This is a genomic window from Brevibacterium sp. HMSC07C04, from assembly GCF_001815905.1.
In the GTDB taxonomy this organism is placed as follows: Bacteria; Actinomycetota; Actinomycetes; order Actinomycetales; family Brevibacteriaceae; genus Brevibacterium.
Genome location: NZ_KV823283.1, coordinates 1 through 57,671 on the forward strand (window position 1 = coordinate 1; position 57,671 = coordinate 57,671).

The window sequence follows — 57,671 nt, forward strand, 5'->3', positions numbered from 1 at the left end:
CGGCCCAGCGCACCCACGTCAGATACGGCACACCAGCAGTTACGCACGAACCGACCAGCCACGCCAGCACCGGCGACAGGATGTTCGTCAGACCATCACCCAGCTGAAACGCCTGCAGCGCCAGCTGGTGGTGCATGCCCAGTGCCGTGGCAATCGGAGCAAGAAGCGGAATGAGAATCGCAGCCTTCGCTGCAGTCGACGGAATGATGAAGTTGATCGCCGCAAACAGCAGAACCATGAGCACTGCCGACCAGCCCAAGCCCACGTCGCGCAGCGGCAGCGTGAGCGTGTAGACAATCGTGTCGAGAATCTTCGCTTCCTTCAGCAGGCCGGAAATCGAGCCTGCCATGCCGATGATGATGGCAATGAAGCCCATGCTGGAAATACCGCGGGCAATCGACTCCGCCAACGGGTTCCACTTAAAGCCCGCAGCCTTGCCGATGATGATCGCCGACACCAGGTTGGTTGCAAACATCACTTCGATGACCTGCTTCGAATCCACCAGCAGCGAATAGCCCACAACCACACCGAACTGCGCAATGAACAGCGCCAGCACAAGCACCGAGCGCAGCTGCAGCTTCGTCGCAGCGACGGTGTCGGCTTCGCCTGCAGCGTCCCCTGCAGCCTTTCCTTCAGCACCAGCCTCAGCTGCCTCACCACCTTCACCTCCGGTTGCAGCAAGAGCACCGTGCGGCCGCCAGCCGTGCTTCCACATGAGCGAACGCGTGGGGTCCTTCTGAATACGGCGCACGTACATCAGCACAAAGGCCAAGCCCGCCAGCATGAAGATGTTCATGATGAGCATGCGCATGCCGAAGCCGGAGTATGGCGGCAGGCCGATAAGCATCTGCGACACCGCCATGTGTGTGGGTCCCGTGCCGAACCCGATGAGCGCGGCAAATGTTGTCACGGCAATCGCCACGATCCCGTCGAGGCCGAGTTTGCGGGCGAACAGAACGCCGATCGGCACAATCGCAATCAGCGCGTCGTTGCCGGAGAACCCGCCGATGTAGACCATGAGGCAGAACAGTCCCGACACCAGCAGCGGCGTGCTCTTGTCCTGCAGTTTGTAGATGGTGGCATCGAGCAGATTCTCAAACGCCTTCGATTCCAAAACCACGGAAACGTTCGCCCCGACCGACAGCACGGCGAAGGCAACCGGCGCCATGTTGACCGCCCCGGTCAGCAGCATCATGAGTGCACCTAGGGGGCTGACCGGCGACTGGTCTTCCAGGTAGCGGAAGTCGTCCGGGTTGATCGAGCCGTCGGGGTTCTTCTGATATTCCCCCGCGGGAATGAGATAGCCGGCGGCTGTGGCCGCACCCAGAATGATGAACATGAGCCACAGCAGGTGCGGCATTTCCCAGCGCTTCTTCGGCTGGGTCTGGTCTGTTGTTTCGTCGTTTTGCGCACTGGCCTGAGCGTTTTGTGCGGCCTTCTTTTCGTCTTTTTCGGCCGGCGCTGTCTGCGCGGCCTTGTCGATTGTCGTCGACACGGTGAAGCTCCTGAATGCAGAAACGGATGAGGGGGCAACACCCGCGGTGCATCGTTTCTCTGACGGCTGACCAGCCTGTCTGCAGGTTGGGTGGCGGGGAGCTCAGGCCACCACCCGGTGGAAGCCTGTGCTCAGACGGTTCTGATGAGAACTGAGCCGTTGTGCCCGCCGAAGCCGAAGGAATTCGACAGCACCGCGCTCATACACGGACCCGCACGGTCAAGCGGCTTGCGGGCTGCGACAACGTCGAGCTTCGGGAAATCGGGCACGTCAAGGTTGACGGTCGGAGGAATCACACCGTCACGCAGGGCGCACACGCTGAGGATCGCCTCGAGCGCTCCCCCGGCACCCAGCAGGTGCCCGGTGGAGGACTTCACTGCCGTCACGGGAATCTGGCTGACAGCATCACCGAACACGGCTTCCAGGGCGAGGGCTTCTGCAGCATCCCCTGCCGAGGTGGAGGTCCCGTGCGCGTTCACGTGCCCCAGGGGTGCCCCTGCGGGACCGCCCGTGGCGAAGTCCTCCGGGGTGAGACCAGCATCGGCCAGGGCAGCGCGCATAGCCGCGGCGGCACCTCGTCCGTCAGGTTCGGGAGCGGTCGCGTGGTGGGCATCGGATGATGAGCCGAATCCGGCCAGCTCGGCCAGTGCCTGCCCACCGCGGCGCTGCAGAGCGACATCGCTTTCCAGCACGATGGCAGCTGCGCCTGCGGACATGACGAAACCGGCCCGATCGCGGTCGAAGGGGCGCGAAGCCTCCTGTGGGTGATCGTTGAAGCCAGAGGCCAGCGCACGCATGTTCGCATTCGATGCGAGGTTGGCAGGGTTGATGCAGTCTTCGACGCCGATGACGATCGCGGCATCCGCATAGCCATGGCGCAAAGCTCGCAGCGCCTCGCCTAGGCCGACGGCTCCGGATGCGCACGTGGCAGACACTGCGTGAGCGGGGCCGGTGATTCCGTGCCGCTGGCTGATGAGTGCTGCTGGGGAATCCGGTGCGCCGTGCATGGACAGGGTCAGCGGCACGCCGCGCTGGCCGTCTTCGGCGTAGGCGAGCGCTGAGCGCTGTTGAGGGCGGATGGGACCAGAACCGGTGGCTGTCACGATCATGACCCGGGCGGGGTCCCACGGCAGGTCAGCTGACGAGGCGCCAGTCGGGCTGGCCTGTATGTCTGCGGCTTGCTTTAGGGCCTGGTCGGCGGCGGCGATGGCCCACAGGTGGAAGTCTTCTAAGCGTCGGGCCAGGTGGCGGGGCACGTGGTCTTCAGCATTGAAACCGCGAACCTGTCCGCCGATGCGCACGCTGAGGCCTTCGAATTCCTGGCCTTCGAGCACTCCGATTCCGCTGTGTCCGTGCTGCACGGCATGCCAGGTGTCGGCAACCGTCAGACCGCTGGGCGTGATAGCGCCCGTTCCGGTAATCCAGACACGGTTGGGTTCAGAGTGGTGCGCGTTCACAGACGGACAACTCCTTTCCCACCGGTCTCAATGAGCCCCGCTGTTTCAGTGGCTCGCACTTTACCGCCGACCGTGCGCGGCAGTGCCGCCACGGCGTAATACTTCGCAGGAACAAACTGTGGGGCCAAGTGTGTGCGCCCGCGTTCCCGCAGTGAGGCCTTGCTCAGCTCTTCGGGCAACACCGGGGCGGGGCCGTTCTGTTCCCGTAAGCCGGACTCTTCCTGTGAGTCTGACCATACTCCGTCACCTGAATCGGCAGACACCAGGTCACCGACTTCGACAACCAAAGCGACAGCGGTTCCGAGTGCGGCATCCGGCAGACCCACGGCAACGGCCTCGCGGTGCTGGCCGCCAAGAGTGAGTCCCGCATAGGCGCGTGTGACTTCCGGCAGTGCGACCTTGTGTCCGCCGACGTTGATGATGTCGCCCTTGCGTCCCAGAAGCTGCAGTTGGCGTTTGCCGTCCACCACGGCAATCCGACCCTGGTCTTCGACGGTAGCCCAGCCTCGTTCATCCAGCAGGTGGACATCGGCGGTGCCGGCAATGTAGTCATCGGAGCGCGACTCAGCAAGCACCCACAGTGTGCCGATTTCACCATCCGGCACAGGGGCTCCCGCATCATCGCGGATTTCGACCTGGATGCCGTCGTAGATCTGGTTCCACGTGCTGTCCTCACCGCGGGCATCCCCGATGAAGCCGATTTCGGCTGCCCCGTAGTAGCTGATGAGCCGCACGTGCGGCAGCACTTCAGCTAGGTCCTTCCGCAGTTCGTTGGGCAGGTTAGCCCCGCCAACCACAATGAGATCAAGCCCCGCAAAATCCTTAGGCCCTCGGGTGGCTTGGGCAATGATGCCGCGCAGCACCGCCGGCACTGTGACAATCCGCGTGATCTGCTGCTGCGCCACACGCTTGCCCAGACCGGGCAGGGAAAGCTCGTCAGCCAGGTGGACCTCTCCCCCGCTGGCCAGGCACTCAACCGCCGCGTACAGCGTCAGCGAATACGCAAACGCCCCGGGCGCAAGGGTCGCCACTCCCGGCAACGGCTCCAGATAGCTGGAAGACACCGCGAAGTTCGCCCTGTACTGGCCGCGGGTTTTGAGAAACGCCTTCGGGCTGCTGGTCGTGCCAGACGAAAAGAGCATGAGGTAAGGCTCATCCGCATCCCGCACCTGCGGCGGTTCGGCAGGCTGCACTTGCGCCTCGATTTCCCTGAAGCGCTGCACGGGCACAACAACCCCACCCCAGTCCGGGCCTAGAGCAGAGCGCAAGCGGGCCTCCGCCTGGTCATCATCGACGATCACCAGGCCGATGCCGACTTCGGCAATCACGTGCCGCTGGTGGTCCACCGGCCAGCGCGGGTCGATGGTTGCCGACACCGCCCGGTACCCGGCCAGGCCGGCCATAATGCGGGCGGCTTCAAATGCCGAGGTGGAGCTCACCGCGATCACCGGCGCTCCCTGGGTTTCGGGGGCGGGTGTGGGCAGGTTCGGCGCCTGGGCCAGCAGGTGGCGCGCGGCGGCGATGACGCGTCGGCCGTCCTCGGCCAGTTCCGCGTAGGTCAGACGGGCGTGTTCGCCGACGATCGCCGGACGGTCGGGATGGTTGGCGGCGGTGGTGAGAATCGAATGGGTTATCGGCACGGTTTCAGCCTAGACCGAAGCGGAGGCCGGGGTCGAAACACCCCGGCCTCCGGTTCGCTCAGCGGTACGGACTCAGCAGCTCAGCCGGAGCTGCGCCTCGTCAGCCCAGACCCCAGCCCCACCTCGTCAGCCCGCCCTCAGATCACAGTCCGAGAGCGCGGGCAATGAGCATGAGCTGCACCTCGGTGGTGCCTTCGCCGATCTCGAGGATCTTCGAGTCGCGGTAGTGGCGGGCCACCAGGTATTCGTTCATGAAGCCGTAGCCGCCGTGAACCTGCGTGGCATCGCGCGCATTGTCCATGGCAGCCTCACCGGCAATGAGCTTGGCGATGGAGGCTTCCTTCTTGAACGGCTCACCGGCGAGCATCTTCGAAGCTGCTTCGTAATAGGCGGCGCGGGCTGCCGAAGCGCGTGCTTCCATGCGGGCGATCTTGAAGGAAATCGCCTGGTAGCTGGCAATCGGCTTGCCGAAGCTGGTGCGCTCCTGCGCGTACTTCACGGACGCGTCAACACAGCCCTGCGCGGCACCGACCGACAGGGCGGCAACCGCGATACGACCCTCATCGAGAATGCGCAGGAAGTTCGCGTAGCCGCGACCGCGCTCACCCAGCAGGTTCTCTTCGGGAACCTTGACGTTGTCGAAGGTCAGCGGGTGAGTGTCGGAGGAGTTCCAGCCGACCTTGTCGTACAGCGGCTCAGCCGTGAAGCCGGGAGTGCCGGCCGGGATCATGATGGTGGAGATCTCCGGCTTTTCCTTCCCGTCCTTGCCCACGCGGGTGCCGGTGACGGCGGTCGCGGTGACCAGGCGGGTGATGTCGGTGCCGGAGTTGGTGATGAACGACTTCGAACCGTTGATCGTCCATTCGCCGTTTTCCAGCGTCGCCTTGGTGCGGGTGCCGCCGGCATCCGATCCGGCTTCGGGTTCCGTCAGGCCAAAGGATGCAAGACCGGAACCGTCCGTGAGCTTGGGCAGCCATTCCTTCTTCTGCTCTTCCGTGCCGAACAGGTAGATGGGCATGGCACCGAGCGAAACAGCGGCCTCGAGCGTGATGGCCAGCGACTGGTTTTCGCGCGCGATTTCCTCAATCGCCAGGCACAGTGCGAAGTAGTCTCCGCCCATGCCACCGTACTCTTCCGGGAAGGGCAGGCCGAACAGGCCCATCTTGCCCATCTTTGCCACGAGTTCGTACGGGAATTCGTGCTTGCGGTCGAGTTCAGCTGAGACGGGGGCGACTTCGTTGTCGGTGAAATCAGCAACTGCCCTGCGGAGGCTTTCGTATTCCTCCGGCAGCATTCCTGGGGTGAAGCTCATGAGCTCTCCTTAAGTTCTTGGTCAGTCTTCTTCTGCTTCTTCGTCGACGATCGTGACGAGCACTTCGTCCAGTGCCACCTGGGCGCCGACCGCGGCTTTGACGTGAGCGGTGCCGGCGGCGGGTGCGCGCAGCACGTGCTCCATCTTCATGGCCTCCACGACGGCGATCGCGTCGCCTTCAGCGACTTCCGCCCCGTCTTCGACCAGCAGCTGGGTCAGCGATCCCGGCATGGGTGCGCAGATGTCGGCACCCGCGGCACCCGGGTCGAGTTCAGATTCGGCAACGGGGCGCGCAAAGCTGTAGACGCCTCGTTCGCTGGCGACCCAGATCATGCGGGTGTCCGGATCGGCCCACAGCATCGCGGTGTGCTGCACGCCGTCGATCGTGAGCTTGTACACCGTGTCACCGGCTTCCGTGGTGACTGGCGTGAGCTCTTCGCCGCGCCACACGACGGTCTCGACCTCACCGCCGTGGGCCAGTTTCACGCTCACGGCAGGCTGGCGACTGGATCGCCATCCGTTGGGCCGAGCCCACGCACTGGGCGTTTCTGTGCGCTCCCCTGCCGAGGTGCCGCCGAGCTTCTGCGTTCCCGCGGCTCCCCTTGTGCTCACCACGAACGCGGCGGCGAACAGCTTGTCGATCTCACCGGGAGCGTGGGCGAGTTCTTCTTCCGTCATGCGGTCGATCAAACCGGTGTCGAGTCTGCCTTCGATGACGTCTTCACGGCGGATCAGGCGGCGGACGAAGTCGATGTTCGTCGTAATGCCGGGCACAGCTGAGCGGGCGAGCGCGGAGTCCAAGCGCGACAGCGCGGTTTCACGGTCATGAGCGGTGATGATCACCTTGGCGATCATCGGATCGTAGTCAGACACGATCCGCTGACCGGCTTCGAGACCGGCGTCAATGCGGATGCCCGCACCTTCTGGGAACTGCACGTCAAGTGCCGTGCCCCCGGTGGGCAGGAAGCCGCGGGAGGGATCTTCGGCGTAGACGCGCGCTTCGATCGAATGGCCGGTGAGCGTGATGTCTTCCTGCTTCAGTGCAAGCTCTTCGCCGCTGCCGATCCGCAGCATCCACTCGACCAGGTCAACGCCCGTGACTTCTTCTGTTACGGGGTGTTCCACCTGCAGGCGGGTGTTCATCTCCATGAAGAAGAACTCGTCTGGTTTGTCAGCCGAGACGATGAACTCGACCGTGCCTGCACCGCGGTAGCCTACGGAACGGGCGGTGTCGCAGGCAGCCTGGCCGATGGCTGCGCGGGTTTCTTCGTCCAGCAGTGCCGACGGGGCTTCTTCGATGACTTTCTGGTGGCGGCGCTGCAGGGAGCATTCGCGTTCGCCCAAGTGGATGACATTGCCGTGTTCATCGGCGAGGATCTGCACTTCAATGTGGCGAGGAGTGGCCACCAGGCGCTCAATGAACAGCGTGTCGTCACCGAAACTCGCCGCTGCTTCTCGGCGTGCTGCCGCAAGTGCGTCTTTGAGATCCTTCGGGTCATACACCGCGTGCATGCCCTTGCCCCCACCACCGGCGGAGGGCTTGATGAGGATGGGGAAGCCCACCTCGTCAGCCCGCTCAATGAGCTGTTCGTCGCTCAGGCCCGCTTCGGCCACACCGGGAACCAACGGCACATTGCGCGATGCCACGGCCTGCTTAGCCGTGATTTTGTCGCCCATGGTGCGGATGGCCTCAGCGGTCGGTCCGAGGAACACGATCCCCGCATCTTCACAGGCCTGAGCGAATTCGGCGTTTTCGGACAGGAACCCGTAGCCGGGGTGGATCGCCTCGGCACCGGTGTCCTTGGCGGCCTGAATGACCTTGTCGATCCGCAGGTACGATTCCGCTGCAGCTGCCGGGCCCAAGCGCACGGCGACATCCGCTGCTTTGGTGTGGGCCGCCTCGGCGTCGGCATCGGAGTACACGGCGACCGTTTTGATGCCCAGCGCACGGCAGGTGCGCATAACGCGCAGGGCGATTTCACCGCGGTTGGCAATGAGAACTGTTGAGAACACAGCGATCACATCCTGAAAACGCCGTAGCCGGGCGCGTTGTTGGGGCGGGCAAGCGGGGCGTAGCGGGCGGCTTCGAGGGCCAGTGCGAGCACCTGGCGGGTGTCACCGGGTTCGATGACGCCATCGTCCCACAGCCGGGCCGTTGAATAGTAGGGCACGCCCTGGGTTTCGTATTGTTCGAGCACGGGCGCTTTGAATTCGGCTTCTTCTTCCGCCGACCACTCTTCGCCGCGAGCCTCAATCTGGTCGCGTTTGACGGTTGAGAGCACGCTGGCTGCCTGTTCGCCGCCCATAACGGAGATGCGGGTGTGCGGCCACATCCACAGAAAGCGCGGACTGTAGGCGCGCCCGCACATCGAGTAGTTTCCAGCACCGTAGGAACCGCCGATCACCACGGTGAACTTCGGCACCCGGGCCGTGGCGACCGCGTTGACCATCTTCGCGCCGTGCTTGGCAATACCGCCTGCTTCGTAGTCGCGGCCAACCATGAAGCCGGTGATGTTCTGCAGGAAGATCAGCGGGGTGTCGCGCTGGTCACACAGTTCGATGAAGTGTGCGCCCTTCTGCGCGGACTCACCGAACAGCACGCCGTTGTTGGCGATGATTCCCACGGGGTGTCCGTCCAGGTGGGCGAAGCCGGTCACGAGCGTCGTACCGTACTCGGCTTTGAATTCGTGGAACTCGCTGCCGTCGACCAGGCGGGCGATGACTTCGCGGACGTCATAGGGGGTTTTGAGGTCAGCGGGCACGACCTGCGTGAGTTCGTCCGGGCTGAACAGCGGTTCGCGCGGCTCCCTGCGCGCCCACGCCGGGGTGAGGCTTTCCTGCGGCGGCAGCGTTGAAACGACATCGCGCATGATCTCCAGGGCGTGTTCGTCATTGGCCGCCAGGTGGTCGGTGACACCCGAAGTGCGCGAATGCAGGGCACCGCCGCCAAGCTCCTCGGCCGTGACAACTTCGCCGGTTGCTGCCTTCACCAGCGGCGGGCCGCCCAAGAAGATTGTGCCCTGTTCATTGACGATGATCGATTCGTCCGCCATTGCCGGAACGTACGCACCGCCGGCAGTACACGAGCCCATGACAGCCGCCAGCTGCGGAATACCGGCGGCCGACAGGGTGGCCTGATTGTAGAAGATGCGGCCAAAGTGCTCGCGATCAGGAAAGACATCGTCCTGATTCGGCAGATTGGCACCGCCGGAATCCACCAGGTAAATGCACGGAAGCTGGTTTTCGCGCGCAACTTCCTGGGCGCGCAGGTGCTTCTTGACGGTCATCGGATAGTAGGTTCCGCCCTTGACCGTGGCGTCATTGGCAACAATGACGCAGGTGCGCCCGGCAACAACGCCTATGCCGGTGATGATTCCAGCACCCGGGCTGTCGTCGTTGTACATGCCGTTGGCAGCCAGGGGAGAAAGCTCCAGAAACGGAGTGCCGGGGTCCAAAAGCTGCTCTACCCTGTCGCGCGGAAGCAGTTTGCCTCGGTCGATGTGCCGCTGCCGTGAACGCTCGGAACCGCCCAGGGCGGTTTGGGCGACGCGCTCACGCAGTTCGTCGATGAGCTTTTGGTGCGCCGCAGCGCGTTCGGCGCCAACCGCAGCATCAGGCGGTGTGCCTAGTGTCTTCATCCGAACTCCTTCGTACTGGATACCACCGGGCCGGCAGACTGAATTCTGAAGACCAAGCCCTGCCGATTTCAGTGAATTGCCACTAACTGAAAGTATAGTATGTCGATGTGTCGCCAGACACAAGCACGGACCGGCAAAGCCAAAAGCGGCACAGTGAAGGAGGGCCCATGACAGGCAGTGACGCTCCCCAGCCCACGCGGCGCCAAGCCGCAAAAGAGCGCAGGCGCCAGCAGATCCTCGACTCCGCCAAAAAGCTGTTTGCCCGTCAGGGGTTCCGCGCGGTCAGCATTGACGACATCGGCGCCGGTGCCGGGATCTCGGGCCCAGCGGTGTACAGGCATTTCGAATCCAAAGAGGCCCTACTGGCCGAACTCCTCGTGGGCATATCCAAACACCTGCACACCGGCATGAGCGCTATCGTCAACACCCACAGCGGTCAGAGCGCAGACAAAGCAGACCGCACAGCAAAGCGCCCCCACGCCGACCCCCACCCCGGTAAGGGCGGAGCGTCGGGTGAGGGCGCCTCGGCAGTGGGGGCCAGCCCGCGTTCAGCGATGGAAGAGCTTCTTGCCTTTCACGTGGAATTCGCCGTCAACGAACCCGAGCTCATTCGCATTCAGGACCGCGATTTCGAGGCTCTGCGGGAGAGCGACCGCAAACGGGTGCGCCGCCTACAGCGGGAATACATGACCGGCTGGGAAGACGTGCTCGTGCAAGTGCGCCCCGACCTTGAAGGGGCCGGGGCGCGCGTGCTCGTGCAGGCTGTCATCGGGATGCTCAATTCGACGCCCTACGTGGTGCGCCGGCTCGAATCAAACGTCATTGAGCGGCATCTGCGCAAAGCCGCTCACGCCGCCCTCGGCCTGGGCTGAGGCTTCAAGCCCCAGCACCCCGCCGGGGTGACGCGCGCTCCCTTGCCGTCACGCTTTCTGAACTGTGATCGTCCAGCTGGCATCGCCAACACGGTCAAAGTGCGTCACTGGGTAGCCGTTTTCGGCAGCCCATTCCGGGATCGCCTCCGTCGCCTGGGTGCAGTCAAAGTCGATTTTGAGCTCATCGCCGACAGGCAGGCTCTCCATGGCCTTCTTCGCTTCGACCAGCGGGAACGGGCAGACCTGGCCGACGGTTTCAAGTACGTGCTGCATATTCATCTTCTCCTTGATAGGACGCGCTTGGGGCGCAGGGCCGCGCCCCAAGCGCCGGATTCCGTGCCGAAGTGTTCGGGCACGAGGGGTGGTTCAAAGACGGCGGGGTCTTAGGCCCGAACGGGCGCTTTCTTTTCAGATGCGGCTTCCTGCGAAGTGCCGCCGCCGATTGTGAGCTTGGCGGCGACTCCCGCACCGATCACCATGAATGCGAGCGAAACCCAGCCCTGCCAGGTCATCATGGCGGTCTGCACCATGCCGTTGCCGACAGTGCAGCCTCCCGCCAAAGCAGCGCCGAAGCCCATGCCGATACCGCCGAGGATCGACTTGACCACTGTGGTTGCGTCAGGAACGCGCAGACGGAACTCGCCGGAGGCTTTGGCCGCAATGAACGAACCGATGATGAGCGACACGGTGAAGTAGACACCCCAGTCGACAAGCTCAACATCGCCGGTGGCCAGGTAGGTGACCAGATTTGCCGACGGAGTCGTCACACCCAGCCCGCTGTTGCGGCCGGCAGCGGCTGAGAGCACCCAGCCGACGGTGGCAATGACGCCGATGACGGCTGCCGTGGCAAACGGGTTCCAGCGCTTTTCAAGCAGCAGGTGCTTCACCCCGCTGTAGCGGGGCGGAAGGGTCGCAACCTTGGCGCGGCCTCGATTGTGGTGGATCGTCAGCCACGCGGCCACGGCAGCCAGGATGACGGTCAGCACCCACGGGGACACGTGCAGCGTTTCGTAGATCGCGCCCTGCGAGATTTCGATATCGCGCATGCTTTCAGTGAATCCGCTGAGCGGGCCGTGCTTCATGATCGAGGCGGTCAGCGCGTACATGCCAAGCGCAAACCACGAACCCACGAGCCCTTCACCGGCGCGATAGTACGTACCGGTGGCGCAGCCTCCGGCGACGACCATGGACGCTCCGAAGATGAACGCGCCGATGATGGTTGCCGCCCACGGGAAGCCCTTGGACTCCAAGTGGATGACGCCGAGGGACACCAGCGCCCACAGGCCGACGGCGTGCACGGCGATGAGCAGAATGAATGAAGAGAACCAGCGTGTTTTGCGTGCGAAGAAAACGTCACGGAATGCACCCGTGGTGCAATAGCGTCCACGCTGCAGGATAAAGCCGAGGACGCCGCCGATCACAAGACCGGTCAGTGGCATAGCAAGCCTTTCGTGTTTGCCCTCTCAACCGCACCGAATCGAGCACAGCGGCTTTGCCGCAGCGCCATTGGCTGAACCGAGCAGCGCTCAGCGCGCGACTAAACGCAGTGCAGGCCGGACAACAGCCGTGCTGGCTCGGTGAGCGGAGGGAATTTTCTGGGAACCGAGTCCGCCTGGACGGCGGGCGCCCCAATCAACACGAAGACGTGCAGATATACATAAAGTCAACAGCCCGGCGGGAGAACAGCACATTGCGCTTGGCAGCCATGTTCTCTCCTTGATCTTCGGGCTCAGATGCAGTTGTCCCACGGGAACAGCTGCCGCAATCATGCGCCACCGCTGTCGGGCGTGTCAACACGCGCGCGTTGAACGATGGCGGTTCCGTCATCAAATAGCCGACGAGGGCAGGGCTCTATTCCCGCTTTGGGTTCTCGCAATGCCCATCCTGGGTTCTCGCCCCAGGACAGAAGCAGAGGACGGAGTTCAGTTGATGATGCGGCGGCTTGCCAAACGCGGGTCGTCGCGGAATGTCGACAACAGAAGAGAGCTGCGCGCTTCGGTCACAAGCCCCGCAGCGGCTCGACCCAGCTGGACCGCCATGCCGTGGAACAGGTTCACCCCGCGCTTGCCGATGCATAGCAGCTGCGCGTCAGCCGACGCCTCGGCCAGCGCCTGCACCGGGTTGGACGATTCAACGAATTTCGCGGACGCCTTGAGATCGCGGAACTCCGAGCGCAGCCACGTGAGATCGAAGTCCACCTGCGAGTTCGCCCGCTCAGAGTTGTCCAGGGTCCCGGTGGCTACAACCACGTGCAGGGGCACACCCGCCCGCTGCGCAAAAGCCGCCGCATCGAGCGCTGCGACCGCGGAATACTCCGAGGTGTCCATGCCGACGACAACCGGGCGTTCATCACGGGCGTCTTCACTGCCCTCGGAATCGTCAATCGGCCGGTGGATCACAACCGGACACAGCGCGTGCCCCGGCAGCCCGCGGCTGACAGTGCCGATCCGGCCTGCAACAGGCTGATCCGAACCGTGATGGCCGATGACCAACAGCCCGGCATCCATGCCGCACTTGTCGAGCTCTTCGGCAGGGTCACCGAACAGCACACGCGATTTCACCTGGGCGCCTTCGGGAACCACGAGCTTCGACATAACCCGCTCGATTGCCGCCTGACCCTTTTCACGGTCCTCCGGCGTTCCAACAGTCGTGAAAGTGCCGGGCAGGTTGTGTTCGTAATCGCCTGCCGGCCGTTCGGTTTTGATGACGGTGACAAGGTCAACGGGAGCGTCCTGCGCGAAATTGTCCACGGCGAACTGCGCCGCTTTGCGACTCGAACCAGAACCGTCGATTCCGACGACGACGTCTCCGCTGATCTTCACGTGCCACTCCCGATAAACGCTCTGCCTTCTCCTGCACCCTACTGTAACTCGGACCACACACCCTGAACACGCACCGAGGCGCCGCCCACCTTTTCCCAACCGGCACCTCGGTGCCGTGGCGGGAAAGCTGCGCGGCGCCTCGTAAGACAAAGAAGAATCTCCCCTTCCAGACCGGAAGGGGAGATTCTTACGCCGAGCCGCCTGCCGGAATCGAACCGGCGACCTATTCATTACGAGTGAATCGCTCTGCCGACTGAGCTAAGGCGGCAACTCGAAAAGAATACTCGAACGTCAAGCCAAGAGCAAAACGATCGCACCGGCTGAGTCCGCACCCAGTAAGGTGACAGGGTGGCTTGCCCACCGCCGCGCAACAGTCGGCGCGCACATGCCGACCAACAGCAATCGACAGCAGGAACAGGGAAAACACCAGTGGACAGCACGGAACTCGACCGATTCATCCGACACTTCCGCACACTCGTGGAATGCGAATCCCCGTCGATGGACCATTACGCGCTGTCTCAGTCCGCCCGCGTACACGCCGCCGTCGGCAAAGAGCTGCTCGGAACGGCACCCCGGATCATCACCGCGGCAGACACTCCGCACCTTCTGTGGCGGTTCGGCACGCAGCCGCGGAAGGTCATCATGATCGGCCACCACGACACCGTGTGGCCCATGGGCACGATCGACACCATGCCCTTCGCCGTCAACAAGGGCGTCATCACCGGCCCCGGAACGGACGACATGAAGGGCGGGAACCTCATCGCCCTGTACGCCGCCGCCCGAGTGCAGAAGAAACTCGGCTCACTCGACGGGCTGTCAATCTTCATCAACGGCGATGAGGAGCTCGGCTCACCATCGTCCCGCCACCTGATCGAAACGGAAGCCCACGGAGCATCGGCCGCTCTGGTATTCGAATCCGGCGGGCCCGACGGTGAGCTCAAAGCTGCCCGCAAAGGCGTTGCACTCTACGGCCTCAACGTCACCGGTCGGGCTGCCCACGCCGGTGTGGAACCTGAGCGAGGCATCAACGCCACGATTGAGGTCGCCCACCAGATCCTCGGTGTAGAACAGCTGAACTCCCCCGAAGTCGGAACGACCGTCGTCCCCACAGCTCTGCGATCCGGCACCACCACCAACACCGTCCCCGCCGAAGCACAGCTCGACATTGATTCGCGCGCACTCACGGTAGCCGAACAGCTGCGAGTCGACTCGGCACTGCACGCGCTCAACCCGCATCTGCCCGGCGCGCAGATCGAACTGACCGGCGGCATCAACCGCCCGCCCATGGAAGAGCGCTCCAGCCGACCGCTGATCGAACTGGCGCAGCACATTGCCGATAGTCAGGGCCTGCCGGAAGTGCGGCCGATTTCGGTCGGCGGAGGTTCCGACGGCAACTTCACCGCGGGCATCGGCGTTCCCACGGTCGACGGCCTCGGCACCGTCGGCGGAGGTTCGCACGCTGATGACGAGCACGCGCTCATCGACTGGATCGGCCCGCGCACCACGCTGACCGCCGGAATGCTCGAACACCTGCTGACAGAAGGCCTGTGAAGCTGAGCCAGGCTGATCTGGCAGCCGCCGGCTGGTTCACCAACCGCGTTCAGCCAGGCGGTGAGGCGCCGGGAGGTCAGCGACGTTGATGCCGACCATCGCCTCGCCCAGGCCGCGGGAAACATCTGCGATGACGGCCGGATCGCTGTAGTTCTTCACCGCGGTGACAATGGCCTTAGCTCGGGCTTCGGGATTGCCGGACTTGAAAATGCCCGAGCCCACAAACACGCCGTCAGCACCCAGCTGCATCATGAACGCAGCATCGGCCGGGGTGGCAACACCTCCTGCAACCAGCAGCGGAACCGGCAGGCGACGCTCGCGCGCGGTTTCAACGACGAGTTCGTACGGGGCTTGGAGTTCCTTGGCGCATACGTAGAGTTCGTCCGGCGCGTTTTCGTACAGGGAAGCGATTTCGCTGATTTCGCGATTGAGCGTGCGGATGTGCTTAGTGGCCTCCGAAACGTCGCCGGTACCCGCCTCACCCTTCGAGCGGATCATGGCCGCGCCCTCGTTGATGCGGCGCAGGGCCTCGCCCAGGTTGGTCGCACCGCAGACAAACGGGACCTCGAAGGCGTGCTTGTCGATGTGGTGGACGTAGTCGGCTGGGCTGAGAACTTCAGATTCATCCACGAAGTCCACGCCAAGCGACTGCAGGACCTGTGCTTCGACCTGATGGCCGATGCGGGCTTTGGCCATGACGGGAACGTCAACGGCCTCGATGATCGAGTCGATGAGGTCCGGGTCGGACATGCGGGCAACACCGCCCTGCGCGCGGATATCGGCGGGCACGCGCTCCAAAGCCATGACCGCGCACGCTCCCGCATCTGCGGCTATGCGGGCCTGTTCGGCCGTGACAACGTCCATGATGACGCCGCCCTTGAACTGCTCGGCCAGTCCTCGCTTGACCATGCTCGACTGTGCGGCGGTCTGATGTCCGGGTGCTGTCATGGGGTTCCTTTCGGTCTTCGGCCGTCGCAGTTGGTGCAGCTGGCGCGGCTGCGGCGGTCCTGTGATGTGACTTTGCCCATCGTGGCCCGCAAAGCGGCGCAAAGCGAGGTCCAGTTCAGCCTGAAACAGATAGACCACTTAGCTGATGGTCGGCTACTGTCTGAGCATGGCCCGCACCCCTCGCCCCGTGACTCTGCCTGTGTCTGTCGACCGTGCGGCAAGCGCGTCGCTTCCCGTGCAGATTGCCGGACAGCTGCGCGCCCTCATTGAAACCGGAACTCTTGCCCCCGGTGCTGAACTGCCTTCAACCCGCAGCCTCGCCCGCCTGGCAGGAGTCTCACGCGGCACGGTCGTCGCCGCCTACGACCAGCTGACAGCAGAAGGATGCATTGTGTCCGCCGAAGGGTCCGGCACGATCGTCAGCCCCGCCCTCGCAGCAGTCCCCCGCCCAATGGCCCCAGATGAGCCGCGCACCCCGGGCGGTTCCGGCGTACGCGGGCAGGCACCTCGGGAGCTGGGCACCGGAATGCACGGAAGCAACACGATCAGCGAGACCAAGGCGAACGTGACAAGCCGCACGAAGGCGGGCTCCGCCAGGTCAATCAGCCTCCTGCCGTCGCGCGTGGACGGCTCCGGGATCGTGTCGCCCATGTGGCGGGCAGCGTGGCGGTCGGCCGCGAGTGCTGCCGAAGACGACTTTCGGGCAGGGACCGCTGAACCGTTGGGCCTTGGCGAGCTGCGAGCCGCGTTTGCCGACAGGCTTCGGCGGGTACGCGGTATGCACGCCTCAGCCGAGCGCGTGGTCGTCACCGCAGGCGCCCGCGACGGTCTCCGGCTGGTTCTGGACTGTCTGCAGCGGCGGATGAGGCGAGATGACGAAGCGGCCGGGTCAGCGGGGTCAGCTGGGCGTCCGGTGCTGAGCATCGGCATTGAGTCCCCCGGCTACCCGGGTCTGAGGCGGGCCGTCGAGGCTTTGGGACACCAGCTGATTCCTGTGCCCGTTGACGATCACGGGCTGGTGCCCGAGCAGATTCCGGCCGGTTTGGACGCGCTCATTGTGACGCCGTCACACCAGTATCCGCTGGGCGGTTCGCTGCCGCTGGCCAGGCGTCTGGCGGTATTGGCCGCCGCCGAATCGCACGGTTTCGCTGTGATCGAGGATGATCACACCGCCGAATTCCGATGGAATGCGGCACCCTTGCCGACTCTGGCAGGACTTGCTGTTGCCGGGCGGACGCCGGTTGTACTGCTGTCATCACTGGCTTCTCTCATAAGTCCCGGCATTGCTCTGGGGCACCTGCACGTCCCGGCGGAGTGGTTTGACGACATTGCGGTTCTGCGCGCACAGCTGGGTGCGCCGGTGGGGCGGATTCCACAGCGGGCAGCCGTGAAGCTGATCGAATCTGGCGGTTTGGAGCGCCACGCGGCTGCTGTGCGCGCCCAGAACCGGATCAAGCTGGATGTTGTGCGGACCTTACTGGGCCGTGTTCCCGGGTTTCATGTTGACGAGGTGCCCGGTGGTCTCGCTGCCGTTGTCACCATGGACCTGCCAGAGGCTGAGCTGGTTGCCGCAGCCGAGGCGCACGGGGTTCGCGTCCAGCCGCTTTCGGAGTATTGGGCTGGCGGCCTGGCTGACGGCGGTGGTGACTATGCGGGGCTGCCTGACGGGGTCGTTGTGGGTTTCGGCGGACCGGAGGACGAACTGCACACGGGACTGCGCAGGCTTGTGGAGGCCGCACGTTCACTGAGGTGAGCTGCAGTGCACCGGCTCAGCGCACTGACTCAGCGCACCGTGTGATTTTCCAGCCAGGGGTTAGCCAGCCCGATGAACGCCGCTTCGACAATCAGCAGGGGTGCGGTGTTGGTCTGCAGGCGTTCGCGGGCGAGTTCCAAAACATCAATGCGCTTGAGCGTTGTCGTTGCGTCGCCTTGTTTTGCGATTTCGCGGATGAGTTCGGCTTCGCTGATGTTGATGAGCGTGTCGCCGCTGCCCAGCTGGGTCAGCAGGACGTCGCGATACAGCGAAAGAAGTTCCAGCATGATCGAATCAAGTTCATCTGCCCGCGCCCGCACTGCTCGGCGCTTCTGTTCTTCTTCCAGCTTCTTGACCTGCGACCGCAGGGCTGGTGGAACTGCTTTGCCGGGTTCAACGCCGAGGGTTTCGAGCAGTTCGGCGCGCTCTTTTTCCGAGCGGGCTTTTGTGCGCTCTTCTGCGCGTTCGGATGCCGCTTCGACCGTTCGACCTGCCAGCCGCACTGTCGCTCCGACGGATGTGAGCCGACGCGGGATTTCGAGGATTCTACGGCGGGCCTGGGCGGCATCGTCGTCCAATGCCAGGTGTTTGGCTCGCCCAATGTGGTTTTGCGCGGCAGCCGCAGCCCACCGAGCACGTTCGGGGTCGATGCCGTCGCGGTTGACCAGCAGCTGTGCGACGGCTTCGGTCGGTGGGATTCTCAAACCGACGGTCCGACAGCGCGACCGGATGGTGGTGAGAACGTCTTCGGGGCTGGGTGCGCAGAGGATCCACACTGTGGAAGGCGGTGGTTCTTCGATGGCTTTGAGCAGCACGTTGGACGTGCGCTCGGCCATGCGGTCGGCGTCTTCGATGATGATGACGCGCCAATCAGCGTTGACCGGGGAACTTTGGGAGGTGCTGACCAGCTGACGCACTTCGTCAATGGAGATGACGGACTTCTGCGTACGCAGCATTGTCATTGATTCGTGCGTGCCTGCCAGTGCTCGCTGAGCTGCGGGACTGAGGCTTTCGCCGTGGTCTTCAGTCAGCAGCGCAGCGGCGAAAGCCCGGGCGGCGTTGGACCGGCCTGAACCGGGTGGGCCCGTGATGAGCCACGCGTGTGTCATCCCCTGGCCTGCGGCAGCGGCAGCGAGTTCGCCGATTGCGGCCTCTTGGCCTACGAGGTCGTTCCACACGCTCAACGGCGCCCCCTGCGGGCTTGGCGCAGCCGTTCACGCGCCTGACGTTCGAGTTCGGTCTGCCTCCGCAGCTTGTCAGCGCTCTGCTGCGGTTGGGACGGCAGGATTCTGGTTGCGGCGTCTGCCTCAGGACTTACGGCGGGTGTGTCCGGAAGAATCGCGTCTGCTTCCGGCACCGGAGTCGGCTGAGGCGGCAACACGACCGTCGCCGGCGCGGCTTCGTCGCCATCGTCCTGGGAGCTTTCGCCGTTGTGGTGCGCTTCAACATACTGCTGGCCGCTCTGGGCGAGCTTTTGTTCCTCTTCGGCCTGCGCGAATTCATCGTCAAACGGCATGGCCTGTGTGGCATCGGGGTCATCTGAGGTCAGCAGATCCGCCGCAGAGCGCCGCGACGGACCGGGCGCAGCATCCGCCGGTTGCGGACTGCGCCCCAGGCTTGCAGCGTCAAGTGCCCGGTCAAGGGCAGCCGCAATGTCCTCCGAGACTTTCTGGACGGGCTGATCGGCGTTGATGACGACGTACCGGTGCGGGTTTTCCCTGGCCAAAGCGAGGAAGCGTTCGCGCACACGCCCGCGGAACTTTGCTGACTGTTTGTCAAGGTGGTTTTCATCGCCGCGCTGTGATGTGCGTGCAGCGGAGGCTTCCGGGGAAATGTCCAACAACAGTGTGAGGTTGGGCATCAGACCGTCGGTTCCCCAGGCCGACAGTGCGAAGACGTCTTCTTCTGCAAGTTCGCGACCCGCGGCCTGGTAGGCCAGCGATGAGTCGATGTAGCGGTCAGTGACCACAACTCCGCCGGACCGCAGGGTGGGGTCGACCAACGATGCTACGTGGTGAGCCCTGTCAGCGGCGTACAGCAGAGCCTCCGACTTCGGCATGACTCCCTGACCGTCAAGGATTGCGGCGCGGATCTGCGCGCCTTTGTCGGTTCCACCGGGTTCGCGAGTCAGTTCGACATTGTGCAGCCCCCGGTCGGCCAAATATTTGCCGATGAAGTTGATCTGGGTTGATTTGCCCGATCCGTCAGGGCCTTCGACGGCAATGAAGAATCCGCGCTGCGCGGTCCGCGGGGAGGGAGTGCGCAGACCTTCACCGGGTGACGCCTGCCCCCGCGAGCTCTGTTCTGCCTGGTTCCCAGCCGGAGCGTGGACTCGGGTTGGTGCGTCGGAATCGTCTGGGGCGTAAGGCTGTGCGGAATCGGCGTCCCCTGTTGTCCGGGAGCGAAATGCGTGGACGATGTCGACGCCGATTCCGTGAATGCCCGTGGGTGAGAACAGGAACAGAGCGGCAATTCCGCCGCCGGCGGCGAGCAGACCCACACTGGACACGGCAACTGCCGAACCGGTGATCTTCCACGTTGATGCTTCGCTCAACACCACCGTGAAGCGCGCATCCAGGCTGAGGATGAGCAGAGTGATGATAGCGCCGATTCCCAATCCGATGCGCCGCGAGATCTGGTAGTCCTGCGCCCGCACGCCCACGCCGACAGCGAACGCCGCTGCCCCGAACAGCAGAGCAGTGCCCGAAACTTCGTGGACCATGCCGCCGAAGATGGCGAGTATGCCCGCGCCGATCAGCGAAAAGGCGGTGAGTCTGGGTCGGGTCATACCGGGAGCAAATGTCGGCCCCGCTTCGTAGCCTGCAGCCCAGCCGATCAGCACGGCGCACACCATGAGCCCCAGGCTCATAATTCCGAACGATTCGTCAGAAGCAGTGGGCACAATCACTACGAAAATCGAGCCGATTACGCCGAACAGAGCGTACACCGGCCACGGAGCGCCCACGTCTACGTGTGCACGGGCCTGCCGCAGAGCGCGCGTGAGCGGAAATGCCCCGGTTGAGGGAATCCGGGAACGCTGCAGCGGCGAGACGATAATGAGAACACCGGCCAAGATGATGACAATGCCTGAAGTGAAAACAGTCCAGGGAACGGCGAGCATTCCGGCGCCGATGCCGGCTCGAATCTGCGCGACTGCGCCGATGAAGAAGAAGATTCCTGCGGCAACCGTGCCGGCCCGCCAGGGTTTGGTGTGAAGTTCGGGGGTGTGAATGACCTGCAGGGAAATGAGCGCGCCGAGGAAAAGCGCGGCGATCGCACCCATCCACACCGTCGAATACACGCCGAAAACAATGAGGACCACGCCCGTCAACACGGACGTGATGGTCAGAATCAGAGTGCGCTGCGAAACGTCCATTGCGCGGACGCGCTTAAGCGGCAGAAAGCTGCCGATGCTCAGAAGCACGATGGCCGCCAAGTAGGCGGGGTTGGCGAAGTTCCGGTTGAAATCACCGTCAGCTTCGCGCTGCACAACGGCGGCGAGCGCACCGCCGCGGGCAGAAGCCCCAAAGCCCACGACACCGGCCAGGGAGTATGTCAGCAGAACCGAGGACATCACGGCCAGCCACGTTGCGGCTTCGAGAACGGCGTGCCCGATGACACCGCGCTGCGGACTGATGACCGCCATACGCTCAGAGGTGTCTGTGTTCGGACCGCCGAAAGTCTGGTCGGCCGAAAGCCTCTTGTCACTGCTCATATGCTGACCTCCTGTCTCCTGACACTCCCAGCCTACGTTGACCCCCTGACATGACGCTGAACAGACACGTCCCGGCCCGCTACAGTGTTTCCGTGCCGACACTCCATTTCCTGCCCCGCGGTCACGACGATCCGCTGACAGCGCTCTCTTTAGCCCGGGTGCTTCTTGATTCGGTGCGCGAAGGCCGCAGGCCCGGCGCGCTGCGCATCTACCGGCCCGAGCCGACCGTTGTGTTCGGCGGACGAGACAGGTTCCTCACCGGGTTCGACGAAGCGGTGGGAAAGGCGCGCACAGCCGGGTTCACTCCCCTGCTGCGCACACTCGGCGGGCGCGTGGCCGCCTACCATCACGGCAGTCTCGTCATCGACCACGTGGAGCCCGCAGACCAGATGTTCACGGGCACAAAGGCGCGCTTCACCTCGTTCGGCGACATGTACGTGCGAGCCCTCCGGTCGGTGGGGATCGATGCGAGGCTCGGGGAAATCCCCGGCGAATACTGCCCGGGCGAGCACAGCGTCAACGTCGCAGGAAAGATCAAGGCGATCGGCACGGCACAGCGGGTGACGAAGACAGGGTGGCTGTTCTCATCGTCGGTGGTCATCACCGACCCGGCACCCATCCGATCCGTGCTGACAGAAGTCGAAGCGGCTCTCGGGGTTGACTGGGACCCAGCCACCGGCGGAGCAATCAGCGAAGTCCACCCGGATGTCACTGTCGACGCCGTCGAACGGGCGTTCACGGCGGAGTATGCGCGCGAATACGACCTCGAAGCCTCGGAGTTCTCAGCCGAGGAAATTGACGCGGCCGCCGCGTACAACTCAGTCAGCAGGCTCGACTCCACTTGCTAATGCAGGTCCACGCTTTAATGCAGCGCATCAGCGCGTGCATCTGCATTACAGCGTGCGAACGGCCCGACGCGACTGCGCAGGCAGCCCGGATTGACACCAGCCCACAGGGCGCAGCGCCGCCACGGCCGCGTTCACGCAGTTTTAGCTTCACTGCAAGAGTGAGTTAACCGACGAATACGACGGTGTAGAGGTTCGAATTTCGGCCTGCAGAAAGTACACCCGTGAAGCTCACTCGTCTTGCACCAGCAGTCCTCGCCACCGGTTTGGCAGTCGGCTTCGGCATCACACCCGCCATTGTCAGCACACCCGGAGCCACGGCGCCGGCAAACGCGCAGACCGCCCCGGCTGGCGCCTCGTTCGCTCGAACCGCAACCTACCCCGTCTACGAAAACCGGCCCAAGGGCGCTGACATCGCCGACGAAACCGTTGCCGAAATCTCCGACATCTCCGACGACGGCAAGACGATGGTGTACACGGACGCAGCCGGAAAGCGCATCGGATTCCTCGATGTGAGCGACCCCGGCAGCCCCAAGGGGCTCGGCACCGTCAGCCTTGCAACCCTGGGCAACAAGGGCGATGAGCCGACCTCGGTCGCAGTTGTGGGCGAATACGTGCTCGTCGTAATCAGCGAAACCGGCAAGGACTACGAAAACCCGAAGGGTCGCGTTGACGTCATCAAACTGAGCGACCGCAAAAAGGTCGGCTCCTACGATCTGGGCGGCCAGCCCGACTCGATTGCCATCAGCCCCGACGGCAAGCGCGCCGCAATTGCGATTGAAAACGAACGCGACGAAGACAAAGGCGACGGCGGGCTCCCCCAGCAGCCGACCGGCTTCGTCCAGACGATCAAGCTCGAAGGCGACCCCGCCTCAGACTGGAAGCCCGCACCTGTTCGCTTCCACAATGAGGACGGCACTGCCCTGCCCAAGGTCGCCACGGCCGGCCTTGACACTCCAGAAGACCTCGAACCCGAGTACGTTTCCATCAACAGCCGCAACCAGCTTGCTGTCACCCTGCAGGAAAACAACGGTGTGGCGATCATCGACCTGAACACCAATGAGATTCAGAGCGTTTTCAGCACCGGCAGCGTCGACCTTGAGAATGTTGACGCCAAGAAGGACAAGCTCATCAAGCCCACAGACTCGCTGGGTGGCGTACCGCGTGAGCCCGATGCGGTTGCCTGGATCGACGATAAGCACCTGGCCACCGCCAATGAGGGCGACTGGAAAGGCGGCAGCCGCGGATGGTCGGTCTTCGACAGCAGCGGCAAGGTCGTGTGGGATGCGGGTTCGTCGATCGAAGACATCGCCAACCGCTACGGCCTGCACAACAACAAGCGCGCCGACAAGAAGGGCCCGGAAATCGAGGGCATTGCAACGGCGACCATGAACGGCACCCGCTACGCTTTCGTCGGTTCGGAACGGTCGAACTTCGTTGCCGTCTACAACGTTGAAAACCCGGCCAAGCCCGAATTCGTGCAGCTGCTGTTCAGCACTAACGGCCCCGAAGGCATCCTGCCGGTCGAAAACCGCAACATGCTGCTGGTTTCCAGCGAAGTCGACGAAGCCAAGGCTGGCGTGCGCTCCGCTGTCAACGTCTACCAGCTGTCCGACAAGAAGGACCCACAGCCGTCGATCGTGGCTGATAAGTCCGAACTGGGCTTCAGCGCTCTGGGTGCGCTGACCTCCCACCCGACTGACGCGAAGACCCTGTACGCCGCATCCGACTCCGCACTGGCCGAAGGCCGCGTGTACACCGTCAATGTCAGCGACGAAAACGCACCCGCCCGCATCACCGAAGCACGTTCGGTCACGAAGGGCGGCAAGCCTGCCGAAGGACTCGACATCGAGGGCATTTCCGCACGTGAGGACGGCGGCTTCTGGATTGCCTCGGAAGGCAAAACGGGTAAGAAGAACGCCATTCACCGCACCGACGGCGACCTCAACATCAAAGACAGCATCAGCCTGCCGGACGACGTTGCCAAGCACGTCGGCAAGTGGGGGCTTGAAGGCGTTGACGCAATCGACGATGGCAAGGGCGGCGAATACGTCTACGCCGCACTGCAGCGCCCCCTGTGGAAAGACCCCGAAGCCGACAAGCCCGAAGCTCTCGAAGGCGACAACACGGTGCGCATCGGCCGCTACAGCACCACGGACAAGACCTGGGAATGGTTCTCCTACGAACTCGACTCCACTGACAAGGCCGGCGACTGGATTGGCCTGTCCGAACTCACCGTGGTCAACAAAGACACGCTCGCCGTGATCGAACGCGACAAGCAGAACGGCCCGAACGCCGAAATCAAGCGGATCATGAAGGTTTCACTGCCGGACGGCGCTGCTGCTGGTGGTGAAGCTGACTCCGCTGACGAGGCGCCGGTCGCCGGCAGCGGCACTGCTCCGGGCGCCGACAGCTCGGCCTCGGGTGCCGACGGTGAGACCAAGGCTGCAGAGGAAAGCGCAAAGCCGCAGAAGGTGAAGAAGGCTGTTGCGGTTGACGTGCTGCCCAAGCTTCAGGAACTCAACGGCTGGACACAGGAAAAGCTGGAAGGCTTCACCATCGCGGCTGACGGGCAGGCCTACGCCGTCACCGACAACGACGCGCTTGAAGACGCAACCGGCGAAACCGTGTTCCTGCGGTTGGGCAAAGTCTTCGACGGCGCAGAAGACTCGGCAGAAGAACCAGGTGACGACGCCGCCGAGGGCCCCTCGGACAAGCCCACCGAAGATGCTGAAGACGCAAAGCCCGGCGACGGTTCCAACGACGGATCCTCAGACGAGTCGACGGAAGGCGGTAAGCCGGGCGGCACCTCGGGAGACTCTGACGGTGCAGGTTCGGCAGACCAGGCCCAAGGCGGCGCCGAAGACGGAACCGACGGCGGCGCTGGCGACCAGGCTGGTGAGGACGAAGGTGGCACGGCCACCTCAGAGGCGAAGGCACCTTCCTCGCAGGGCGGTTCACTGCCGCGCACGGGTGTGAGCATCGCGGCGGCCCTTGCTGCGGCTGCCGTGTTCATCGGCGGAGGCTTCGGTCTGCGCGCTTTGGCCCGCCGTCGCGGCTGATTTCCGGCCCGGCGGCCGGCCACCTGGCCGCCTGGCCACGCAGATTCGCTCTTTAATGCAGATTCACGCGCTGATGTGCTGCATTAAAGAGCGAATCTGCATTAGCGCGCAAAACCAGCCTGGCTAACGGGCACGAGGCGGTGCTTGATGAAGGGTTTGGCTGCCCCTAGGGCCGCTGGTGTGCAGGACGGCGATGTTTCAGCCGAGCAGGCCCAGCTCTTTGAGGCGGGAACGCAGACGGTCGAGGTCATGGAGGTCACGCCACATGATGCGGACAACCCTGTAGCCCAGTCGATGCAGCTGATGCTCGCGTTCCTTTTCGCGCAGGAGCTCATCGCCGTCGTCGCTGAATCCGCCATTGGCTGTCGACCGATATTTCACGGCCCCGTCGAACTCGATGATGATGCGCTTATCTGCGATAAGTCCGTCAACGCGGGCAACGAATATCCCGTCTTCGTCGAGGATTTCGACTTGCTGTTCGAGGTTGCGGACTCCGAGCATGCGCAGCTTAGCCATACATACGCTTTCGCCATAGGACTCAGCAAGTCCGTTGGCCAAGCGCAGCGCCCAGCGCACACGCGCACAGCCAGCACGGTGGGCGTAAGCTTCAGCGATTTCGTGGGCTTGGGCTAACAGCTGTTCGCGCTGGAGGGGAGCTGCGCGCAGAACAGCGTCCAGCACCGCCGTGCCGTATTCGACGGATTCGTCTGCGGCCAGATCGACAGCGGTTCGGACGGGGCTTGTAATGGCAAAGCCCCGCCAGTCAGCGATTTCTGCTTCGCCTATCTGCCTGCGCCGCCGGTGAACAGTCTCGCCCCTACGCGACAGATTCGGGTTGGTCAGTTCGACGGTGCGAGGCACAGCTTTGACGGGCAGCCCCTGCAGCAAAGCAGCGGTCGAATGGCTGAGGACATCATCCCGGTGCGCCGTTTCAGCGATCAGCGCTGCCTTTGCGGTGTGCAGATTCGCCTGCATTTGACGCCACGCAGCATTGCGCAGTTTTGCATCCGCACGCGCAGCCAAATCAACCGTCGCCTGATCCGCGAGCTGCCAAAAGTGCCGATGTCGAGGACACAGTCGCACAACCGCATAGATCCCGCGGTGCAGGCGTTCAATGCAACACGAAACGGCTGACCGCAGCTGTCCCATTTGGATGCCGCAGGTCGCCGCCATTTGGTTGGTGAAAACACTATGCACTCTTTTATGTCACCGCAGCAGCTCAGTTTCCACAAGAGGGTCTGCACAACCTGTGGATAACTTCGGCCGCCCGCATTGCGCCAGATTCACGCGGCAGTGCAGATCCACGCGCTGTTGTGGCGCATTAACGCGCAAACCTGCATTAGCGCGCAGGTCCGGGCCGGCGCCGGGCACAGCAAAGCCCGGTCTGCATTACTGCACACAGACCGGGCGATACTTTTGAAAATCAGTAGCTGGAGAAGCCGTCTTCGCTCAGCACGTGCTTTTCAGTGCCGTCGATCGGCGGGTTGAAGATGCTCAGCAGCTCCATGTCTTCGTGATCGGAGGCGCGCAGGTAGTGCGGGTCGTGCTTGTCCAGCACGTAGATGACGCCGGGGGTCACGGGGTACACATTGCCGTCCGTGTCCTCAACATTGCCAGACCCCGAAATGCAGTAGCAGGCTTCGAGGTGGTTACGGTACTCAAGTTTCGATTCAGTTCCCTTGCGCACAACGGTGCGGGCAACTGCGAAACCCATGTTGTCTTTTGCAGTCAGGACGCGCTGGCTGGTTCCAGCACCCCACTCGACGGATTCGACATCGTCAACGGAACGTGTGAACACGGTGCCTCCTATAAGTCGTATTGAGAAATACGTATGTTCATTCACGCTATGAAAACGTCCCCTGCGCATTCAAGGCTCAAGGGACATTTTCAGAGCTTACCTAGGATTCTCTGCGGCCACGGTCAAAGGGTAACCGGGCTCACGGCAAGGTCTAACACAGCTGTTGACAGCATCCAGACCGCTGGCCGCGGCTCATCTCAATCGCGCTGCCGTCGGTGTCCTAGCGGCACAGACACACCAGTCGCCAAAGCAGAGAGGCATCCCTCCCCGTCCGTCACGATTTCTTAGCGGTGCTGGTCTTAGCCGTCGTCTTCTTCGCAGTGCTGGTCTTAGCCGTCGTCGACTTCTTAGCGGAGCTGGTCGTCGAACTGCTCTTCTTAGCCGCAGTCGTTTTGCGCGCAGTGGTCTTGCGCGTGGTCGTTTTCTTCTTGGCAGGCCCCTTGGCGCGCTTTTCTGCCAGCAGCTGGAATGCGCGCTCAGCGGTGATCCCTTCGACTGTGTCGTCCTTGCGCAGGGTTGCGTTCGTGGTGCCGTCAGTGACGTAAGGACCAAAACGACCGTCTTTGAGCACAACCGGCTTTTCGGAGTTCGGATCGGTGCCGAATTCCTTCAGCGGCGGTTTCGCAGCACGGCGACCGCGGGTTTTAGGCTGTGCAAAAATCTTTTCAGCTTCTTCAAGCGTGATGGTGAAGATCTGCTCTTCGGATTCGATAGACCGGGAGTCTGTGCCCTTCTTGAGGTACGGACCGTAGCGGCCGTTCTGTGCCGTAATGTCCACACCTTCGGCGTCCTGGCCGACAATCCGCGGCAGGCTCAGCAGCTTCAGCGCTTCTTCCAGCCCGATGGTGTTGAGGTCCATTGATTTGAACAGGCTCGCTGTGCGCGGCTTGGGCTTCTTGGTTCCCCGCTTGGGCTTTTCGTCCGGTTCCGGCAGGACCTCTGTGACGTAGGGGCCGAAGCGGCCGCTCTTGGCGACAATCGTGTGTCCGCTTTCTGGGTCCACACCGAGTTCGCGGTCGCCGTCGCCTTGTTTTTCGATGAGTTCGCGAGCTTTTTCTGCCGTGAGTTCGTCCGGGGCGAGGTCATCGGGCAACGACACTCGTTTGGGCTGTTCAGGGTTGTCGCCTTCAGCTTCGAGGTAGGGCCCGTAGCGGCCAACGCGCAGGTTGATGCCCTCTGCGATGTTCACCGTGTTCAGTTCGCGCGCATCGATGTCGCCGAGGTTGTCGACGATTGCCTTGAGCCCAACGTGGCCGACGTCGGAGTCCATGCCCGCCGGTGCGTCTTGACCGTCGTCGGCGCTGTTGCCGAAGTAGAAGTCGCGCAGCCATTCGGCGCTGTTTTCATCGCCCTTGGCGATTTCGTCGAGATCAGCTTCCAGACCAGCGGTGAACTGGTAGTCGACAAGGTCGTCGAAGTGCTCTTCGAGCAGCTTGACCACCGAGAACGCCAGCCAGCTGGGAATGAGCGCGTTGCCGCGGGTCGTGACGTAGCCGCGGTCTTGGATGGTGGAGATGATTGCCGCATACGTTGAGGGGCGGCCGATTCCGAGCTCCTCCATGCGCTTGACCAGGCTGGCTTCTGTGAAGCGCGGCGGTGGTGCGGTGGTGTGGCCGTCGGCTTCCACCCGGTCGACCGACAGTGCGTCGCCTTCTTTGACGTCCGGCAGGCGGCTCTTGTCCTTTTTGTCGGATCCGTAGCGTTCGAGGTCCTGGCCTTCTTCGTAGGCGGCGAGGAATCCCTTGAACGTGATGACGGTGCCGCTTGCGGTCAGTTCGGCGCTGCTGCCGTTGCCGAGGTCGGCGTTGATGCGCATGGTCGCGGTCGAGCCTTTGGCATCAGCCATCTGGGATGCGACGGTGCGCTTCCAGATGAGTTCGTAGAGCTTGAATTCGTCGCCGCGCAGCTGCTTTGACACCTGGGCCGGGGTGCGGAAGTGGTCACCGGCGGGACGGATGGCTTCGTGGGCTTCTTGCGCGCCTTTCTGCTTGGACGCGTAGATGCGCGGCTTGGAGGGCACGAATTCGGGACCGTAGAGTTCACCCACCTGACGGCGAGCAGCTGAGAGTGCTTCTGTGGACAGCACCGGCGAGTCCGTACGCATATAGGTGATGTAGCCGTTTTCGTACAGCGACTGTGCGGTGCGCATGGCCTGGCGCGCGCTCATGCGCAGCTTGCGACCGGCTTCCTGCTGGAGGGTCGAGGTGGTGAAGGGCGCTGCGGGGCGACGCGAGTACGGCTTGGTCTCCAGTGCCGCCACCGACAGTCCGTCTTTGGCGTCACCGCTGAGCTTTGCGGCAAGGCCTTCGGCATCCTGCTGGGTGAGGATGCGAGCTTTGGTGCGCGGTTTGAGTGTGCCTGCGTCGGTGAAGTCGCGGCCCTGCGCGATCTTCTCACCGTCAACGGCGGTGAGCTTGGCTGCGAAGCTCTCGCTTTGGCCGGGAGCCTGCAGGTCGATGTCGAGGTCCCAGTAGTCGGCTGAGATGAACGCCATGCGCTCACGTTCGCGCTCGACAACCAGGCGGGTGGCAACGGACTGCACGCGGCCGGCAGACAGGCCCGCACGGACTTTGCGCCACAGGACGGGCGAGATTTCATAGCCGTACAGGCGGTCGAGAATGCGGCGAGTTTCCTGCGCGTGCACGAGATCGTGGTCGATTTCGCGCGTGTTCTCCAGCGCCCTTTCGAGGGCTTCCGGGGTGATTTCGTGGAACACCATGCGCTTGACCGGAACTTTGGGTTTGAGCACTTCCAGCAGGTGCCACGCGATGGCCTCGCCTTCGCGGTCTTCATCTGTTGCCAGGTAGAGTTCGTCGGCCTCTTTGAGCAACTTGCGCAGCTCGGTGACCTTCTTCTTTTTGTCGGGGTCCACCCGGTAGTAGGGCTTGAAGCCGTCGTCCACGTCGACCGCGAATTTGCCGTAGGGCCCTTTTTTCATGTCCGCGGGCAGTTCAGAGGGCTGCGGGAGATCCCGAATGTGCCCCACTGAGGCTTCGACGGTGTAGCCGTCGCCCAAAAAGCCGACAATCGTCCGCGCTTTCGTCGGGGACTCGACGATCACCAAACGACGTGGTTTCTTCTCAGCCACAGTTTTCCTTTCCACGGACACGCTGCGAATGTAACACCGGGCACTGACACGGCGGCACCGCTGATGATCGCACCGCCGTCTGTGAACTGCTTTCAGCCGCTGTCAGCAGCTGTACGACACGGCCCGGGTGCGTCCAGCTGTTCTCACCTGACTGTAGCGGTCTCACTCGAGTACAGGGTAGACGAACCCGAGCGGGAGTATGTCGCGCACTTGCCTGACCAGCTGCTGGCACAGCTTGTCAGAATCGACTTCGAGCAGGGCGGCGAGCGCCCCGGCGACGGTCCGCAGGGTCATGCTCCCGTCAGCCACTCCGATGAATGCCGCAAGTGCGGTGTCGACCGTCAGCGTCTGCCCGAAGCCTGTCCCCTGGGCCATTTCGATGACGGACGGATTTTCGCTGCCGGGTTCTTGATGTCGGTGTTCGACGATGTCGGATCCGCGCACGAACGCCGTGGCTGCAAGTTCTGAGTCTTCTGCACCTTCGAGCCATTCGAGCATCGCCATGCGGGTGTCGAGAAACGCTGCCAGTCCCGCCGCGTTTGCCCCGAGTGGTCCGCTGATGCGGTCAGCGGCCGCGAACGCCGAGGCAGCCGCGCTGCGTTTGAAGCGCACCCACCCGAAGGCGATCTGCTCGACTGAGCGGGCAGCGAAGTCGTCAAGCCAGGCTGCGGTATCTGTGTTCCACTGTCCACTGGCCCGAGCCACCCCGCCGTCGCGAATCCAGGTGTGCGCATAGGCGGTCGGAGTCAGCTGCTCACGTTCAATCACCATGAGCGATGTTTCGCCTGCGGCCGAACCCACACCCGCAGTCTGCTCGTGCTTGTGCCAGGCGACGGGGCCGGCCTCAGCTCCCGACTGGGCCACTTCCCAGTTGCCGAGCATGGCGGCCTGCCCGCCTTCGGTCAGGTGGCCCGGAATATCGCGCACCAGCGAGCGCATCAGCTGGTCACCCGGCAGCCCGCCGTCTCGGTACTCAAACTGCCCCCGGGCAGCCTGCGGCGTGATCACGAACGGCGGGTTGGTCACCAGCAGATCGACAGCCTGCCCGCGCAGTGGCTCCAGCAGGCTGCCCCTGCGGGTTTCGATGTTGTCGATCCCGTTGATCTGCGCGTTCAGCCGCGTGAATTCAAGAGCGCGCGCAGAGATGTCCGTGGCGATGACGCTGTCTGCGTGCAGGGCCAGAGCAAGCGCTTGAATACCGCAGCCCGTGCCGATGTCAGCCGCTGTTGTCACGGCTTCGCGCGGCGTGATCTCAATGAGAGTGCGCCCGGCACCACCGAGTCCCAGCACGTATCCCCCGTCGAGAACCGTCGGCTGGGTCAGCGTGCCGAAATCGGAGGCCAGGTAGAGGGTGTCGGGTTTGCGCTGCCCCACCAGCCGCGGCACGCCCACGGGCAGGGAGTACGGGACAATCGACACTGAACTCACGAGGCGCCGCTCGCCTTCCACTTCATACTCACCCGGGTGCTGATCACCTGAGTGCGATTCACCAGCATCGGCTGGGACCAGCAGGCCCGCAGCGCGCAGCGCACTGGTGAGATCAGCACCGAGTGCATCTTCAGCGCTGGCAGTGGGAACAGCATCCGCCAGCAGGAACAACCGTGCGACAACAGCAAGCGAAACGGAGCTTGTGCGCGCAAACCACAGGGCGGGCGCGGCATCGTTAGTCAACAGCGCCTGATCGACGTCAGGCCCCCACAGAGCTTTCAAACCCGGCTGCGTGTACTCCAGACCTTCCAGTGATGAGCGCAGGTGCGAGGGCCATTCAGACCCCGCGGTCTGGCCGCGGCCAGCGGGCTCTCCAGAACCCGCTGCTGCTTCAGAGCCTGCAGGCATTCCAGCAGCCCCCGCAGAGTCGATCTTGGGCACAGCCGGCAGTGAGCTTCGCATATTTCCTTCCAACAGCAGGCGGCAGACAGCGCATATCAAGCCTACGCACAACGCAGGCGCGTGAGAGAATGCGCGCATGCCGTCCGCTCTTACCGACCTCCTCACTCGCTTTGGCGAACGTGCCGACCGCGTGACGCACATTGAGAGCATTCCGCAGCGGCATGCAGTTACCGGTGACTGGCCCGACTGGGTGCATGACGACGTCACCGCGGTATTCGCCGGTACGGGCATCACCAAGCCGTACAAGCACCAGGTCGAAGCTGTGAACAGCATTGCATCAGGCACTGACACAGTGGTGGCGACCGGCACCTCGTCGGGGAAGTCCCTAACCTTCCTCGTGCCGATCCTCGACTCGATTGCCCGGACTCGCGACAGAGTCCGCCCGGCAACCTCCATATACCTGGCACCGACCAAGGCCCTGTCACACGATCAGCTCACCGCCGCAGCGAGCCTTCCCCTGCGGGGACTGCGTCCGGCAGCCTTCGACGGGGATGCTTCGCACGCGCAGAAAGACTGGGCTCGCAGGTGGGCCAACCTGCTGTTCACCAATCCGGACATGCTGCATCGTTCGGTCCTTCCGGCCCACTCCCGATATGCGCGCTGGTTCAAATCGCTGCGGTTCATCGTCGTCGACGAAGCCCACCGGTATCGCGGCGTTTTCGGCTCACATGTGGCGCTGGTGCTGCGTCGACTGCTGCGCATTGCCGAACACTACGGCGCCCAGCCTGTTGTCATCGGCGCTTCGGCCACCATGAGCGAACCCGCTGAGACATTCGCTCGGCTGACCGGCCGCCGGGCTGCCGCTATCACCGACGACTGCTCGCCGCGGGCCGCCGGCGAATTCATCCTGTGGGAACCGCCGCTGCTGCCCGGGTCCGATGCCACAGACTTCATGCCGTCCCCAAGCTCCGATCCGGCAGACGCAGACCCTGCCGCGGCCCGTGACGCGGCTGCCCCCGATGACCACCAATTGCCCACGGCCGCGCCGCGTCCAGTCGACGCAGCTCGCCGATCCACAATCGCCGAAGCCGCAGACATGCTCACCGACACCACGTGTGCCGGATACCGCTCGATTGCCTTCATCGCATCCCGGAAGGGAACCGAGGCTCTCGCAGGGGCGATCCGCACGGAAGTCGAAAGCATCGCGCCAGAACTGACGAAGACTATTGCCGCCTACCGCGGGGGCTATCTCCCAGAAGAGCGCCGCATGTTGGAAACCGCTCTGCGCAGCGGCAAGCTGCGCACTGTGGCTTCGACAAATGCTCTGGAACTGGGCATAGACATATCCGGTCTCGATGTGGTCGTCATGGCCGGCTGGCCCGGCACCCTTGCAGCCCTGTGGCAGCAGGCGGGACGGGCGGGCCGATCCGGTCAGCAGTGGTGCGCCGTGCTCATTGCCCGCGATGACCCGCTGGACACCTACGTGGTCCACCATCCCGAGGCGATCTTCGACACGCCCGTCGACGCCGGCGTCATCAACCCCTCCAACCCCTATGTCCTGGCGGGTCACCTGCTGGCCGCAGCCGCCGAACTGCCGCTGACAGCCGACGACTTCCCGCGCTTCGACGCCCACACCCACCCAAGCACGGGCCGACTCCCCACAGACCGGGCCACCACAGCCCAGCCCGAACAAGCAGATGAGCGGGGCGGCGCCTCGTCATCTCAAACAGCTCAGCTTGTCTCCCAGCTGACCGAACACGGAATGTTGCGGGCCCGGCCCACCGGGTGGTTCTGGACAAAAGCGGAATCGGCGGCCGCGCTGACCGACATTCGCGGCTCCGGCGGCGGGCAGGTCAGGCTTGTCGAACAGGAAACTGGCCAGCTGCTGGGAACGGTTGACGACGCCAGCGCGCACACACAGACCCACACCGGCGCGATCTACGTCCATCAGGGCGTCGAGTATCAGGTGCTGGACCTCGACTTGGACAGTTCGGTGGCGATGGTCCAGCAGGTCACGGTGGACTTCACAACACAAGCGCAGTCGACAACCGAAATCAGCATTGTCGAAACCCACGACCAGTTCGCCCTGCCCAGCGGCGTGCGCGTTTTCACCGGAACCGTCGACGTGACCGACCAGGTCACATCGTTTGTGCGCAAACAGAAGCGCACCGGGGTCCGCTTGGGGGAGTTCGAGCTCGATCTTCCCGCCCGCACCCTGCGGACCACGGCGGTGTGGTGGACGGCACCGGAGGGCCTGATAGCCGATGCCGAGGTGGATGCGGCGGACTTGCCGGGTGCGGTTCACGCGGCTGAGCACTGTGCAATCGGCCTGCTGCCGCTGTTTGCCGGCTGTGACCGGTGGGACATCGGAGGGGTGTCATCTGACAGACATGCTGACACCGGCATGGCGACGGTCTTCGTGCACGACGGTCAGCCGGGCGGGGCCGGATTTGCCGAGCGCGGCTTCACTGAGTTCCGTCGCTGGTGGCAGTCCACACTGGACACTCTGGACAGCTGCGAGTGCGCCAACGGCTGCCCCAGCTGCGTGCAGAGTCCCAAGTGCGGCAATGGCAATGAGCCGCTCGACAAAGACGCCGCCCGGCGCCTGCTGCTGCAGATGCTGACGTGAGGGGTGTCCTCACGAAAGCGAGGTGGCGCCCCGGGAGACAGGGCGGCCCGGCAGCCGTGTGCCGCCTCGCCGGGGCCTCTCGGCGCTCCCCTGCCGCACTCAGTCCGTGACGAGGCCGTTGTCGACCACGAGGTTCTGCCCTGTGACCGCCCGCGATGCCGGCTGTGCAAAGAACATGGCCGCCGAAGCGAATTCCTCCGGTGTGGTCACGTGCCCCAGAGGCGTTGTTGCTGCGATCGCGTCGAAGACGTCATCCGGGGTGGCAGCCGATGCGTCGGTGGTGCGCAGCAGGCCGCCGGACACCATGTTGACGCGCACGCCCAGCGGACCGAGGTCTTTTGCGAAAGTGCGCGTCAGCGACAGCAGGGCGGCTTTGGCGGCGGTGTAGTCGTGATACGGCACGACGGGGTTTTGGAACAGGTTGGTGCCGATGTTGATGATTCGGCCCGAGCCGATTTCACGGAACCCGTTCATTGCGGCCTGAATGACGTGGACCGCCCCGCTGATGGTGCCGCGGAACTGGTCGTCGAAAGCAGCATAGGAAATCGAGTCAGCGTCAGGGCGCTGGTCGCCGTTGAAGGAGAAGTCCACCAGGGCGTTGTTGACCACGGTGGTTACGGGCCTGCCGAATTCTTCGCGTGCGGCGTCGAACATGGCTTTGACTTCGCGGAAGTCGGTGACATCTGCGCGCACTGCCAGAGCATCGCCGCCTTTCGCCCGAATCTGTTCGGCAAGGCGAGACGCTTGGTCTTCCGAGTTGCGGTAGTTGATGACAACCGCCGCACCTTCGGCATGGAAGGCTTTGACGAGTGCGGCCCCAAGCCCGCGCGCGGCACCGGTGACCAGCACCAGCTGCTCGCGCACGGGCATGGCTGCTGTTGTGTGGGCTTGTGCGTTCGTCATTGAACCTCCCCGGGTATTGACCAGTGTTGGTCAGACTGCGTGGAGTTCCACTTTAACCCGGCTATCAGACCAGACCGATCCACTTCCAGTAGGTTGCGGACAGCAGCAGGACCAGCAGGTATCCGACGATCGTGATCGGGATACCCGATTTGAGGAACTGCTTGGCGGTGAAGGCCCCGGTTCCGTAGGCGAGCATGTTCTGCGGTGCGGAAATGGGAAGCAGGAATCCGAAGCAGATGAGGAACTGCTGGATGATGACGAACCCGATTCCGCCGCTGGCCGCACCCGGGATGGACTGTGCCAGGGCGATGAACACAGGGATGAGCGCGGAGCTGAGCGAGGTAGCTGAAGCAAAGCCCAGGTGGATGAGGATGGTGAAGATGCCCACGAGGGCGATCATGGCGAGCATCGGCATGTCGGTTACGCCCAGGGCCCCGAAGGTCTTCTCTGACAGCCACGTTGCCGCTCCTGTGTTCAGCAGCAGTGAGCCGAGCGAAATGCCGACGGCGAACACGATGAGCGTGCCCCAGTTGATGAGCTTTTCGGCGGTCTTCCAGGAGAACACTCCCACTCGGGGAAGCAGGAGGAAGCCGATGGCGACGATGGTGACGGTTGCCGAGCTGAATGGGTGCAGGACTTCTTCGGTTGCCCACAGGAACAGCAGGCACACAGCGACGATGATCAGGCGGATTTCTTTGCCGGTGATGGGGCCTAGTTCGGCGAGTTCTTTTTCAACTACTGCGCGGCCGCCCTGGATGTGGTCGACTTCGGGTTTGATGACGCGGCGCATGATGAAGAACAGGGCGATGCTCATGAGCACTGACCACGGGGCGGCCCACATGAACCACTGTCCCCACGAAACTGACTGGCCCATGGACGATTCGATGAAGCCGGTTGCCACGAGGTTCTGTGCGGCGGCGGTTTTGATGCCGACGTTCCAGATGGACACTGCTTGGGCTGCGGTGATGATGAGGAGTGCGCCCAGGCGCGAGTTGGTGGGCAGACCGAAGGCTGCGACCATGCCCAGGAGGATCGGCACGACGGCACCGGCGCGAGCTGTTGCGGAGGGGACGAAGAACGCGAGAATCGTTGAGATCACGATCGCGCCGATGAGCACGCTGCTGGTTTTTTCGCCGGCGACTTTCAGCACCATGAGAGCCAAGCGCTTGTGCAGGCCGGTGGCCTGCATTGCGGCAGCCAGGGCGAGCGCTGCGGCGACCAGTGCGACGGCCGCGCTGGAGAAACCGCTCAGGGCCAGTTTGATTGATTCGGTCGTGCCCATCGCTTCGGCAGAATCACCTTCGAGTGCCGGGGCGAAGGACAGCATGACGGTGATGATTCCGACGATCAAGATGGACGAAACCGTGTAGGTGACAGCTTCTGTCACCCACATGACGATGGCGAAGGCCAGCACGGCCAGGCCCATTTTTCCAGCAAGGGTCAGGTCGTCGCCGGTGGGAATGAACAGCACACCGATGAGTGCGGCACAGGCGATGAAGAACCAGACCGGTTTGAGGTTCAGGTGAGCGAGGAAGCCGTCAGGGTGTTTGCTGGAGTCGGCTTCCTGTACCTGAGAGACAACTGCCTTTTCCCGCTTGGCGGATTCGGAATCGCGTGATCGGCGTTCAGCCTGTTTGCGGAGGGGACTCTTGCCTGAGGTGGCCATAGCGTTCCAATCAGTCGGTGTGCTGCGAATTGAGAGGTTCGCTTTCGACGTTACTCCCTGAGCGCAAACGCTGCATGAACTGCCCCCGTTTTGAATTTTCAACCAGCGGCTCGTGCCTGCGGACCACCTGCGACGGCGGATCTTTTAACCGCCGGAAACGGTGCTGGCAGCTTCGCTTTGACTGTGATTTTGACCCGACCGAGATCCGGTCGGGCAATGCAGTCGTCCAATGTGAAGCCGTCAGCTTCGATGAGCTTCTTTGCAACGTCACAGGGCTCGCCTGGCTGAGTTCCCCTTGCGGCGTCCGCTGCAGCCAGGGCCGCGAGGTCGGCGCGGCCATCAGCACGAGCGGACACCAGAAGCACTCTGCCGGTCAGGCCAAGACCGGCTATGAGCACTGCGGCAATACCCATGATGCTGACCGCGATTACGGGCGTCGAACCACGATCTTTCGAACGATTGCGGTCTGTTTGCCGCTTTTGGTGCGCGTTCACTGTGCACCGCCTGGCTGGCTGCCGCTTTCGGTACGCGCTCACTGTGCACCGCCTGGTTGGGTGCCGCTTTCGGTGCGTGCTCTCTGCACCGCTTGGACGTGCGGAATGAACCTGCGCACGGTTTTCGGTGTGGCAATCGTGACGGTCACGGTCGTGTATTCGCCGTCTTTGCCGATTTCGACAGCAGACCCGGGCCCGGCTTTGCTTTCTGCGCTGCGGCGCACTTCTGCGATTGGTTCGCCGCGCGCGGCTTCACGGGCGCCGGCCCGCGCAGCTTCGTAGGATCGAAGCTGCGCAAGACCGAGCGTGCCCACCCCGATGACCATGAGGATGACGAGCACAATGGCCGGCATGATCATGGCGAATTCGGCCGTCACAGCACCGCAGTCCTTTCCAGCGGTCCGCTTTCGGCGAGGAGCGAATGACATACGAGCAGCGCCAGGAACCCCGCTCCCTGAGCGAAACATCGAAGTGGGCACAGCTATCACCCGCCGAGTTTGAGTGCGCTGGTGATGACGCCGGTGATGGCAGCCTGAATGCCGTCGGACTTCAGAACCAGCACCAGAAGTGCCGCGAAACCACACGCAGCAAGCGTTGTGATCGCATATTCGGCGGTTGTTGCTCCCCTGTCCGGTTTGCGCAGCCGGACAGCTTTCTTTTCTTCTTCAATCGGAACGAGTTCCTGAACTTCGTTGTCCATCTTTTTCCTTCCTTTCTTCAGATGGTGCTTCCAGCGTGCGCCCCGGACGCATCCAAAAGAAGAGCGAAGAAAAGCCTGGGGACAACCGCGGAGTTATCCCCAGGCTTAAGAACTGCAGTTCAATAGCTCGTTTTTCGGCACCGTGAACTCAAGCAGCCAACACAGCCCTTCACAGCTGAGTGCAGGCGAAGCTCCGCCGCTGAGTTCGTGTTTCAACCGCGGCGGATCCCATTCGGTTCTGAATGAGCAATCACGTTCAGCCAAAGAGCACCGACATGTCGTCGATGAGGGTGAGCACCACGGGAACAATGCCAAGCAGCACGAACGCCGGCAGAATGCACACGCCCAGCGGAATGACCAGCTGCACTCCCAGCTTCGCCGCCGCCAGGCGCCGGCGTTGGTGTTCGGCCCGCCGCAGGTCATACGCCATGGCAGACAGCAGACCAGACAAAGCCGCACCTGTCTGCGCTGAGAAGCGGATGAGCACAAAGACTTCGTTCAGATGCTCGGCATCGAAGTCGGTCTGCCCGAGTTCGAGCGCCCGGCTCAGAGCACCCAAATCAGACCGATCTCCGCCGGCGGCGGCTGCCAGAGCCAAAGCCCGCTCTATCGGCAGGCCCGCACGAAGACATATGGCGGTCAGCTCAAGATCAAAGGCGAGCGCCTCCAAGTCAGACTCGCCGTGCTCTTTCTTCTGCCTGCTCCGACGCTGCAGCAGGACGGCCAGCCAACCGGCGGAACGCTGCTCTTCACGCGGCTCCTCTTCTGTCCGGCCATCGCGTGCCCTGGATCCAAGCACACGTTTCAAGCGTTCGTCTGAGTCCCCTATCCACAGCCACACGGCGGCCGCAATGAGCACTGCGGCAAACAGCCCGGCCATCACTGCGCCCTTTTCAACATGCGCCGCATCCACAGTCGCCCGACCACCAGCAGCACCGCACCGCTGATGCACGACACGGCACCGGGGACAGAAGCCAAAAGTTCCACCGGATCAGCCCCGATGAGCACTGCCAGGCCCAAAGACATGAGCGGCAGTGCGGTGAGAACCTTCACCGTCGACTGGGGTCCGGCCAGTGCTATGGCCCGCTCCCGTGCCGAATCGGTCTGCATTCGCGCGGTCTTCGCAAACCGCTCCAGCAGATTCGCAGCCGGCGCACCCGCAGACTCCGCAACAAACCACACGGAGGCCATGTGCAGAAGAATGTCCTTTGACAGTGTTGGCAGCCCTTCCGCCTGCGTGGAGAGCGCCTGATGCGCAGCGGTGCCGAGCTCGGCCGAGCGCGCCGCCGTAGCCAAAGCTGTCCGCAGGTCCTCCGGCCCGGGAAGCTTCGCCAGGTGCGCCAACACCGTTGAGGGTGCTGCCCCCACACGCAGCAGCTCAGCAGCGCGGTCGATGACGGCGATTGCGGCAGCCGCATGTTCTTCATCTTCGTTTTCGGATCTGCGAAAACGCCGCACAAAGCTCTTAGCACGCCCCCGTATTCGCCCGCCCGAAACATCTGTGCGATCACCAGCCAGCAGCTTCCGCAGACGCCTTTCGGCAGGGTCCCACATCCACAGCCCGGCCGCCATTGCAGCCAGCACAGCAGCCAAGAGAATCATGACCGCGCCCCCTGTTTCCGCCTAAGCCAGTCAAGAAAGCCCTTCCAGCCCGCGTTCGGACCGCGTTCGGCGCTCCACACTGTCGCCAGTTCTGCCGAGGTGTCGCCAGCTTCCACAGTCCCCGCACCCTGCGTGCGCGGCAAGCTCGGTGCAGGACGGCCGGAGCTTGTGCGCGCGGCGATTTCGGAGAGTCTTCTGTGTCCGTCACGCCCGCGGGTGATGTGCAGGATGACGTCGATCGCGGTCACCGACTGCGAGCGCACTGCCTCCGAAGTCATGCCTGCCAGCGCACCGAGAGCTTCGAGCCGGGCGGGAACCGCGGATGCGGTGTTGGCGTGGATGGTGGCGCACCCGCCTTCGTGGCCGGTGTTGAGAGCCGTGAGCATGTCACGGACCTCCGCGCCCCGGCATTCCCCGATGATGAGTCTGTCCGGCCGCATGCGCAGGGCGTTGCGCACCAGATCGGCCATGGAGACTTCGCCCATGCCTTCGACATTTGCCTGGCGGGCAGCCAACTGCACCACGTGGTCATGGCGGACGTTGAGTTCCCGTGAATCTTCGACGATGACGATCCGCTGGTCTGCGGGAAGCTCTGCAAGAAGCGCTCCCAGAAGAACGGTTTTTCCCGATCCGGTTCCACCGGATATGAGGATATTAGCCCGCACTTCCAACAGCCCCAGCAGAACCTCGGCGATGTCTGCGGGCACAAAATCGCGGGCAATCAGCTCCGCGAGCCTGAAGCCTTTGCTGCGGGGAACGCGGAAGGACATCACGGTGTGCTCACCGGCAAGCGGTGGAATGAGCGCGTTGAGCCGCACTCCGTCCGGCAGGCGGACGTCCACGAGCGGCTGAGAGTCGTCCAGGCGCCTGCCGCCGAGTGCTGCCAAACGCACTGCAAGTGCCCGCACGTCGTCTTCGGTTCCCAGTGACAGGGGAACGCGAGTCAGCCCGCTTCCTCTGTCAATCCAAACGTCTTGGGGGCTGTTGACGAAGACATCGGTCACGTCCGGTTCGTCAAGAAGCGACTGCAGCGGGCCGGCCCCGCCCAGCTGAGCCGAGATGCGGCTGACCAGCTCCAGAAGTTCAGCAGATCCAACCACCCGGCCGCTGCGGGCAAGTGCTGCCGCCACGGACCCGGCGGTTACCGGGCCGGGGTTCTCCAAAAGGTGCGTTCTGACATCGCGGATGAGCTCAGCATCGAGCCACTGGGTTTCCAGAGTCACAGCGGGCTGCCTTCCACGATTCTTTCAGCCAGGCGCCCCACGTGAGTGCGGGCGATCGGCAAGCCTTCACCGCGATCCACGGCTGAAGCCGTCTGGGGGTCGTCCCTGATGATTCCCACCAGCGGAAAGCCGATTGTGTCGGCTACGAGTTCGGGCCGCACACCGCCCCTGCCCGCGTCTCGCACTGCAATGCGCACGGCTGAGTTGACTGCCTCGAGGCGCCTGGCGACCCGCGATGCTGCGACCGCGGCGCGCACCCTGCCGGGCACGACAACGGTGAGTTCACTGCACATGCGGGCCCACTGCACGGGCGCGTGTCGCGGCAGGTCCACGACTACCAGCTCAAATGCCTGCTGTGCAGCCGTCATGACAGCTTCGAAGACGTCGGGTGTGAGCTCCTCTGTTCCCGTGCGGTCCCACGACAGCAGCGCCAGCCCGTCGGTGCGCGGCAGCGAATCCCGCAGAGTGGAAGGACGCAGTCTGCCGCGCGATGCTGCCAGGCTCGGCCAGCGCAGACCGTCTTTGCCCTCCGCACCGAGGACGAGGTCGAGGCCCCCGCCCAGCGGATCGGCGTCGAGCAGCACCGTGTCGATGCCCTGCGCTGCGGCACTGCGTGCAACCGCGCTTGCAAGCACCGAGGTTCCCGCTCCTCCGACCCCGCCGACGAAGCCCCACGTCTGAGCGGGTTCTGCCGGCGGTTCGACGGCGTTGATCATGCGGATGGTGAGCCATTCCGCCCCTGCGGGCAGCACCGCCACGGTGTCTGCTCCCAGGCGCGCTGCGGCTGCCCACACAGCGTTGGACTGCGTCAGCGTCACAAGGACGGTGGGGACATTTCCCACGTCCGGGGCCTCCGTGATGTCGTCGCCGATCAGAACGAGCGCCGCGTCCTGCCAGCCGCCGTTCTCCGGCAGACGGATATCAAGGCCCAGTCCAATGCCGTCTGCAAGCGCGGCACAGTGGTCGATAAGGCTGGGCACTCGGGTGAAGAGCACTACGCGAGGTCGATTCATACCTCAACAATTGCCTTTTCACTCAACGGCGAAAACGCTCCGCATGGCCCTGTTGACAAGCGGCTGGCTGTCCACAGTCCACAGCACACAAGTCACAGTCGCGCCCCACAGTGCCCGCAAAAGTTCAGCGCGCGCCAAAAGCCCGCCCACCCCAACCCCACACCAGCGAATCAATATATTGCCATTCGTTTATATATCTGCGAGAATGGAGCCACCAAGCCGGTCATATCCGGCGCAGACAGCACATGCGCACACCCAGCGCAGAACACAAGGAGAACATCATGGCTGCAGGCTGCGAAGCTCACCACACCAAAGACGAACACACCCACGGCCCCAACTGCGGTCACGAAGCCGTCCAGCACGGCGACCACGTTGACTACGTGCACGACGGCCACCGCCACGCAGAACACGGTGACCACTACGACGAGTGCGCGGCCTGAATCTGACCGCACTCACACTGTCAGCTGACTGACCGCACCAGCTCACTCGAGCCACGACAAAGGCCGAGGCGGAACTTCCTATAGGGGTTCCGCCTCGGCCTTTGCTGTGGCTCGCGGCTGCTCTCAGGTGCGCGGAATGCGCCCGGCTTGCACGCTCTGGCAGATCTGAACGCCTTCGCCGACGCCCTTTTCCACAGCTTCGGCATTCATAGTGATCCAGCCGATGACGTCCCGCCCGCTGGTGTAGGCAGCACCGGCTTCGCCATAGCCTGCTGCGTCAGACAGCAGAGCGGCTTCCGGCACCGCAACGCCCGTGATGTCGACGCCAGAAGACACCATGTGAATGCGAAACAGCGCCCGGGCAATGAGTCCGTTGCCGATCACAAAGGGGCGCATCGCCAGGATCTCCCCGTGCAGAATGCACGCAACGACGAAGCCGGGAAGGCTCTCATCCTGCAGCAGAGCTTCGAGGTCGGCCAGACGCTGCTGGACTTCGTCCGGGCTCGGTGCCGAGGGCAGTCCGCCCATGTCTCCGGGTTCTTCCCCGGCACGGCGCGGCCTGCCCAGCTGATCGTCCTCGGCCAAACCTGCTCCGCCTGCCAGGCTCAGCCTGGCCAGGTGCCCCATGAAGCCGGACCGCAGAGCATCCGGGGTCTGCGACAGTTCGTCTGCGACGGCTGCCACGCGAACCGCCGCAGTCAGCTGCACGCCCGACATGTCGTCAGTCACTTCGCGCCCAGCGCCGATGACTTCGCGCACATAGTTCAGCGGATACCTGGCACCTTCCAAAGCCGCTGAGGTGCGGGCCGCCCGAACGGTCGCTTCGGCGCGGCATTCGGCCATTCGCTTGCGCAGCGCGTTGTGCCAGCGTAGCTGAGTGCAGGCGGTGCGAACGCGTTCGATGGCATCCTCCACCGTCGGCACCTGCGCCAATGAGCGCAGGGCCTGTGAAAGGTCAGTCATCAGCCGCGTTCGACTCCGTGGACATTGCGCAGCTCGCCGATCCGACCGTCTTCGCTCTGCACCGTGAACGTATCGCCGTTGTCGGCAAGCGCCAGAATCCACTTGCCGGGTTCCAGCTGGAAAACCGGCTGGCCGGATGCTTCGACGGCCGTTCGCGGTTCTGGAACCGCGAACCAGAAGGGCTCACGCTGCGGGTGGGCGTGCTTTGGCTGCCTCTGTTCAGGCTGCGGCTGCTCCGGCTGGGGCGCCTCCGACTGGGCCTGCCTTAGACGCCTGCGCTCCGGCAGGGGCTGGTCGGGCTGGAACGGCTGGTCCGACTGAATCGGGCGGTCAGGCTGCGGCTGCTCCGGCTGGTCGTGTTGGATCGGCTCAAGCCGCTGGGTCTGCTCCAGTCCATGGTCAAGGGCCGAGGTGCCACTGACCATAGTCGCGTCCTCTTCAAAAGCGCTTTCTTCCGAGGCGGCGCGATGGACTTCGCGCTCCTGGCGGCTATCGCGCGAGGCCACGTTGGGTTCGATGCCCCCGGTGGGATTTTCAGCAGCCGAGGCAACAGTTTCCGAAGGGGCAGGTGCGGGGTTTTCCTGAACGGCCTCTGTGCCGTGGGCCGACGGCTGTGAATAAGCTCCGACCTGGCCGGCGTCCCACTGTGCTCCCAGTGCAGCGCCGCCTTGGTTCGGTTCGGGCTGAACGGGCTCAGACTGAGCAGACTCGGGCTGAGCGGGCTGGGGTTCAACGAAACCAGGCTGCATCGGGCCGCTGTGTGCCTGACCCGGCTGCCCCGGCTGACCCGCCTGGTTCGGCTCATCTGCCTGGCCCGGGTGCCCACCCTGACTCGGGTGGCCAGCCTGACCCAGCTGCCCCGCCTGGCTCGGGTGGCCAGTCTGACTCGGGTGGCCGGGAGCAGGCCATCCCTGAGCGTAGCCGGTATGGGCCGGGCCGCTCTGGACCATGCCGGGATGGCCGGGTGCCGACTGCACGGGACCGGGCTGCACAGCCGGCGCCTGCACCGGAGCACGGCGTACGGGGCGAGCCTTCGGGTGTGCGGGAACAGACTCGCGAGCTTCGAATTCGTCCGCTCCGAGTGCCGGAATCACGGTGAAGACTGCGGCGAATGCCGCAAGCCCAGCACCGATGAGCCCAATGAAGGCACCCCACGACGGGTTAGCGAACGGGAACAGGTGAATGAACCGCACAAACTGCACCGCGGCACCGGTGGCTGCCAGGACCGTGACGAACTGGTCCGGGCTGAACGATCCGATGTTCTGCGGGAACGAGCGAACCGTCTTGTTGAGAACCCCGATGAGACCAGCGGCGAGAATGGGCAGAACCCCGAGCATGAGAACGCCGGTGCCGTGAATATTGAACGACCACAGCCACCCGTAGGAGCCATCGCCGTAGTACGCGTCCGACCACCTGTACTGGGGCAGGAATACAGAGACGAAAACCAGAAAGGCACCGGAGGCCAGAAGAATTTCGCGGAGCCCGAATGCGGAGTCCTGTTTGCTGGGCTGAGCCGGAGGAAAGCTGCCAACTGTGCCGGGCATGGAGCCTACCATCGTGCCGGGAGCTGCGCCCGCCGGCGGGTTCTGCCCCGAACCGTGCGGCGGTCCCTGGGTAAAGGCCTGGGGACTTGCACCGTAGGGCTGCCCCTGGCTGAACGCAGACTGCGCGCTCTGCGCGTCCTGCTGGCCGTAGTGGGGACCGGGCTGCGAGAAGCCGCCTGGATAGTATGGCTGACTGCCAGATGGACTGCTCATGCTCATTGACTCCTTAATTCGCGTTTAGACGGCAAGCCTGCAAACCGGGCGGGCCCCATCAGTACACACCGGCTATGTTTTCACACGGTTCCACTGCGTGCACTGCAGAACACCCAATAACCGCCTGCGAATCGCGTCACGTGCGGTTCGCACTTTTGCAGTGGTTACAGCAGGAGTAGTGTGAAGAATGCAGTGACCCGCGTGCGCAGTGAAGCTCACAGGGTCGGGACTCACCGACGAAACGAGGATGTTTTGGCAGACGAGAACACACAGAGCCTGCTGCGAGAAAACCGCACCTTCGCTCCCCCGCAGGCATTTGCAGACCAGGCCAACGGAACCGAAGACCTCTACCGGCGCGCAGAAGCCGATCGCCTGGGATTCTGGGCTGACCAGGCGCGCGAACTCCTCACGTGGCACAAGGACTTTACGGAAGTCCTCGACTGGACCAACCCGCCCTTTGCCAAGTGGTTCCAGGACGGCGAGCTCAATATCGCCTACAACTGTGTTGACCGACACGTAGAAGCCGGCAACGGCGACCGTGTGGCTCTACACTTTGTCGGCGAACCCGGAGACACTCAGGACATCACCTACGCGGAGCTGTCACGCCGGGTCAACCAGACCGCAAACGCTCTGACAGAACTGGGAGTCAGCCGCGGAGACCGCGTGGCCCTCTACATGCCGATGATTCCCGAAGCGGTCATCTCGATGCTCGCCTGCGCTCGTCTGGGCGCTGCACACTCAGTTGTGTTCGGCGGTTTCAGCCCCGATGCCCTGCACTCGCGCATTATGGATGCGCAAGCGGAAGTCGTCATCACCGCCGACGGAGGTTTCCGCCGCGGCAAGCCGTCTGACCTCAAAGCGACGGTCGACGAGGCCCTGAGCCACGGCGACACCCCTGTTCGCCACGTGCTGGTGGCAAAGCGCACCGGCGAAGACGCCCATATGGTCGACGGGCGCGACCAGTACTTCCACGATGTCGTCGACCGCCAGTCCGCTGACCACACCCCCGAGTTCTTCCCGGCCGAACAGCCGCTGTTCATCCTCTACACCTCGGGAACCACAGGAAAGCCCAAGGGCATTCTCCACACCTCCGGCGGCTACCTCACCCAGGCGGCCTACACCATGAAGTACGTGTTCGATGCCAAGCCGGAAACCGATGTCTTCTGGTGCACCGCCGATGTCGGCTGGATCACGGGGCACACCTACATCGCCTACGGGCCGCTGGCTATGGGCATGACGGAGGTCATCTACGAGGGCACTCCCGACAGCCCGCACCGGGGCCGCTGGTGGGAGATCGTCGAAAAGTACGGGGTGACCCAGCTATACGCCGCCCCGACTGCCATCCGCACGTTCATGAAGTGGGGTGAGGAGATCCCGGCGGAGCACGACCTTTCGTCGCTGCGACTGCTGGGCTCCGTCGGCGAACCCATCAACCCGGAAGCGTGGATGTGGTACCACCGGGTGATCGGCGGCGAGAAGTGCCCGATTGTCGACACCTGGTGGCAGACCGAGAACGGGGCGAACATGATCGCTCCCCTGCCCGGCGTGGTTTCCACCAAACCGGGCTCAGCACAGCGTCCGCTGCCGGGCATCAGCGTCGACGTCGTCGATGACACCGGTGAGCACATCGGCCGCAACCAGGCAGGCTACCTTGTCATCACCGAACCGTGGCCGTCTATGCTGCGCGGTGTCTACGGCGATGACCAGCGCTACAAAGACACGTACTGGTCGCGTTTTGAAAACATGTACTTCGCCGGTGACGGCGCCCGTTTCGATGACGATGGGGACATCTGGTTCCTCGGCCGCGTTGACGATGTCATGAACGTGTCCGGCCACCGCCTGTCGACCGCTGAAATCGAATCCGCCCTGGTGTCCCACGACGCCGTTGCCGAAGCCGCCGTCGTCGGTGCCGATGACCCGACCTCCGGCCAGGCGGTCATGGCGTTTGTCATCACCCGCGGCGACTTCGCCGACAGCGACGGAGCAGAAGAACAGCTGCGCCAGCACGTGGGACGCGAAATCGGGCCGATCGCAAAACCCAAGCACATCTACTTCGTTGACGACCTGCCCAAGACCCGCTCCGGCAAGATCGTCCGCCGACTGCTGAAGAACCTCGCCGAGCGCAAAGACGGAGGAGACTCTTCGACACTGGCAGACGCTTCCGTTATGACCAGCATCCAAGCGGCCGTCGACCGAGCGCATAACTCCTGATCAAGGCTGCGGCACAGGCGCCTCGGGAAAGACGGGGCCCATCCCCCCCTCCCGAGGCGCCTGTGAGCACGGCCTCATCCTCACCTTTCGTTGGTGCTGATGAACTGTTCGCACTAGTATCGAGACAAAGGCGTGCATTTTCTAGGAGGCAACGACCCATGTCTGATCGGTCCATTGCGCAAATCGTGCGGGACATCTCCGCCGACACAAAGGCTCTGGCAGAAGAAGAAGCCGCGCTGGCCAAGCAGGAGATCAAAGAGGGTTCCGTCAAACTCGGCACCGCGATCGGTCTGACCGTCGTCGGCCTGGGCATCCTCATCATGTCCCTGTTCGTCCTGACCGCGTTCTTCGTTGCTGTCTTCCACGACTTCGCAGGTTGGGGCTGGTGGGCCAGCACCCTCATTGTGTTCGGCATCTACGTCGTGATCGCCTCGGTCCTCGTGGCGATTGCCGTGCCGCTGTTCAAGAAGGGCAACCCCACGCCGACTCGTGCGACTGACCGCGGCAAGTCGGTCATCGCCGCAGTCAAGACTGCGCTGACCAACCCGTCCGGTCCGCGCGTGTAGGCGGCTGAAACCCGAACCTAAAGGGGGGGCTGGCTCATATGAACCAGCCCCCCCCTTTGCGTGCGTGGCGAGCACCGCTTTTCACCTGCGGTTGGTGTTCGGTGAGCTCAGATGTCGATGTGCAGGCGGTTAGTCCGATCCCATTCCCGCGACCATCCAAGGGCTTCAAACGCACTGTCGAGCAGCCCGGCGGTGAACCCCCAAGAGCGCAGAACTCCGGCATCGAAAACAGGTGAGTGCCATCCGGTTTTCGGCACCTTGAACACTCCGCGGTTCGCAGGTGCCACAAGGTCGGCTACAGGCACCCGGTGCACGGAAGACGATTCCGCCCGGTCTACCGCCCGCAGCACCTGCCGACCGTCCCATGCGGCGATCACCGGCGTCACACTGTGCCGACTGACGGGAACCCACAGTGAAGGCCACGTGCCGATCACATTCACTCGAGCAGGGTCGACCCCCGTTTCCTCCCGCGCTTCCCGCAGTGCCGCATCGACTGCCGTTGCGTCCTCGGGATCTCTGCGGCCGCCTGGAAACGCCACCTGACCGGGATGATTGCGCAGAGTATCGGCGCGCTTGAGCAGCACCACGTCAACGTCCGCGAAATCACCCAAGCGGTCCTGTTCGCGCAGTCCGGCCTCTGTGCGCGGCTGGGTCCCGCGGCCAAACAGCATGAGAACAGCCGCCGGGCGCACAGAGTCGTCCTCTTTCGGTCTGCGGTGGTGAATCCAGTGATCGGAAATGTCCGACTGCGCCAAATCGCTCAGCGCCGCAACGAGGCCGGCGTCGCTCACAGCTGCCATCCGCCCTGTGGAACCTCCAGACCGTAGGCGAGCTTCGCCTCGGCTTCGGCAGGATCAAGCGGGCCCGTTCCGTAGCTGGGACACAGGCGGGCAATCGGGCACACACCGCAGGCCGGTCCTCGCGAGTGGCAGATGCGCCGCCCCAAGAAGATCAGCCTGTGAGAAACCATCGTCAGATCAGACTTCTTGTACAGGGGCAGCAGGTCGGCTTCCACTTTGTCGGGGTTTTCTTCGCTTGTGAATCCCAGCCGCCTGGCCAAACGCCCCACGTGAGTGTCGATCGTCAGCCCGGGAGTGGAAAAGGCATTGCCGAGCACCACGTTTGCCGTCTTCACCCCAACCCCGGGCAGCCGAACCAGAGCCGCCTGGTCAGCAGGCACCTCGCCGGCGTGTTCCTCAACAAGCTGCTCCGCCAGGGCGATGATGTTCTTGGCCTTCGACCGGAAGAAGCCCGTGGGGCGGATGATCTCCTCCACGTCCTCCAGGTGCGCCTGCGCAAGCGTCGTCGCATCCGGGTATGCGGCAAATAGCTCCGGTGTCACCTGGTTGACCCGAACGTCCGTAGTCTGTGCCGACAGCACCGTGGCTATCAGCAGTTCGAAAGCATTGCGAAAGTCCAGTTCCGCACGCGCGTCCGGGAAGACCTTTTGCAGCATCCTGTCGATCTTGCGCGCCCTGCGGACTCTGCCCAACCGGGTTTCCTCAGCAAAGCGACGCTGACTGCGCTCAAGCACGCTGTTGTGTGCCACACCCACTCCTTTATCTGCTGGTCAGCATAGAACACAGACACTGTGCTCCACCCGCAGAGCATTGCTACGATTGACCTGTATCACATTGCGGCAGGATTTCAATGGGCCGAAGGACCCCGTCGCAGAACAGCAACCTGGAGGTACAGACGTGGATATCGAAGTCGTCCGCAGTGCGGCACTGTTCGCAGGACTCGATGACGAAGCGACGAACGCGCTTGTCAAATACATGAAGCCGCGCAGCCTGCGCCGTACCGCCGTGCTCTTCCACGAAGGAGACTCCGGGGACGAGCTCTACATCGTGTCCTCCGGCAAACTCAAGGTCGGCCGCGAATCCGAAGACGGGCGCGAAAGCCTCCTGTCAGTTGTCGGTCCTGGTGAAATCATCGGTGAGCTCGCACTCTTCGATCCGGGCCCGCGCTCCTCGACCGTCACTGCGGTCAGCCAGACGGAACTGCTCAGTCTTAAACACGACGACCTCATTGCGTGGCTCGAAGATCGTCCGCAGGCGGCAATGAACCTGCTGCGGGCACTCGCTCAGCGTCTGCGCCGCACCAACGAAACCGTCGGCGACCTCGTGTTCTCGGATGTTCCCGGCCGTGTTGCCAAGGCCCTGCTGGACCTCAACCGCCGCTTCGGCCGTCCCGCTCCGGACGGCAGCCTGGTGCAGCACGACCTCACGCAGGAAGAACTCGCCCAGCTTGTCGGCGCATCGCGCGAAACCGTCAACAAGGCCCTGGCAGACTTCGCACAGCGCGGCTGGATTCGACTCGAAGCTCGTGCCGTCGTCATCCTCGACATGGACCGCCTGCACAATCGCGCCCACTGATCCGCGGGCCGTCAACGCCTCAGCCGTGCTTCTGCACGTACTCCAGCTGCGCGGCGACAATCGTGTTGACCGTCTGCCGCATGTCCTGCGGCGCGGTCGCGTACACGATCCGGCCGACGGCCTCGGTCAGTTCATGTTCGGGTGAGATTTCCAGCCCGTCCAGCTGTGCGCCCTGTTCTGCCAGCGCAGCCCGCACTTCGTCCAGCCGCTCGCGGCGGTGCGAAATGTAGTAGTCCAGCACTTCGGCCGGATTGGCTATGGACTCTCCGTGGGCTGGCTGGATTTCGGTGATGCGGCCCTGCTCCACCATGCTGCGCAGGCGTGCGAGAGAATCAAGATACTTTTCGACCGAACCGTCACCGTGCATGATCACAGTTGTTCCGCGTCCCAGCACCGTGTCTCCAGAGAACAGCACGGTGCCCGCCAGCACGCTGATCGAATCGAGCGTGTGTCCGGGGGTTGACACCAGCCGGATGCGGTCGGTTTCCGCGGGGCCGAATTCGAGGACCGCATTGTCGCCGCTGAGGTCTTCGTGTTCCAGCGGAGGAACAAAACGGGCGAATGCGCTGTCGACTGCGAATACAGGAGTCTGCGGCGCCCATTCGTCAACTGTTTTGAGCAGATCCGAATGGTCCCAGTGGTGGTGTGTGAGAACGATTCCGCGCAGTTCACGATCCCCGACGAGTTCACTGAGCGCTCCCAGGTGTTCGTCCAGCTGGGGGCCGGGGTCGATGATGACTGCGGCGCTATCGTCAGCGGTGAACAGCACGTAGCTGTTCGTGCCGTCGAGTGTCATGGGGCTGGGGTTGTCTGCTGTACGGCGGGCAAAACGAGGTGCCGGGTGCTGTTCGTTTGTCATCATTCTTCTTCCGGTGGTTCGCTTTCTGATTCCGACAGCGTTGTCGGGTCTTCTTCTTCGTTTTCGGTTGTCAGCTGAGACAGTTCGTCGATGGCATGGTCGGTCTGGTGCTCGATGCTGATGTGCCATTCGCCTCGGTGCTGCAGGACGGTCGGCTGCAGTGGGCGAAGATCGCGAATCTTGAGCATACTGGCAGCAGCGCTGGGAACCGTGCGCAGAGATTCCAGGACCAAGCGTGTTGACACGCTGATGAACTGGGCGGAAGCACCGTGGCCCTCTTCCCACAGATCGACCGCATCGAGGATCTCCTGCGGGGTCATCCACCCGCCCCACGACTGATTGATCGACACGAAGTCAACGTGCTGACCGGGTGGGACCACGCACACAAAGTACACGGTGTCATAGCGGCGCAGCTGCCACGGCGTGTTGACCCAGCGCATCCACGGTTTGATGAGGTCGGGACGGAACTCCACGTCGCGGCTGCGAAGCACCGAAGGGAAGGACACCTGGTGATCACGCAGCTTCTTGCCAGCAGTTTTGAGGAACTGCGGTTCAATGTCTGTTACCACCCGCAGGTCATGGCCCTCGGCCAGGGCGATGCCCATGTTCTGCAGAGCCAATCTGCCCGCGGCGGCGAAGAAGGCGACGGCTCGGCCCGATCTGTTCAGCCGCAGCGCCCGGGCACAGCGGTCCGAAGTCCAGTCGCCCATGGACAGCTGCCGTGAGTCCTCTGGTCGAACAGCGCTGAAGGGGAAGGCAAACCTGTTGCGGTCGCTGACACCGGGCTGATCGGCCTGACGGGTGATGAACACCTCGAGGCCCTTGTCGGAATCACGCACCAGCACCAGACAGACTGCGCGCCGCGGGTAGTCGGGGTTGGGCTGCATATCCGCCGAGCGAAAAAGCTCAACTGTGCGCACCAACTCGCTGGAGGCGCGAATCAGGCGGGTGGGTCTGTTCGACCCACCCGCCTGGAGACTGAGCGCAGATTTCTGCGCCCGCTGTGCGTCAGTCGCGGACGCGGAAGATGAATTCAATCTCGACGCAGGTACCCTTGGGCAGGGCGTTGGTGCCCAGTGCCGAGCGTGCGTGCTGGCCGGCTTCGCCGAAGATGTCGGCGAGGAAGTCCGAAGCGCCGTTGATCACTTCGGGCTGCTGCTTGAAGTCATCGGTGCTTGTGACGAATCCGTTGACCTTGACCACGCGTTCGATCTTGTCGAGGTCGCCGATGACGCTCTTGGCTGCGGCGAGTGCGTTGAGCACCGAGTAGCGTGCGGATTCCTGGGCCTGTTCAACGCTTACGTTGTCGCCGAGGCGGCCCGGGTTGGCAAGCTCGCCGTCGCGAAACGGCAGCTGACCGGACGTGAACACGAGGTCACCCGACTTCACGGCGGGCAGGTAGGAACCGGCCGGCGCTGCCAACTGCGGCAGCGGGAAGCCGAGTTCGTTGAGGCGGTCTTCGATCTTTGACATATCAGCCTTTCGGACGCTTCATGTAGGCAACGAGTCCCCCGTTGCCCTGGGGACCTTCCACTACCTGGACGAGCTCGTAGCCGTCCTCACCCCACAGATCCAGAATCTGTTTGGTGTTGTGGATCATGAGAGGAACAGTGACGTACTCCCACTTCTGCATTTTCTCCCCCCTTCGGTGGACAGAGTTCATTGTACGAGCCGCTGACGCGGCAGGTGGTGCCTGCGTCACAGTCGACCCGGCAGAGCGTCAGTCGTCGGACTCTTCGTCTTTTTCCGGTTCCTTGACGCTGTTGCCGACGGGACCGCCAAGGCCCTTGTTGCTGTCGACGATCTTGACTGCTTGGCTCATGTAGTTCTGCCACGTTGCACCGGAATAGGTGGCACCGTAGACGCGGCCGCGGACCACGCCCTTGCCGTTCCTGCGCCAGTCACGCGAACCGTTCGGGTCACCCGTCCAGACGGCAGTGGACATCTGGGACGTGAATCCCGCAAGCCACGTGGATCCGACTTCGAAGTTGGTGGTTCCCGTCTTCGCTCCGGCCGGAGCCCCGATCTTCAGTCGCGAGGTGGTTCCGCCGTTGAAGGTCTGCGACAGTGCGTAGGACACATTCTGGGCGACGTCTTTGTCCAGTGCTCGGTGGCAGTCAGGGTCAGGGATCTTGACCTTCTTGCCGTTGCCGTCCTTAATCGATTCGATCGGAGTCGGCGTGCACAGGATGCCGCCGGCGGCGAACACCGAGTAGGCGTTGGCCATGTCAATGGGAGCAACCTGGACGATGCCGAGCACCGATGAAGGCAGGAGTGCTTCGACCACTCCCAGCTGCTCATGGACCGTCTCCAGCGACTGGCCGTTGCCGTATTTGATGCCCAGTGATTCGGCGGTCTTCATAATGCCGCACATGTTCAGCTGATTGGCCATCGAGGCGTAGGCCGTGTTGACGGAGTTCTTCGTGGCCGCAAGCGCGGTCATCTGTTCGTTGCCCTTTGAGTCGCCGGCGTTGTTCGGCGACCAGTTCGAGCCGTACCCCTTACAGCCGCGGTATTTCCACGAGTTCGCCGGGAACGTTCGCTTCGCAGCGCTGACTGAGGTGTTGAGGCTTTTGCCCTCTTTCAGCCATTCCGCGAGCACGAAGGGCTTCCACGTCGAGCCCACCTGGAAGCCGCTGGCTCCGTTGTATGCTTTCTGCACGTTGAAGTTGATTGCGGTGTCGGTGTTCTTCTTGCCCTCTGTGACGGAATAGTTGCGGTTCTGCGTCATGGCAAGGACTTTTCCGGTGCCGGGTTCGACCGTCACGACCGAATGACCAGCACCCGATGGGTCGCCGACCGGCACGCGCTTCTTGACGGAGCTGAACGCAGCTTTCTGCAGTTTGGGGTTGATGGTGGTTTGGATAGTCAGACCGCCGCGCTGCAGAAGATCGCGCCGCTCTTCCTTGGTTTCGCCGAACGCCTTGTTGTTTTCGATGTACGCCTGGACGTAGTCGCAGAAGAAGCCCATGTCGCCTGCACCCATGCAGCCGTTCGACGTTTTGGTGATTTTAAGGTCAAGGTCGGTCTTCTTGGCGTCTTCGTATTCTTTGTCCGAGACCTTGCCCAGCTGGTGCATGCGGGACAGAACAACGTTGCGCCGCTCAAGCGCGTTCTCCGGGAAGCGCTCGGGGTTGAAGGCGCTGGGGTTCTTCACAATGCCGGCCAAAGTTGCAGCCTGAGCGTGGTTGAGCTTTGACGCGGGAATCGACCAGTAGTGCTGCGCAGCCGCTTCGACACCGTAGACATTCGGGGATCCCGAATAGTTGTTGATGTTCATGTAGCGGTTGAGAATCTCTCCTTTTTCGTACTTCTTCTCGACCGCAACCGCCAGCTTCGCTTCGCGCAGCTTACGGGCGTAGCCGGCCATACCCGAGGCTTCCTTGGCGGCTTCCACGCCTTCCTTATCTGCGTCCGCGTGGGCGTTTTCGGCAAGCACGTTCTTCACGTACTGCTGGGTCAGAGTCGATCCGCCCTGCTTGGAAGACGACACGAGGTTGTGCACGAGAGCACGACCAATGCCCTGGAAGTCAACGCCGCCGTGATCGAAGAAACGGTAGTCTTCGATGGCAATCGTGGCATCCTGCATGGGTTTGGAGATCTTATCCAGCGGAACTTCTTTGCGGTTGAGCCAGTAGAAGCTGGCGATCTGCTTGCCGTCGGAATCGAGCATGCGAGACTGTTCAGCCAGCGGCCTTTCGTCAAGCTGCGCGGGCAGGGCGTTGAACACCTGGAGAGCGTTGTTCGCACCAATAGACGCCACACCCACCGATGGGATCGCTAAGCCTGCGCCCACGATTCCGGCAACGACGCTGACGGCAATGAACTGCATCCACGCCGATAGAGTCGAAGGCGCAGCCGCTGATTCTGAAGACACCATGCCCAACATCGTACAGGCGCCGCCTGATGGAGGCACACAGGACAAGACTCCGCTGAGCCAGACCGGTCAGCGTTCAACAAGCTCCAGTACAGACACCTCGGGGCGGCAGAACAACCGCACCGGCGCCATCGGGGCCACTCCAACCCCCGCGGTCACGTTGACGAGTGCCGGGCCCCGACGAAACAGACCGCGAGCTTCGCTGCGCGGACGGTCGCAGTTGGTGGCCGGTGCCCCGTAGAACGGCACGCGGATCTGCCCGCCGTGCGTATGCCCGGCAGCAATCAGCTGCGCGCCCGCACCTGCAAGACGATCGAGCACGCGCGAATACGGGGCGTGGGTCACTCCGATTCTGACTTCCGAATCATCGGGAAAAGCAGAGGCTTCGGGCGCATCGGCCTTCATGTGCGCATCACCGAGACCAGACAGGCCGACCCGCGTGCCGTTGATGTCAAAAGCGGCGCTTCGGTTGTCCAGCTGCACCCACCCGCGCTGCTCAAACGCATCCACCAGCCCGCGCGCATCCAAGTCAGGCGGGTTGCTGTGGGCCTTTGCCACGTTCGAAGGCCCCAGAAGATAGCGAGCGGGGTTTTTGACTTTCGGCCCCCAGAAGTCATTCGATCCCAGAACAAACGCACCGGGGACATCCAGCAGATCATCGAGGCTCTCAAGCACCGTCGATTTGGTCTGCCCTCCGTAGTTATCGCCGGTGTTGAGAACAAAATCCGGCTGCAGGGTGTCCGCCAGACTGCGCACCCACTGCGGTTTGCGCTTCTGCCAGGCCGTTTGGTGGAGATCCGAAATGTGCAGAATCCGCACGGGCGCGCGGCCCGGCGGCAGGACCGCGATTCTTTCGCGGCGCACCGTGAACAGGTTCGGTTCGACAAGCACACCGTAGGCTGCGGTCGCCACAGCAGCGACGGTCAGCCCCAGTGCCGCGCGGCTAAGAGGGCGGGCAGCAGAACAAGTCATAGTGCCGAAGTCTAGTCGCCCGCTGCGGCTTTCGGATCCTGCGCGAGGTGAGGGTGCTTGTCGAGGTCTCCCAGACGACGGTTGCGCGCCTCAAGCTGATGGTTGGTGCGGTACCCGCCGATGATCCGGGCAATGACGTAGAAGAGAAAGCTGATGGTCGTCACGAACGGGCTGATGGGCACAACCGGCGACCCCAGGGCGATGAGGATTCCGCCGACCGAGGACGTCACGGCAAAGACAACCGACAGGACGGGAACGACGATGGGGTGGGATGACAGCTGCATGGCCGCCGCGGCTGGGGTGACCAGCAGAGCCATGACCAGAAGCACTCCGACCACCTGCACGGACAGGGCAACTGCAAGTCCGAGGGTCACCATGAACACGATTGTCAGCATGCCGGTGGGAACGCCTTTTGCCTTGGCGATCTCGGGATCGACTGATGCGAATTGCAGCGGCCGCCAGATGACGAAGATGACGGCCAGCACAACACCTGCGCACACCATGAGCAGCTTTGTCTGGCTTGGGCTGATGGCGACGATCTGCCCGGTCAGCAGACCGAATTTGTTGGCTGAGCGCCCGTCGTACAGTGCCAGAAACAGGATTCCCAAGCCGATGCCGAACGGCATGAGCACACCGATCATCGAGTTCGCCTCGGAAGACCGTATGCTGCCGACGCCGATGATGAGCGCAACCAGAAGCGAGCCGATGATCGAACCGTACACAACGTCATAGCCGACGAACAGGGCAAATGCAGCCCCGGCAAAGGAGAGCTCGGCAATGCCGTGCACGGCCAAGGCGATGTCGCGCATTTTGACGAACACGGAGACAACACCGCCGACGACTCCCAAAAGCGCTGCGGCGATAATCGAGTTCGACAGCAGCGACAGCAGTTCGCCGTAGTCTTCGAAGGTGAAGAGGCTGCTCACAGTTCGGTCTCCTCCGGGTGATGATGATCTGCTTCGGTGCCGACGACAACCAGCTGACCGCCGACGGTCACCACCTCGATCCGCGTGCCGAACAGGGAGCTCAGCGCTTCAGAGGTCAGCACTTCGTCCGGGGTGCCCACCAGGAAATGGCCGCCGGCAATGTAGAGGACCCGGTCCACGTACTTCAGAATCGGGTTGATTTCGTGGGTGACGAACAGAATAGCCATATTCCGTTCGCGTCGTTTCTCATCCAGCAGGCGAGCAACCAGGTGCTGATGGTTGATGTCGAGGCTCAACAGCGGTTCATCGCACAGCAGCAGCTTGGGATCGCTGGCAAGCGCTTGGGCCAGCCGCAGTCGCTGCAGTTCACCGCCGGAGAGGATGCCTACGGGGCTGTCGGCAAAACCAGTCGCCCCAACCTGGTCTAGAAGTTCGTCAACCCGTCGTTCCTTTTTCCGGCTGGGCAGGCCGAAGCCGAAACGGTGCCCGTCGATTCCAAAGCGAACCAGGTCGCGGGCCCGCAGCGGAGTGTCACGGTCGACACCCCGCTGCTGGGGCACGTAGCCGACATCCGCGTCGCCGCGGTATGCCGCGTGGCCGTTGACTTCAACGGTTCCCTCATACAGCCGGTACTGGCCGAGCAGTGTTTTCAGCAGCGAAGTTTTGCCC

Annotated in this window: 48 protein-coding genes and 1 tRNA gene (1 of these 49 running past the window's edge); 11 read left to right on the plus strand and 38 right to left on the minus strand. The window is 63.3% G+C overall.

The genetic code is table 11. The features are described from left to right. The 6 genes from HMPREF3162_RS10085 to HMPREF3162_RS10110 all read right to left on the minus strand — a co-directional run. A partial coding sequence (locus HMPREF3162_RS10085; protein WP_070777734.1) for an AbgT family transporter occupies positions 1-1,495 on the minus strand: 1,495 nt, incomplete at its 3' end. 131 nt (positions 1,496-1,626) lie between these two features. Beyond that, the gene (locus HMPREF3162_RS10090) at positions 1,627-2,952 is read right to left on the minus strand and encodes a beta-ketoacyl-[acyl-carrier-protein] synthase family protein (RefSeq protein WP_070777735.1); all 1,326 of its coding nucleotides are present in this window, start codon (positions 2,950-2,952) and stop codon (positions 1,627-1,629) included. Next, a complete protein-coding gene (locus tag HMPREF3162_RS10095; RefSeq protein WP_070777736.1) occupies positions 2,949-4,592 on the minus strand; it encodes a class I adenylate-forming enzyme family protein in 1,644 nt (547 codons plus the stop codon). Before HMPREF3162_RS10095 ends, HMPREF3162_RS10090 begins: the two co-directional genes overlap by 4 nt. A 142-nt stretch (positions 4,593-4,734) precedes the next feature. Further along, positions 4,735-5,904, minus strand: coding sequence for an acyl-CoA dehydrogenase family protein (locus HMPREF3162_RS10100; protein ID WP_070777737.1), 1,170 nt, complete (start codon positions 5,902-5,904; stop codon positions 4,735-4,737). 21 nt (positions 5,905-5,925) lie between these two features. Next, positions 5,926-7,917: an acetyl-CoA carboxylase biotin carboxylase subunit gene (locus tag HMPREF3162_RS10105; RefSeq protein ID WP_070777781.1), complete on the minus strand. Its 1,992-nt coding sequence runs from the start codon at positions 7,915-7,917 to the stop codon at positions 5,926-5,928. Between the two features lie 5 nt (positions 7,918-7,922). Beyond that, on the minus strand, positions 7,923-9,542 hold the full coding sequence (locus tag HMPREF3162_RS10110) for a carboxyl transferase domain-containing protein (protein ID WP_070573199.1): 1,620 nt from the start codon (positions 9,540-9,542) through the stop codon (positions 7,923-7,925). Positions 9,543-9,709: 167 nt separating this feature from the next. On the opposite strand from HMPREF3162_RS10110, the gene HMPREF3162_RS10115 reads away from it, so the two are divergent. Further along, the gene (locus HMPREF3162_RS10115) at positions 9,710-10,414 is read left to right on the plus strand and encodes a TetR/AcrR family transcriptional regulator (protein WP_070777738.1); all 705 of its coding nucleotides are present in this window, start codon (positions 9,710-9,712) and stop codon (positions 10,412-10,414) included. Between the two features lie 48 nt (positions 10,415-10,462). Here the strand turns inward: HMPREF3162_RS10115 and HMPREF3162_RS10120 are convergent, their stop codons facing one another. From HMPREF3162_RS10120 to HMPREF3162_RS10135, 4 genes are all read right to left on the minus strand, one after another. Further along, positions 10,463-10,687 carry a sulfurtransferase TusA family protein gene (locus tag HMPREF3162_RS10120; RefSeq protein ID WP_070573195.1) on the minus strand — a complete coding sequence of 75 codons (225 nt, stop codon included), beginning with the start codon at positions 10,685-10,687 and terminating at the stop codon, positions 10,463-10,465. A gap of 110 nt (positions 10,688-10,797) precedes the next feature. Next, a complete protein-coding gene (locus HMPREF3162_RS10125; RefSeq protein ID WP_070777739.1) occupies positions 10,798-11,853 on the minus strand; it encodes a YeeE/YedE family protein in 1,056 nt (351 codons plus the stop codon). 483 nt (positions 11,854-12,336) lie between these two features. Continuing rightward, complete coding sequence (locus HMPREF3162_RS10130) at positions 12,337-13,236, minus strand: universal stress protein (RefSeq protein ID WP_070573191.1); 900 nt, start codon at positions 13,234-13,236, stop codon at positions 12,337-12,339. A gap of 195 nt (positions 13,237-13,431) precedes the next feature. Next, positions 13,432-13,504 (minus strand) — tRNA-Thr (locus HMPREF3162_RS10135). A 161-nt stretch (positions 13,505-13,665) separates the two neighbouring features. Between HMPREF3162_RS10135 and HMPREF3162_RS10140 the strand changes: the two genes are divergently transcribed. Further along, entirely contained in the window at positions 13,666-14,787 is a 1,122-nt protein-coding gene (locus HMPREF3162_RS10140) for a M20 family metallopeptidase (protein WP_083318987.1), read from the plus strand. A 36-nt stretch (positions 14,788-14,823) separates the two neighbouring features. Here the strand turns inward: HMPREF3162_RS10140 and pdxS are convergent, their stop codons facing one another. Further along, positions 14,824-15,735, minus strand: coding sequence for a pyridoxal 5'-phosphate synthase lyase subunit PdxS (gene pdxS / locus HMPREF3162_RS10145; protein ID WP_070573188.1), 912 nt, complete (start codon positions 15,733-15,735; stop codon positions 14,824-14,826). A 166-nt stretch (positions 15,736-15,901) separates the two neighbouring features. On the opposite strand from pdxS, the gene HMPREF3162_RS10150 reads away from it, so the two are divergent. Continuing rightward, entirely contained in the window at positions 15,902-17,488 is a 1,587-nt protein-coding gene (locus HMPREF3162_RS10150; protein ID WP_176747349.1) for a MocR-like pyridoxine biosynthesis transcription factor PdxR, read from the plus strand. Positions 17,489-17,517: 29 nt separating this feature from the next. Here HMPREF3162_RS10150 and HMPREF3162_RS10155 read toward each other — a convergent pair whose 3' ends face one another. Further along, the gene (locus tag HMPREF3162_RS10155; protein ID WP_070777741.1) at positions 17,518-18,672 is read right to left on the minus strand and encodes a DNA polymerase III subunit delta'; all 1,155 of its coding nucleotides are present in this window, start codon (positions 18,670-18,672) and stop codon (positions 17,518-17,520) included. After that, entirely contained in the window at positions 18,669-21,203 is a 2,535-nt protein-coding gene (tmk, locus tag HMPREF3162_RS12065) for a dTMP kinase (RefSeq protein ID WP_070777742.1), read from the minus strand. Before tmk ends, HMPREF3162_RS10155 begins: the two co-directional genes overlap by 4 nt. 92 nt (positions 21,204-21,295) lie before the next feature. Here tmk and HMPREF3162_RS10165 point away from each other — a divergent pair, with 92 nt between their 5' ends. Both HMPREF3162_RS10165 and HMPREF3162_RS10170 read left to right on the plus strand, forming a co-directional pair. Continuing rightward, entirely contained in the window at positions 21,296-22,051 is a 756-nt protein-coding gene (locus HMPREF3162_RS10165) for a lipoate--protein ligase family protein (RefSeq protein WP_070573477.1), read from the plus strand. Between the two features lie 221 nt (positions 22,052-22,272). Then, a complete protein-coding gene (locus HMPREF3162_RS10170; RefSeq protein ID WP_070777743.1) occupies positions 22,273-25,110 on the plus strand; it encodes an esterase-like activity of phytase family protein in 2,838 nt (945 codons plus the stop codon). 198 nt (positions 25,111-25,308) lie between these two features. Here HMPREF3162_RS10170 and HMPREF3162_RS10175 read toward each other — a convergent pair whose 3' ends face one another. Continuing rightward, on the minus strand, positions 25,309-25,971 hold the full coding sequence (locus HMPREF3162_RS10175; RefSeq protein ID WP_141759590.1) for a PDDEXK family nuclease: 663 nt from the start codon (positions 25,969-25,971) through the stop codon (positions 25,309-25,311). A gap of 39 nt (positions 25,972-26,010) precedes the next feature. Between HMPREF3162_RS10175 and HMPREF3162_RS11715 the strand changes: the two genes are divergently transcribed. Next, entirely contained in the window at positions 26,011-26,244 is a 234-nt protein-coding gene (locus tag HMPREF3162_RS11715; RefSeq protein WP_141759591.1) for a hypothetical protein, read from the plus strand. 289 nt (positions 26,245-26,533) lie between these two features. Here the strand turns inward: HMPREF3162_RS11715 and HMPREF3162_RS10180 are convergent, their stop codons facing one another. The 3 genes from HMPREF3162_RS10180 to HMPREF3162_RS10190 all read right to left on the minus strand — a co-directional run bounded on the left by HMPREF3162_RS10180 (position 26,534) and on the right by HMPREF3162_RS10190 (position 31,886). After that, positions 26,534-26,908, minus strand: a complete 375-nt coding sequence (locus HMPREF3162_RS10180; RefSeq protein ID WP_070777745.1) for an ectoine synthase — start codon at positions 26,906-26,908, stop codon at positions 26,534-26,536. A 274-nt stretch (positions 26,909-27,182) separates the two neighbouring features. Next, positions 27,183-29,996, minus strand: coding sequence for a type I DNA topoisomerase (gene topA, locus HMPREF3162_RS10185; RefSeq protein WP_141759592.1), 2,814 nt, complete (start codon positions 29,994-29,996; stop codon positions 27,183-27,185). 162 nt (positions 29,997-30,158) lie between these two features. After that, positions 30,159-31,886: a DUF7059 domain-containing protein gene (locus tag HMPREF3162_RS10190; protein ID WP_256282711.1), complete on the minus strand. Its 1,728-nt coding sequence runs from the start codon at positions 31,884-31,886 to the stop codon at positions 30,159-30,161. Between the two features lie 76 nt (positions 31,887-31,962). Here HMPREF3162_RS10190 and HMPREF3162_RS10195 point away from each other — a divergent pair, with 76 nt between their 5' ends. Beyond that, positions 31,963-34,455: a DEAD/DEAH box helicase gene (locus HMPREF3162_RS10195; protein WP_070777747.1), complete on the plus strand. Its 2,493-nt coding sequence runs from the start codon at positions 31,963-31,965 to the stop codon at positions 34,453-34,455. A gap of 99 nt (positions 34,456-34,554) precedes the next feature. On the opposite strand, the gene HMPREF3162_RS10200 is transcribed toward HMPREF3162_RS10195, so the two are convergent. The 9 genes from HMPREF3162_RS10200 to ssd form a co-directional block, all read right to left on the minus strand. After that, a complete protein-coding gene (locus HMPREF3162_RS10200; RefSeq protein WP_226829247.1) occupies positions 34,555-35,358 on the minus strand; it encodes a 3-oxoacyl-ACP reductase in 804 nt (267 codons plus the stop codon). A gap of 64 nt (positions 35,359-35,422) precedes the next feature. Further along, the gene (locus HMPREF3162_RS10205) at positions 35,423-37,024 is read right to left on the minus strand and encodes a DASS family sodium-coupled anion symporter (protein WP_070573171.1); all 1,602 of its coding nucleotides are present in this window, start codon (positions 37,022-37,024) and stop codon (positions 35,423-35,425) included. A gap of 98 nt (positions 37,025-37,122) precedes the next feature. Beyond that, positions 37,123-37,560 (minus strand): Rv3654c family TadE-like protein, encoded by a 438-nt coding sequence (locus HMPREF3162_RS10210; RefSeq protein ID WP_371089273.1) that lies wholly within the window; start codon positions 37,558-37,560, stop codon positions 37,123-37,125. After that, positions 37,557-37,895 carry a TadE family type IV pilus minor pilin gene (locus tag HMPREF3162_RS10215; RefSeq protein ID WP_256278252.1) on the minus strand — a complete coding sequence of 113 codons (339 nt, stop codon included), beginning with the start codon at positions 37,893-37,895 and terminating at the stop codon, positions 37,557-37,559. The genes HMPREF3162_RS10210 and HMPREF3162_RS10215 overlap by 4 nt, the downstream gene beginning before the upstream one ends. Before the next feature lie 107 nt (positions 37,896-38,002). Then, positions 38,003-38,218: a DUF4244 domain-containing protein gene (locus HMPREF3162_RS10220; RefSeq protein ID WP_083304056.1), complete on the minus strand. Its 216-nt coding sequence runs from the start codon at positions 38,216-38,218 to the stop codon at positions 38,003-38,005. A 256-nt stretch (positions 38,219-38,474) separates the two neighbouring features. After that, positions 38,475-39,098 (minus strand): type II secretion system F family protein, encoded by a 624-nt coding sequence (locus HMPREF3162_RS10225; protein WP_070573165.1) that lies wholly within the window; start codon positions 39,096-39,098, stop codon positions 38,475-38,477. Then, entirely contained in the window at positions 39,098-39,820 is a 723-nt protein-coding gene (locus HMPREF3162_RS10230) for a type II secretion system F family protein (RefSeq protein WP_070573163.1), read from the minus strand. The genes HMPREF3162_RS10225 and HMPREF3162_RS10230 overlap by 1 nt, the downstream gene beginning before the upstream one ends. Continuing rightward, positions 39,817-41,043 (minus strand): TadA family conjugal transfer-associated ATPase, encoded by a 1,227-nt coding sequence (locus HMPREF3162_RS10235; RefSeq protein ID WP_070573160.1) that lies wholly within the window; start codon positions 41,041-41,043, stop codon positions 39,817-39,819. Before HMPREF3162_RS10235 ends, HMPREF3162_RS10230 begins: the two co-directional genes overlap by 4 nt. Further along, positions 41,040-42,056, minus strand: coding sequence for a septum site-determining protein Ssd (gene ssd, locus HMPREF3162_RS10240; RefSeq protein WP_070573158.1), 1,017 nt, complete (start codon positions 42,054-42,056; stop codon positions 41,040-41,042). The genes HMPREF3162_RS10235 and ssd overlap by 4 nt, the downstream gene beginning before the upstream one ends. Positions 42,057-42,337: 281 nt before the next feature. On the opposite strand from ssd, the gene HMPREF3162_RS10245 reads away from it, so the two are divergent. After that, the gene (locus HMPREF3162_RS10245) at positions 42,338-42,496 is read left to right on the plus strand and encodes a zinc transporter permease (RefSeq protein ID WP_070573469.1); all 159 of its coding nucleotides are present in this window, start codon (positions 42,338-42,340) and stop codon (positions 42,494-42,496) included. 123 nt (positions 42,497-42,619) lie between these two features. Here the strand turns inward: HMPREF3162_RS10245 and HMPREF3162_RS10250 are convergent, their stop codons facing one another. Both HMPREF3162_RS10250 and HMPREF3162_RS10255 read right to left on the minus strand, forming a co-directional pair. Then, the gene (locus tag HMPREF3162_RS10250; protein ID WP_070573156.1) at positions 42,620-43,459 is read right to left on the minus strand and encodes a Fic family protein; all 840 of its coding nucleotides are present in this window, start codon (positions 43,457-43,459) and stop codon (positions 42,620-42,622) included. After that, positions 43,459-45,216, minus strand: coding sequence for a DMT family transporter (locus tag HMPREF3162_RS10255; RefSeq protein WP_141750144.1), 1,758 nt, complete (start codon positions 45,214-45,216; stop codon positions 43,459-43,461). Before HMPREF3162_RS10255 ends, HMPREF3162_RS10250 begins: the two co-directional genes overlap by 1 nt. A 252-nt stretch (positions 45,217-45,468) precedes the next feature. Between HMPREF3162_RS10255 and acs the strand changes: the two genes are divergently transcribed. After that, the gene (gene acs / locus HMPREF3162_RS10260) at positions 45,469-47,427 is read left to right on the plus strand and encodes an acetate--CoA ligase (RefSeq protein WP_070777784.1); all 1,959 of its coding nucleotides are present in this window, start codon (positions 45,469-45,471) and stop codon (positions 47,425-47,427) included. Between the two features lie 158 nt (positions 47,428-47,585). Beyond that, positions 47,586-47,993: a phage holin family protein gene (locus tag HMPREF3162_RS10265; protein ID WP_070777749.1), complete on the plus strand. Its 408-nt coding sequence runs from the start codon at positions 47,586-47,588 to the stop codon at positions 47,991-47,993. Between the two features lie 107 nt (positions 47,994-48,100). On the opposite strand, the gene HMPREF3162_RS10270 is transcribed toward HMPREF3162_RS10265, so the two are convergent. Both HMPREF3162_RS10270 and nth read right to left on the minus strand, forming a co-directional pair. Beyond that, positions 48,101-48,793, minus strand: coding sequence for an NUDIX hydrolase (locus tag HMPREF3162_RS10270; protein ID WP_070777750.1), 693 nt, complete (start codon positions 48,791-48,793; stop codon positions 48,101-48,103). Further along, complete coding sequence (gene nth / locus HMPREF3162_RS10275) at positions 48,781-49,542, minus strand: endonuclease III (RefSeq protein ID WP_070777751.1); 762 nt, start codon at positions 49,540-49,542, stop codon at positions 48,781-48,783. The genes HMPREF3162_RS10270 and nth overlap by 13 nt, the downstream gene beginning before the upstream one ends. Before the next feature lie 148 nt (positions 49,543-49,690). Between nth and HMPREF3162_RS10280 the strand changes: the two genes are divergently transcribed. After that, positions 49,691-50,368, plus strand: a complete 678-nt coding sequence (locus tag HMPREF3162_RS10280) for a Crp/Fnr family transcriptional regulator (RefSeq protein WP_070573140.1) — start codon at positions 49,691-49,693, stop codon at positions 50,366-50,368. 19 nt (positions 50,369-50,387) lie between these two features. Here the strand turns inward: HMPREF3162_RS10280 and HMPREF3162_RS10285 are convergent, their stop codons facing one another. From HMPREF3162_RS10285 to HMPREF3162_RS10315, 8 genes are all read right to left on the minus strand, one after another. Continuing rightward, the gene (locus HMPREF3162_RS10285; protein WP_176747350.1) at positions 50,388-51,227 is read right to left on the minus strand and encodes an MBL fold metallo-hydrolase; all 840 of its coding nucleotides are present in this window, start codon (positions 51,225-51,227) and stop codon (positions 50,388-50,390) included. Then, positions 51,227-52,114 carry an NUDIX hydrolase gene (locus HMPREF3162_RS11825; protein WP_176745867.1) on the minus strand — a complete coding sequence of 296 codons (888 nt, stop codon included), beginning with the start codon at positions 52,112-52,114 and terminating at the stop codon, positions 51,227-51,229. Before HMPREF3162_RS11825 ends, HMPREF3162_RS10285 begins: the two co-directional genes overlap by 1 nt. A 121-nt stretch (positions 52,115-52,235) precedes the next feature. After that, positions 52,236-52,700, minus strand: a complete 465-nt coding sequence (locus HMPREF3162_RS10295; protein WP_070573134.1) for a RidA family protein — start codon at positions 52,698-52,700, stop codon at positions 52,236-52,238. Between the two features lies 1 nt (position 52,701). Beyond that, on the minus strand, positions 52,702-52,860 hold the full coding sequence (locus HMPREF3162_RS11830) for a Sp36 family protein (protein WP_019174463.1): 159 nt from the start codon (positions 52,858-52,860) through the stop codon (positions 52,702-52,704). An 87-nt stretch (positions 52,861-52,947) separates the two neighbouring features. Next, positions 52,948-55,107 (minus strand): transglycosylase domain-containing protein, encoded by a 2,160-nt coding sequence (locus tag HMPREF3162_RS10300; protein ID WP_256282714.1) that lies wholly within the window; start codon positions 55,105-55,107, stop codon positions 52,948-52,950. A 66-nt stretch (positions 55,108-55,173) separates the two neighbouring features. Next, positions 55,174-56,076: a metallophosphoesterase gene (locus HMPREF3162_RS10305; protein ID WP_070777754.1), complete on the minus strand. Its 903-nt coding sequence runs from the start codon at positions 56,074-56,076 to the stop codon at positions 55,174-55,176. A gap of 11 nt (positions 56,077-56,087) precedes the next feature. Next, positions 56,088-57,002 (minus strand): metal ABC transporter permease, encoded by a 915-nt coding sequence (locus tag HMPREF3162_RS10310; protein WP_070777755.1) that lies wholly within the window; start codon positions 57,000-57,002, stop codon positions 56,088-56,090. Continuing rightward, on the minus strand, positions 56,999-57,671 hold the 3' portion of the coding sequence (locus tag HMPREF3162_RS10315) for a metal ABC transporter ATP-binding protein (protein WP_083304054.1). Its footprint extends 71 nt past the window's final position; only the last 673 of its 744 coding nucleotides appear in the window; its start codon lies beyond the right edge, outside the window; the stop codon is at positions 56,999-57,001. The genes HMPREF3162_RS10310 and HMPREF3162_RS10315 overlap by 4 nt, the downstream gene beginning before the upstream one ends.

Excerpts from the sequence above, each read along its gene's own strand:
- HMPREF3162_RS10100 (WP_070777737.1), bottom strand. The coding sequence starts at position 5,904 with ATGAGCTTCACCCCAGGAATGCTGCCGGAGGAATACGAAAGCCTCCGC.
- HMPREF3162_RS10110 (WP_070573199.1), bottom strand. The coding sequence starts at position 9,542 with ATGAAGACACTAGGCACACCGCCTGATGCTGCGGTTGGCGCCGAACGC.
- HMPREF3162_RS10115 (WP_070777738.1), top strand. The coding sequence starts at position 9,710 with ATGACAGGCAGTGACGCTCCCCAGCCCACGCGGCGCCAAGCCGCAAAA.
- HMPREF3162_RS10120 (WP_070573195.1), bottom strand. The coding sequence starts at position 10,687 with ATGCAGCACGTACTTGAAACCGTCGGCCAGGTCTGCCCGTTCCCGCTG.
- HMPREF3162_RS10125 (WP_070777739.1), bottom strand. The coding sequence starts at position 11,853 with ATGCCACTGACCGGTCTTGTGATCGGCGGCGTCCTCGGCTTTATCCTG.
- pdxS (WP_070573188.1), bottom strand. The coding sequence starts at position 15,735 with ATGACAGCACCCGGACATCAGACCGCCGCACAGTCGAGCATGGTCAAG.
- HMPREF3162_RS10150 (WP_176747349.1), top strand. The coding sequence starts at position 15,902 with ATGGCCCGCACCCCTCGCCCCGTGACTCTGCCTGTGTCTGTCGACCGT.
- tmk (WP_070777742.1), bottom strand. The coding sequence starts at position 21,203 with ATGAGCAGTGACAAGAGGCTTTCGGCCGACCAGACTTTCGGCGGTCCG.
- HMPREF3162_RS11715 (WP_141759591.1), top strand. The coding sequence starts at position 26,011 with ATGGCTGAGGACATCATCCCGGTGCGCCGTTTCAGCGATCAGCGCTGC.
- HMPREF3162_RS10190 (WP_256282711.1), bottom strand. The coding sequence starts at position 31,886 with ATGCGAAGCTCACTGCCGGCTGTGCCCAAGATCGACTCTGCGGGGGCT.
- HMPREF3162_RS10195 (WP_070777747.1), top strand. The coding sequence starts at position 31,963 with ATGCCGTCCGCTCTTACCGACCTCCTCACTCGCTTTGGCGAACGTGCC.
- HMPREF3162_RS10200 (WP_226829247.1), bottom strand. The coding sequence starts at position 35,358 with ATGACGAACGCACAAGCCCACACAACAGCAGCCATGCCCGTGCGCGAG.
- HMPREF3162_RS10205 (WP_070573171.1), bottom strand. The coding sequence starts at position 37,024 with ATGGCCACCTCAGGCAAGAGTCCCCTCCGCAAACAGGCTGAACGCCGA.
- HMPREF3162_RS10220 (WP_083304056.1), bottom strand. The coding sequence starts at position 38,218 with ATGGACAACGAAGTTCAGGAACTCGTTCCGATTGAAGAAGAAAAGAAA.
- HMPREF3162_RS10225 (WP_070573165.1), bottom strand. The coding sequence starts at position 39,098 with ATGGCCGGGCTGTTTGCCGCAGTGCTCATTGCGGCCGCCGTGTGGCTG.
- HMPREF3162_RS10230 (WP_070573163.1), bottom strand. The coding sequence starts at position 39,820 with ATGATTCTCTTGGCTGCTGTGCTGGCTGCAATGGCGGCCGGGCTGTGG.
- ssd (WP_070573158.1), bottom strand. The coding sequence starts at position 42,056 with ATGAATCGACCTCGCGTAGTGCTCTTCACCCGAGTGCCCAGCCTTATC.
- HMPREF3162_RS10245 (WP_070573469.1), top strand. The coding sequence starts at position 42,338 with ATGGCTGCAGGCTGCGAAGCTCACCACACCAAAGACGAACACACCCAC.
- HMPREF3162_RS10250 (WP_070573156.1), bottom strand. The coding sequence starts at position 43,459 with ATGACTGACCTTTCACAGGCCCTGCGCTCATTGGCGCAGGTGCCGACG.
- HMPREF3162_RS10255 (WP_141750144.1), bottom strand. The coding sequence starts at position 45,216 with ATGAGCAGTCCATCTGGCAGTCAGCCATACTATCCAGGCGGCTTCTCG.
- HMPREF3162_RS10265 (WP_070777749.1), top strand. The coding sequence starts at position 47,586 with ATGTCTGATCGGTCCATTGCGCAAATCGTGCGGGACATCTCCGCCGAC.
- HMPREF3162_RS10270 (WP_070777750.1), bottom strand. The coding sequence starts at position 48,793 with ATGGCAGCTGTGAGCGACGCCGGCCTCGTTGCGGCGCTGAGCGATTTG.
- HMPREF3162_RS10285 (WP_176747350.1), bottom strand. The coding sequence starts at position 51,227 with ATGACAAACGAACAGCACCCGGCACCTCGTTTTGCCCGCCGTACAGCA.
- HMPREF3162_RS11825 (WP_176745867.1), bottom strand. The coding sequence starts at position 52,114 with ATGCAGCCCAACCCCGACTACCCGCGGCGCGCAGTCTGTCTGGTGCTG.
- HMPREF3162_RS10295 (WP_070573134.1), bottom strand. The coding sequence starts at position 52,700 with ATGTCAAAGATCGAAGACCGCCTCAACGAACTCGGCTTCCCGCTGCCG.
- HMPREF3162_RS11830 (WP_019174463.1), bottom strand. The coding sequence starts at position 52,860 with ATGCAGAAGTGGGAGTACGTCACTGTTCCTCTCATGATCCACAACACC.
- HMPREF3162_RS10300 (WP_256282714.1), bottom strand. The coding sequence starts at position 55,107 with ATGGTGTCTTCAGAATCAGCGGCTGCGCCTTCGACTCTATCGGCGTGG.
- HMPREF3162_RS10305 (WP_070777754.1), bottom strand. The coding sequence starts at position 56,076 with ATGACTTGTTCTGCTGCCCGCCCTCTTAGCCGCGCGGCACTGGGGCTG.